Source organism: Bradyrhizobium sp. HKCCYLS1011 (assembly GCF_051167795.1).
Classification (GTDB): domain Bacteria; phylum Pseudomonadota; class Alphaproteobacteria; order Rhizobiales; family Xanthobacteraceae; genus Bradyrhizobium.
The window spans coordinates 1-54581 of sequence record NZ_JBNPTT010000010.1; the positions used below are offsets into that span (position 1 = coordinate 1).

Here is a 54581-nt window from a genome sequence, read left to right on the forward strand (position 1 = left end):
TTCTATCAACTGTATTTCCAGACGCCGGGCGTTGCCGAGGCAGAACTCGAAAAAGACGTCCACAACGCAATCAAGACGACATTGTTCGCCCTATCTGGCGATGCGCCGGTTGAAGATCCCGCGTCGCTCACGATGCTTCCTAGTGAGGGCGGATGGCTTGATGGGAAGCCTACAACCCAATCATTGCCGACGTGGCTCACGGAGAGTGACATCGAATTTTTCGTTGAAGAGTACAAGCGCACCGGCTTTGGAGGAGGTTTGAATTGGTATCGCAACATTGATCGCAATTGGGAGTTGCTCGCACCATGGTCTGGCGCAAAGGTTCAGGTCCCGGCACTCTATGTCGTTGGCGATCGAGACGGCGTTTACAGATCGCCGAGTTGGAGCCATCTCGTCCCTAGCCTGAAACAATTCGTGCCCTTGCTTCGCGAGACAATAGTCTTGAAAGGTTGCGGTCACTGGACTCAGCAAGAGCGCGCCAAAGATGTAAGCAATGCGCTGCTGGAATTCCTGAAACAGCTATAGATCGCGAACGGGGATTTGCGGCTCCGCTGGTATCACGCCGTCGCGATCCCCTTGGTCGTTGTTGGACTGGTGCTGATTAGCCGCGGCCAGCGAGCCCGGTGATCAGTCGAAACGTGTAATGTCGGCTTATGGCCCACCCGGACATTCCGGGCCTGCTCCGAAGATGTCCGCTGCTGGCATTCAACCAGAAGTAAGTGGCCAAAGAGCCGAAGGGGGTCCACCGCTTAAATTATCGAGCGATTCGCCCTTGAGGTGCGTGATGAGGCGCGGAGCCTTTCCAACCGTGTTGTCACGTCCTCCGGCAATCGCCTCGCCTTGGCAATCTCGAGCGCATCGCGACCGCGATCGTCTTTGATCGATGGATCGGCACCGGCCTTGATGAGCAAGTCGAGCGTCTTGAGCCGTCGCAGGCGTGCTGCATAGAAGATCGGCGTCTCTCCATGGGCCCGCAGATCAAGCCGCGGCTTTGCGGCGAGAAGTGTCCTCAGCATGTCGGCGCTGTCCCGCCACACGGCGGCCCAGAGGGAATAGCCCGGATCTCCACCTCGCTTCAGGAGAAACCGCACCAGCGGCACATTCTCGCCGCGGCAGGCCGCATACCAAACCGGATTGGCGCGGAAATCACCTTCCTCTTCGGGCATTGGAGCATGCGCTTCAAGGTCGGCGCCGGCCTTGAGCAAGGCGGTGACCGTCTTGATGCCAGCCAGCTCCCCAAGTCCCTCCGCCGGCTTCACCGCGCAGGCGACGTGCAGCGCCGTACGCCCCTTTGCGTCGGTCGCGCGCGCGAGCTCGGGCGCGGCTTTTGTGAGAGCCGCGACGGACCCTACGTCCCAACGCTTGGCCGCCTCGAACAGAGCCGATTTGGAGGGCTTCATGGCGACAGCATATCATGGCATCGCGGTCGTTTGGCGCGCGACAATCACGTTTGCATCCCAGCAACGGATCATTATCCGTGCTTGCAGCGTGAGGTCAGCTTGCGCTCATTTTCAACTGTGACACGGTGGCTGGTCTGACTGCATCACAAGCGTCCTCATTCCGGGGCAGCCGGCCAGCGCTGCGCGAGCCCAGATGTACCCGATCACGCTGTCCGACCAGCAGTTCCTGTCGGGCGATGACAACGGCAAGCTAGTGACGGTCGCGGGCGAGCTGCGCGTCGCCTGCATGCAACCGCGTCTTACTCCTCTCCCGGCTTGAATGGCGCCTCCTTGCCGGGCGGCACCGTCTCCTCGGCCATTGCCAGCATCATCGCGACCATGACGTAATTGCCTGAGACCGCGGTGAGATCGACGATCTGCTGATCGTTGAAGATTGCCTTCGCGCGCGCATAGGTCTCGTCCGAGACCTTCTTGGTGGTCGAAAGCTCGGTGACGAAGTCGTACACCACCGCCTCGTCCTCGGCCATGGTCGAAGGCCGCTTGCCCTGCTTCAGCTCGGCGATAACCTGTTGTGACAGCCCCGCCTTGGCAGCCAGCGGCACATGCGCGAACCATTCGACCTGCGAACGCCACTGCCGGCCGATGATCAGGATCGCGAACTCGTTCAGCCTCGTCGGCACCGAGGTCTGCCAGCGCAGATAATAGAACAGGTCATAGAGCCGCTGGCCGAGCACGGGGCTGCGGATCATCGGATTATAAGGACCGCCGAGGCCGACGCTCGACACCTTCATGATCTGCTCGCCGAGCGGCCGCTGCGCGTCGCTGAGCTGCTCCATGGTGAGCTGCGGAAAGCGCGGCTCCTTGCCGGTTGCGGGACCGGCTGTGAACATGGTGGCAGCGAACCAGCCGCTCGCAGCTGCGAGAGCCAGCGATGACAACCAGACCGACGGTGCGTGCATTGTCGTTTCCTCCGGACACACTTCTTTGTGATGCGTGAAGCCTAGTACGACCGCCTTGCACCAACCAGATCATTTTCAGTTCGGCGTGAACGCAAACGCAAGTACCGCGTTGACGCCGGCTCGTTCTCACCGGAGTCACGTCGATGCGCGTCTTGTCCTTCGTCCCAGCTTCAATTCTTCTGGCGTCACTCATGGCCGCCGGTTCGGCCGAGGCGGCATCCCCCTTCCGCGCCATGGCGGGCGCCTGGGTCGGCGGCGGCACGCTGAGCATGCAGAGCGGCGAGCGTGAACGGCTGCGCTGCCGCGCCGTCTATGACACCGACGGCAGCGAGCAACTGCGGCTCAACATCCGTTGCGCCAGCGACAGCTACAATATCGATCTCTCCAGCGATGTCGCGTATCGCGGCGGTGCGATTTCCGGACAATGGAGCGAAGCCAGCCACAATGCGTCCGGCACGATCGATGGCCGCGCCAGCGGCGACCGCATCGAGGCGGAGGCGCGCGGCCAGACCTTTTCGGCCGGGCTCGCGCTGACCACGCGCGGCAATCGTCAGACGATCTCGATCCGCCCCGCAGGCACGGAGATCACGGGCGTCAATCTCGAGCTGTCGCGGCGCTGAGCCGAGATCGGCGCGCTCAGATCGCGCCGATCTCGGTCAAGCAGCCCTGGGTCAGCGTCATGCGATCGGCGACATGGCGCGGCTCCGGGCAATCCATGTTGAGCGCGAACACGGTCGGCTGGTCGCCCTTGTCGACCCATCCCACCAGCCAGGCGAGCGAGCCGTGGTCGCGGTCTGTGAGTCCGGTCTTGGCGTGAATCGTCGCGTCACCCACCTTGGTTACAGGCATGATGTCACGCACCAGATCCTGGCTGCGCTTGGAGACCGGCAAGGTGCCGCGCCGCAGGCGGTCGACGAAATCGACCTGCTGCACCGGATCGATGCGCAGGGCGCCACTGACCCAGAACTGATCGATGCCCCCGCCGATGTCGCGATTGCCATACTCCAGCAGGTCGACGAATTTCTGCATGCGCTCAGGGCCGATGCGGCGGGCAATCTCCTGGTAGACCGGAAACGCGGAGACCGCGATGGCGCTGCGCAAAGTGTGATCCTTATTCCAGGCCTCGTTCCAGCGCTTCACGCCATCCCATTTGAAGACGTCCTTGTCGGGGTCCTCGACCACGCCAGTCTCCAGCGCAATCAGCGAATTCGCGATCTTGAAGGTCGAAGCAGGCAGCCTGCCCTCGCCCGAGCGCTCGGTGTCGCTGGCGATCACCAGATAGTCCTCGACCTTGTAGCCGACGAAGGTGCCGCTCGTGCCGTCGTCGGTGAAGCGCTTGGCGAGCGACGGCCGGATCTCGCTGCGCTGTGGCGCGACATCGGCGAAGCTGCGCGCCGGCAACAGGCCGGCAGCGACAAGCAGTTGGAGAACGTGGCGACGATGGAGCACAACGGAGGTCCCGGTCTGAATGAAGACGCCACGTTTGGCGATGACATCATGGTCAAACCGTGGCAGAGGCGAAGATGGGACCGCTGGCGTCTTGCGCTGTGGAGCTTGCCGAAGCCTGCCGTCTGGAACGCCGCCCCGGCTTGCGGCCCGAGCAACGTTCCTGGTCACGCTGTCTGTCAGTCGGATCGCAATCTGCGTGGCTGCGTTGGCCGCGCTAGTCCTCGACCTTATTCGTCGTCATCGTCAGTGTCGATACGACGTTCAATCGTATCTCGCATGCCGCGCGCGGCTACAACCGTCACGAAGGCCATTCTCCTCTTCTGATCTTCGCTGAGTGTCTTGTAGAGCGGCTCCCAGGCTTCAGCGACCTTTCTGAGGTCTGACGCACGTTGAGTCAGCGCGTCTGCCCGATGTTGCATGATCTCAATCGGACTGCGCCCGTGAAGCGCCTCCATTGCCCCCTCCTCACGCAATTCCGCTCGCTGTTCCCATCGCGCTTGCCGGTTCTTCGCCCTGGTCCGGATGGCATCCTCCACGGCCGGCCAGTACTTTTCCTGGTCCGATGTGAGCTGCAAGGCGGCCTTGATCGTCGAGACACGCGCATCCGTCAAGCTCTTGAGGTCTGCGGCGCTCGGATGCGTCAGTCCCACGGTCTTGGAGGACATCTCTTCGGCATAGGCGAGAGGTGACGCTGTGATGAGAACTGCAGTTGCTGCAACGGCAAATTTCTTGATCATCGCGAACTCCTGGATCTCGTAATTGGGCCCCCGGCGGAAGCTCGCAATGGGGATCATGGGCGCGGGTTGATTCAAATCAATGAGACGTTCACGCGTGGGTGAGTTCCGTCGGGCCTCATCTTCACGTCTTTGCAAAAACGTGAATGTCCCCAAGCTGATCGTGAGCAGGAAGTTGCCGACGAACAATAGCACAATTCCCACGTCGAACGCGCGGAGCGACTGCTGTCCGCACTTGATCGGCTATGATCTCCATGTCTGTTCACTGGGTAACGCGTTGCATATGCGGAAAGATCTTGATGCACGCCGCATGGCTGCATCAAGGTCGAGTGCCCGCGAGTGACTCGATGTCATTGCTTCCAATCAGGAATACGATCGCGACGATATATCCGCTCGTCGCAAGCCAGCGTGGCGTCACGCGTGCGCGCAATATCCGGCGAATTGGGATCGGGATACTAACCCACCGGTCGCGAGAGCTTGAGCACGAACACCAGCACTTCGGCGACGGCCTTGTAGAGCTCTTCGGGAATCTCGTCGCCGAGTTCGACATTGGAGAGCGCGCCGGCCAGGACCTCGTTCTCCTCGATCGGGATATCGTGCGCCTTCGCGACCTCGATGATCTTGGTCCCGATGACACCTTTTCCCTTGGCGACGACGCGCGGCGCGCCATGGCCCTTATCGTAGTGGAGCGCGACCGCGAGCTGCGTCTTGCCGTCCGTGCTCATAGCGCGCGATCCAGGAAATGGCCGGCCCTGGGCTGGGTCACCGCCGGCGGGGCACCGTCCTGAACGACGATGTCGCCCGGCGACAATTCGGCGCGGGCGAGCGCCTGGCTCAGCTCGCTCACCCCTGCGCGCAACCGCGCTGACGTGGCCGGACGCTCCGCCCACATCCGCACCGAGGTGCGCTCGCCGACCAGGCTGACCAGCGCATGCACAGGCCCTGCGGGCTCGACATCGATCGAAAAGCGTGCGCGCCAGATTCGTTTCGGCGCATCGGGCGATTGGCCGCCACCGTCGCGCGAGATCTCGAACTGCGCCATCGCCGTGCCCTGCGGGGTGGCAAACGGGATCTCGAAATTCCAGCGCGGCTGCGACGCATCAGTGTGCGGGCCAGAACTGTCGGTGCGATCCGGCAGCGAGGCCACCTGCAGCAGGGTCTGTCGCGACAGCGCGGCATCGGTCTCATCAAGCAGCCGATGCGCGATCGCCGACAGCGGCGCCTGCGGCGCGAGCGACGGGGTCGATACCGGCTGCGGCGTCGGCAGATTGCCGCGGAACGGCGGCGGCGGCGTGTTGGTGCGGACCACGACGTCATTGCCGCTGCGGCCGTTCGGCGCGGCGCTCCGCGCCGGCAGCAACCCGCCCGCGCGCGGCACCTGCTGCTGCGCTTCCTGCAGCAGCGCCAGTACGGTGCCCGGATTGAGGGACTGCGGCTTGGTCTGCGCCAGCGCGCTGACCAGCGTCGCGCCAAGTGCACTACCAAGTCCGCTGTTAAGCCCGCTACCAAGGGTGTTGCCGAGCGCGGCGCCATCGGCTTGCGGACGGCCCTGCATGGAAGCCGGCGGGATCACTTCGCCTTCGGGATCAGGGACCAATGACGGCGCCGGCATCTGCACAACCTGCGCCGAGGTTTTGCCGGCCTGCGGTGCGGCCGGCCCGTAAGGAGACGTCACCACCGGTGAGGTCGCGCTTGGCGCAGCATCGCCGGTGGTCTGCAACACCGAGGTCAGAGTCTGCCGCAGCACGATCAGCGCCGCCTTGAGGTCGGGCACGGCTCCGCCCACCGGCGGCGCCTCCGATGCCAGCGACGCTTCCAGGAACAGGCCGGAGGCTTGGAACGCCTTCTGAACGTCCTCGCCGCTCAAGCTCGTGTCGAGCGAGGTCTGCTGCGCCAGCACCTGTCCGATGGCCGCACGCAAAGCGGGCGGCAGGTTGGGTGAATCAGCCACCGCATTGAGATCGGCAAACAATTGTCCCTGGCTGCCCTGATGGCTCGCCGCCTCCTCGGTCGCCATGGAGACCGCGATGCGCTCCAACGGCGTCAGCGGATCGGTCGCCGGCGGCGCCGCCGCGGGACTGAAACCTGCAACGTTCACCACGGTCGCGCTGGTCGGCACGTCGGCGGTGACTGTCCCCGCGCCGGGCTCGACCAGTGCGACACGAAGGCCCTGGTCGGTTTGGGCGACCCCGACCTGAACCGTCTGCCCGGGCAGCAACGGCGTTGAACTGGCGAGTTCCATCAGCAAATTGCCGACCGCGACCTGGATCAGATTGTCAGCGAGGATCTCCTGCACCTTGCCGCTGAGCACGGCGCCGGCCTGCAGCGCCGTTCCGGCGGTCGACGTGCCGACGCTGCGGATGCCGTTCACCGGAGGTGACGGGGTGATACTCTGAACCATGGTACGCGCACTCGAGGTTACCGCCCGCGAGTTTAGCCGGGCGGCCTAAACCCCGCGTTAACCGGCCTGGTCCAACGCCCGCAGGATGTCCGCCGCAGCGCGGAAATCGACCTTGCGGGCGGCGCGGCGGGCCAGCGCCTCCTCGTCGGTGCCCCATTGCTCGGCGTTCCAATCCTCGTCGACATGGGCGGCCGCCCAGACCTGGTCGGCATCCCGCACCCCGTGCACCAGCGCCAGGGCCAGCAGCGCCGAGCCGGTGATGGTGGTGACCACATGGGCTGCGGCAATCCGCCAGGCGTCGCGCGGCAGCGCCGCGTGGGCCGCCGCAACGGCAGCATCGGGTTGGGCGACATGCATGACGCCCTCGGCCATCATGAAATGCGCCGCCAACGTGTCGCGGGCCCAGTCCAGCACCGGATCCCAATGCCGCGCCTCACGCCGGACCAGCGCGTCCGGGTGGCTGGCGCGGTAAAACAGGAGGTCGGACCGCAGGTATTTGGCGATGTCGTCGCGGACCAGATCGGTACGGCCGACGACGCCCTCCATTACGCTGTTGGCAAACCGTGTCAGCGGCATCGTCAGCGGATCGAGCGTCTCGCCCTGCGCCTGCCATTCCGCCGCGACCGCTTCGGCCAGGCCCTTGACCGGGATGACCACGATCTGCCCGGAGGGTGTGCGGATCGGCCGGTCATCGAGGGTGACCGCATAGCCGCCGCCCTCGGCCTCCTTCACCCCGGCCTGCTTGTAAAACCGTTTGCGCTGGGGACCGCGCATGGCCTCGCGCGCCTTCTCCTGGGGATCCAGCGGCGACTGGCCGGCAACTTCGTCGAACAATTCCCGCATGCAATATTTCGCCTTCGGATCGGATGATCTTGGACCTTCGGATGTTCAGGGATCAGATAGTCACGGTATCCAAGCATTGCGAGCGCCGATGCGCCTGACCTTACCCATGCTGGCCTGGCTTGCCGGCATCGCCACCGCCTCAGCCGGCTTCAGCTCGCCGGAATCGCTGGTCCGCAACGTCTATGCCCATTACGGCCAGGGCACGCCCGAATTCTCCGCTGGCCTGCAGCGGGATCAGGGCACCGCGCGCCAGTTTTTCGATCCAAGCCTCGCCAAGGCATGGAGCGCCCCGCAGCACGAGCCCTATGATTTCCTGGTCCAGAGCCCGAACTGGAAGCTCGGCCCGGTCGCGATCGCGATCCTGCGCCGCCAGTTCGACAGGACCTATGTCAGCGCGGCCTTCGACAACCGGGGGCGACGGATCACGATGAACTTCATCGTCGTCAAGGGGTCGGACGGCTGGGTCATCTGGGACGTCGAGACGCCGCACGATTCCTTGCGCTCATTCCTGGAGCAGTTCCGGAACTGAGCATCCGGGAAAACCGACTCTCCTGCCATTCAGTAGAGGCCATGAAACGGGAGAACGAGTATGGGCGTATTGGAGATCATCAGGAAAGCCATCGAAATTGGCCAACCCGATGGCGAGATCACTTTTGACGAGTTGGATCAGCTGTGCGGCAAGAACATCGCGGCTGAGGACATCGAAGATATCTTTTTCGCTCTCAGCGAGGCGGGCATTCGCCTCGTGGAAGAGAGAGGTTGAGCCAGGTGCGGCCTATTCCTCCGGCGCGTTCTCGATCGGATCGAACCGCTCATTGCGGTGCGAGACATTTTGCCCCTACTTCGGATCGGAGATCGCCCGGACAATGCCGTCCGAGGGCGTACCAAGTCCTTTCGGCGTCAGGACCACATGATCACCTGCCACGGTCACCTCGAAGCAGCCTCCGTCTGGCTCCGGCAAATCGATGCAGAGGTCATCCCCCTGAATGCTCCATCGGCCGCCTCTCTTGCTTCCCATGGAATAGCTGCGAAAGGTCCCGTCCCGCTCGTAGACATCACGGTAGTGGACCTCGTCGGTCACTTCCTTGCCTGACAACGTCGCGCGGATCTGCGCACCTGATAATTTCCGGACGCTGTCCGCAGCCACTCCGTTCGGCGAAACGAGGCTCACAATACCGGCAAGCACCGCGATGAAGCTCCTTGACCGCAAACCGCGCAATTCCGCCTCTTTCATCTCTTGCACGCCTTGAGACATATCTGGTGCTCGGTCTCATGCACGCCCTTTGCTGGCCCGCGCATATCCGCTGCAGCGTTTACCGCTAAGGGCCAATCAGAACAGACACGGTAAGGGTCGCATTCGATTGCCCCTTTGCGAAACTGCGTTATCCCGTGCGCCGGCCACGCCGACGCACGGATTCCGGCTCTATGCCTCGCGGCTGTATTGCTCGTACAATTTCACCGCATTGTCCCAACGAATGGCTTCCATGTAGATGTCGACATATTTCGCTGCCGCGGCTCCATAGTCCATGTGATAGGCGTGCTCATACATGTCGAGCACGAGAACCGGACGGCCTCCGGCGAGAGTGGTGGTATGGTCGGCGGCCCATTGATTGACGAGGCGCTTGTCGCGCGGCGAATAGGCCAGGATGACCCAGCCGGAACCACCCCCCTCTGCCTTGCCCATCGCCGCGAATTCGGCATGCCAACGTTCCATGCTGCCGAAATCTCGCGCGATCGCGTCGGCCAGCGAACCGCTCGGCTTGCTGGCGCCGCCAAGCCCGTCGAAATAGATCTCGTGCAGGATCATCGAGTTGGATGCGATGAGCTCCTCGCGCTTCAAGCCGTTGATGACGAAGTTGGGGGCCTTGGCGAAATCCAGCTCAGCCAGTTGCGTGCCGATCGCGTTAAGGCGCTTGACCGCCCCCACGTAGTTGTTCTCGTAATGGCTGACTAGCACCTTTTCCGAGATGCCGTTGATGGATTTCGGATCGAAGGGCATCGGTTTGGCTTGGTAAGGCATCGTCTTGGCTCCATTCGGTTGATTGCCTTGTTGGTTGCCTTGAGCAAGGGCTTGCGTGCCCGCCAGCACGGTCGCCGAGGCAGCGGCCGCGCCAACGCTTGTCATGAAGTTGCGACGTTCGGCATTCACGGTCATCGGACTCTCCACGTCTTGAACCAGCCCCAAAAGCTTACAGGCGAAGCTCCTTCAACACCGTCAGTTGCTGGCGATGATGGTGTAGTCGGCAAAGTACATGTGGCTGTCGGCCTTCGACCACAGGCCGATGCGGCCCGATACGGGCTCTGCCAGCGTGTGCTCGAGATAGAGCTTGCCATCCAGATAGCCTTCGACCTTGGTACCGCTGATCCGAACCTTGAGGTCGTGCCACTGGCGCGTTGGCGTCGGGGTGTTTCGCACCCACTTGACCGAGGAGCGCTTTCCTTTTTCAAACTTCCACAGCACGATATTGTCCTCCAGACAGTTTGCGCGAACTGTCAGATAGTCGCCGTTCGGTTTGAGGTTGAATAGAATGCCCGCTCCCTGATCGACGCGGCCCGACAAGCCTTCAAAGCGCACCGAAATTTCGCCGCCAGTGAAATTCTCGATCTTCGGCACGACCGCGTAAGGGTAGTAGGCATAGGCCTGGATGCGGTCGAGAAATTCGGCGTACCGGTCGCCGTAGAGTGCGCGTGCCTTGTCGGCGATGCCCGCGGACGACTGGCCTTCTTTCCACTGGCGGCCGTCCACCGTGAGCACCTTCTTTCCGGCGTTCTCCTCGATCCTCCAGAAGCCGACGACAGGCACGAATGACGCCGGCTCGGCGCCGGCGGTTTCATTCGAAAGATCAATTTTGATCGGCTCAGCAGTCAGTGCGGCAAAAGCGAGCGTGGCACACCCAATCGCCCCGAGAAGGGTTGCACCGAGAGTCTTGCGTCGGTTCATGGCTTACCTCCTTCATGAAGGAATGCTGGTTTGATCGAAGGAAGTCGACGGGCCCGCCACCAGGCGAGCGCAATCAGAACCGGCAATCCCCCCAGGAACCAGAGCAACGCCGCGTCTGCGCTCACAACCAGAGGATAACCGGGATACTCATCGCCCGATCCAGGCATCGGTGGTGCCAGGCCCGCAAGCGCGTATAACAGCGGCAGTATCTCGCGGGGGCTGGTGGACCGGCTCCTGTCAGTTCGGCCCCCATAAGCGTACTCGATCAGGCCATAAGCGTCAGATGACTCTGCAATGCTCCGGCGTCCGTTCACGAGAACGACCGTAACGTTGGGCATCGCACGCTCGAGCTTGGAAAGAACGTTCCGCCGCAGATCGATATACCGCGGGTCCTCCGGGACGAGGTTGACCGAGATGATCAGGGGAAGTCGAAACTTTGCCAGCAGTGCTTCATCGGCGGATGAGAATGAGTTTCGGCGATCTTCGCTGACATCGATGGACGTCCTGACTTGCGCCGCAACTCCAAGTGCAAGCACGATCGCAAGCAAACAGGACAGGGAGCGGACAATTTTCACGCGGGCCGAGACACCAGGCGGAAGCCACACAACGGTCAGGGTCGCCAGTCCACAGATGACTACGGCGATTCCAAGCACCAAGCCAATCGAAAGAAGTCCCTGTTCAAACGGACGTAACGTCTGGGTCAGCGACATCTGGGCCAACCACGCCGACAAGCCCGAGCGGCCCGCAAGCGTGAAATCCAACACCCAAGATCCGATCGTCAGCGCAAGCGCCATGATAGCGGCCGTCGACGAACTGTCAGAGATGACGGCGGCAAATAGCCCGAGCGCACCGACCAACAAGCCATACAGCAAATGACCAAACACCAGGTTGAGTGTCTCGGTCGCAGCCAAATGGCCGCCCAATATGGCCCAGATCGCGATTGCCGAGACGGCGGGAATGCTGACCAGACACAAGGCTGCAAAGATAGCGCAAAGCTTCGCGGTCACGAGCGTCGCGTATCGATACGGCAATTGAACCAGAAGGTAGAGTGCGCCGGTTTCCTTCTCCTGGCCGAGCACCCGGATCGCCACGAAAGGAAACAGAAGCGTGACCGCTACATAAAAGGACCCGAAGGTCGGGACGAGGACCCCATCAAGCGGCGACAAGCTCCGTGCCAGAACCGGCGACTGCGTGGCAGCGGAGCTGGATTCGCTGTAAAGCGACACCGCCTCGACGAAGCTGTATCCGACGAGCGGACAGACGAGGAGCAGCATGGTCCAGAGAGCTCGTCCGGCAGCGATCTCGGCGAACTCCTTTGTGAGCAGCGGGATGATCGACACAGTCGCGCACAGGTTTGGCTCACGTGATTGCAAGGAAGATATCCTCCAGTGATCCCGCCGGCAGCCCGGTTTCCGCACGCAACTCGGCGAGGCTGCCTATCCCACGCACCCGTCCTGCCGAGAGCAGGATAAGGCGGTCACAGACCCGCTCGGCATCGGCGAGCTGATGAATCGATAGAATCAGGGTGCGTCCATGCTTCGTCTGATTGCGCAGCACACCGATCATGTCGTGCGTCTGGCGCAGGTCGAATCCATCGAACGGCTCATCCATTAGCAAGAGCGGATGCGGCGCCAGCAGCCCAAAAGCCAGCATGAGACGGCGGGCATACCCCTTCGAGAGAGCGTACACGCGCTTGCCCAGTGCAGGCTGCAACCCGAGCTCGGCAACGGCTTCGCCAACTTCCCTATCCGATCGCCGAAAGACGCTGGCAATGAACGACAGCACTTGCAAAGTCGATTGGTCCCGGTACGGGCGCACGGCGTCGGGGAGATAGAAAATTGCGTCGCGGCGGCGCGCAAGGCCGAGCGGTTCGCCACGCCAGAAGATCTCACCCGAATCGACCGGCAGCAGCCCGGCAATTGCTTCCAGCAGCGTGGTTTTGCCCGCGCCATTAGGACCGATGATGCCGAGAATCTCGCCCGGTAGGGCAGAGAAGCCCACGCGATCGATGGCGGCGCTCTCGCCACCATAGCGCTTGGTCAGGTTCTCGACACTGAGCAAGGGCGCTGGCAAGGGCGCTGGATTGTGTCCCTCAATCATCGACAATCCTCTCAGAGCCGTGAGAGGTAGTGTGCAAGTGCCGCGACGTCCTGGTCATTCAATTGGTAGGCCACATCGGCCACCGCCGCGACGCCGCCAACGACACCAAGGCCTGACTTGTAGTCATGAAGTGCCTTGGCGAGATAATCCTCGCGTTGACCGGCCATACGCGCGACCGCTTTGCTCCCGGCAAAATCATCGCCATAGCACGAGACGCAACGACCGGTCGTGACTGCTTTCTTGCCGGCCGCCGTCAACTCCGGATGATCATCGGGCGCTCTTGCCGCAGAAGACTCTGGCGGAGCAAGAGCCGCGAAGTAGCCGTCAAGATCGCGAATATCTGTGTCAGCGAGCTCTTCAGAAACCGGTGCCAGGACGACCGCCTCGCCGCTCGGGCGAGGAACGCCTGTGCAGCTCAAGGCGCGCGAAAAGGGGTTTGGTGGAAGCTGGCTGGTGACAGCAAACATGCGGCGTCCTTCTCCGAAAAGCGGACGCGATGCTTGGGCATGTCGCCTCGTGGGGAGATCGCTATCCCCAGCAGGCAGCGTCCGCCAAAGGACGGTCGCCTGTCAATCAGGAACCGATGAAAGAGGCGCCGGCGATATATTCACTTCCGTTTGATCCCCCGCGCATATCATGCGGCAACGCAATGCACCCCGACGGATCTAACGCCCACGACGTTTCCGGAATCAGAAGAAGCCGGCGCTGCGATCGTGCCGCGGACCTCGGAGAACGGTCGCGAAGTTATTCCTCCGGCGCGTTCTCGATCGGATCGAAACGATCGGCCTCGAGCCCGAGCAGGTTCCAGGATTGCAGCATATGCGGCGGCAGCGGTGCGGTGGCGTCGATCACGCCGCCGCGCGGATGCGGGATCACGATGCGGCGCGCCAAGAGATGCAGCCGGTTTTGCAGGCCGCCGGGCAGCGCCCAATTCTCCTTGTTGAAATATTTGGGATCGCCGACGATGGGATGACCGATATGGGCCATGTGCGCGCGCAGCTGGTGCGTGCGTCCCGTCACCGGCTTCAGCGACACCCAGGCGAGCTTGGTCGCGGAGGCCTCGACCACCGCATAATAGGTCACCGCGTGGCTTGCGCCTTCGTCGCCATGGGCGGCGACGCGCATGATGGTGTCCTCCTCGCCTTCGTCCTTGGCGAGATAGGTCGAGATGCGGCCCTGCTTCGGCTTCGGCACGCCCGCCACCAGCGCCCAATAGATCTTGCGCGCCGAGCGGCTGCGGAACGCCCCCGTGAGATGCGTCGCGGCAAAGCGCGTCTTGGCGATCAGCAAGCAGCCCGAGGTCTCGCGATCGATCCGGTGCACCAGCCGCGGCTTCTGTCCCTTAGCGTCGCGCATCACCTCCAGCATCTGGTCGATGTGGCGCGTCATGCCCGAGCCGCCCTGCACCGCGAGCCCGGCCGGCTTGTTGAGGACGAGCACGTCGTCGTCCTCGTAAAGCGTCATCGCCTTCAGGCTTTCCAGCGTCTTGCGTTCGGCCTCGGACAGCGCGCCGCGCTCCTTCGGCGCGTCCAGCTTGAGCGGCGGGATGCGTACGCTCTGCCCTTCCTCCAGCCGGTCCTTGCTGTCGGCACGCTTGCCGTCGACGCGAAGCTCGCCTTTGCGGACGATGCGCTGGATGTGGGAGAACGACAGGCCCGGAAAGCGCGCCTCGAGGAAACGGTCGACGCGCATGTTGTTCTCGTCGGCTGTCACCACGACGGTCTGCACCTTGGTCGGCAAGGGCTGCGCGTCCGGTTCGCTCTTGCGCGCGGCCGGGGCCGCGGCAGGCCGCTCCATACGCTCCGCGGTGAACCGTCCCGGCTTGCCGGCGGCACGCTTGGTCGAAGGATGCTTGGCCGAAGGGTGCTTGGGCGAAGGACGTTTGGCAGAGGGAGGCTTGGCGGAAGGCCGCTCACGCGGGGCCCATTCGTCGCCACGGTCCTTGCGCTCGCCGCGCGGCTCACGGTCGCTCCTGGTCTCGCTGCGAGGCCCCGCGGCGCGTTCGGACTTGAAGCGCTCGCTGCCTGGACGATCCCGGTTCGGACGTTCGCTCCGCTCGCGATCGCTGCTCGGGCGATCGGCCCGGGCCGGCGCGCTCTTGCGACGCGTGGGCGGACGATCTGATCGGGTCTCGGTTCGCTTGATGCGGCGGCTCATGGTTGCTGGGTAACCCAAAAGTCCCTGTCAGTCACGGCGGAATCGCGATAAATCCGGCCGCAAATCGAGCCTTGAACAACAATGCGGGAGCTAAACGAATGGCGCGGCTGAGACTGGCCCCGATGCTTGCTGCGGCCTGGCTGGCCATGACCGCCGCCCAGGCCCAGGAAAGCCCGATGCCCGACGACATCGCCTGGAAGCTGATCGAGATCGGCCGCACCGTCGATCCGGCGAAGACGGCGGCGATCTACGTGCCGCTGCAGCAGACGGAGCCGTATGCCGGCATCAGGGTGCAGCGTGACGTCAGATACGGGCCGGCCGAGCGCAACCTGGTCGACGTCTTCGCCCCCGAGGGCGGTACCGGCTCCCGCCCGATCCTGATCTTCGTGCATGGCGGCGGCTTCATCGGCGGCAACAAGCGCACGCCCGACAGCCCGTTCTACGACAACATCATGCTTTGGGCCGCCAAGAACGGCTTTCTCGGCGTCAACATGACCTATCGCCTGGCGCCGAAATGGCCCTGGCCCGCCGGCGTCGAAGATGTCGCCAGCGCCGTGCAATGGGTCGCGGCCAATGCGGCGCAGAACGGCGGCGATCCCACGCGCATCTTCCTGATGGGACATTCGGCCGGAGCAGTGCATGTCGCGGCCTATGTCGCGCATCCGGAGTTTCACAAGCTCAAGGGCGGTGGCCTTGCCGGCGCGATCATGCTCTCCGGCATCTATGATCTCACGGGGTCACCGCTGGGCGATCAGGAGATGGCCTATTTCGGCACTGATCCCGCGCGCTTTCAGGAGCGGTCGTCACTGCAAGGCCTGCAAGCCTCGACGCTGCCGCTGATGATCGCCTCCGCCGAGCTCGATCCGCCGCGCTTCGTCGAACAGTTCGATCTTCTCAAGCAGGCGGCCTGCAAGCGCGCCGTCGGCTGTGCGCACGCGGTGATGCTGCCGCAGCACAGTCATATGTCGGAGGTTTATTCGATCAACACTGATGACGACCGGCTGACGCGGGAGATCGTCGCGTTCGTGGCCACAGGCAAATAGCTCCCGATGTCACGCGCTGCGGCCCCGATCAGCCGCAGCGCCTTGGCCCCGCCCCGCCAGCGCCAGGCGAGCGCAGCCGGTGTATCCAGCCGCTCGGCGAAGGCAAACAGCGCGACCACGATCATCGCGAGCGGCTCGGCCGGTCCGGCCAACAGCATCACCAGCATCAGGGCCCAGCAGGCGCCGACGCAGGCCACGCCGTTGCCGAGACCGAAACACAGCGCATCGCGATCGGCACGCCAGCCGAAAGCCGCCAGCTGAGGCCTTCGATGACAGCGATTGAGACTCCACTGCTTGAGCGGCGACACCTGCCAGAGCAGCGCAAGCAGCACCGCGCCAGTGAACCATGCACGTGGTGCCGGCACCGCCCATAGCGCCGACAGCGCGACCAGTTGCAGGACCATCCCGGCGATGATCCACACCGCGGCATGCCCGGTCGCGAACAGCAGCATGGCTGCGGTCCGGCGCCGCGCAAGGCTGCGGTCGCGCACATGGCGCAGGGAGGCCGCGATCAGAGGCAGCATCATCGCGGCCCACATCAGGGCCCATCCGGATGCGAGCTTCGCCGGCGCGTTGAACAGCAGCGCGAGCTCGAACGAGGTCAAGAGCGGCGTGAGCGGCAGCGTTCCGGACAGGCAAAGCGCAGGAGCCACGCCGCCGATGCCGCCGAGCAGCAGAGCCAGCCAGCCGGACAGGCTCACCGCGGCAAGCACGATGAGCCATGGCTGCGGTCCGTGGACCCGGCGCATCATTGCGCCACCGCCCTCAAGGCGACTGCCTGAAGACACTGATACGACCGATGCTGATCTGGGCCGCGTCCGGCACCGGCTGGCGCGGCACCAGCCGCACATGCAGCTGGTCGGGGCTGAGCGTACCCGCGAGATGCAGCGCATCGATGATCCGAGTGATCTCGAGCACGAAGGTCAGCCCGTCACCGGCATGCTTGTCATCAGCCGCGGACGCCTTCCGCATGCCGAACAGGGCAATGCTGCCCGCCTTCAGCTCGGGATGCTGGGCCGGATCGTCGCCGTCCGGCACGTTGATATAGACGTTGAAAGTGGTGGCATCGCTGAGGCCGCGCACATTTTCGAGGTTCAGGAACACGCGATCGGGCGCGGACTGCGTCGGCGCCGCCGCGAACCCCTTGAGGCTCGACGTCACCTTGCTCTGCACCGAACGGTCGAGCGCGACCGAGGCGCGGATATCGGAGCCAGTCACCCGCAGGCTCCCGCTGGCCCCTATCAATTCGGTGCTCTTCGGTTCGGCCATGGCGGCACTCCTGACATCGGCCGCGGCGACGGCAACGCCGAGCCGCTCCAACCGCTTGACCATCTGTGGCTTGGCAAACGGCGACGACACATCGTCATACTGATAGCCAAGCTCAGAGAGACTCTTCATCTCGCCAGGCGTGTAGGTCCAGCTCTTGCCGCCGGGCATCGGCAGCACGAAGGCGTGTTCACCGATGCTGGCGGGACCTTTCACCCATTTGGACGCGGTGGGATCGCCGGTCGATGTCGGCGTCTCGTTCCAGACCTCCCAGAGCCGATCGATATTCGCGTGATGCAGGTAGAAGATCGGATCGAGCCCCGCGGTGTCGGGATCCGACATCAGCCCCGGCAGGTTGGTATCCGGATTGCCGCCGCCCACCAGCCCATGCACCATGTCGTGCGGCTGGGTCTCGATGCCGCCATGGATATTGCCGCCATGGCTGAAGCCGGTGTTGACGCCGCCGAAGCCCGGGCTGCCGCCATCCGCACCGCCGACGAACCTGGCATCGCCGAGCGCGTTCTCATCGACCTGGTCCATCGGGACGAAGACAGTGCCATTATTGTCCGGACCGTAGCGTTGCTCCACGAACAGCGGATTGTCGCCCGTGCCGTCCGGCCAATCCTTCGAGGCGAAGGCGGGCGGCAATTTGTTTTGGTCCGGCTTGAAATAGTTCCAGTACGGCAGCGCCCAGTCCTTCGGGCCGCCGGCCTGGACCACGGCGTCGCGGATCACCGCCTCCAAGGCCAGCAGATAGCCGCGATGCCACGGCAGGAAGTACCAGCTGCCGTGCTGGCACTGGTTCCAATAGGTCTGGAGGTCATGCTTGCTTGGCATGTGGTCCTGCTCGGAAAGATAGCCGAGCCGCGTCCACAGCGTTCGGTCGATGCCGTGGATCGCACCGAAGAAGCGCCAGCCGGTGGGATCATTGAGCGCGCGTGCCTTCATCGCCTTGACGCCGCGCGCGTACCACAGGATCGGATCAGCCCAGGTGTCGCCGAGCTGCCAAACATTCTTGCGTGTGAAAACCATGGTCGCAGCCTCCCGTCATTGGGCCACACCCCACAGAAAAAATCGGGTTCTCAAAATTCCATCGCACTGCGCTCAGAGCGCGATGACACCGCTACTCTAAGTTGAGGATGTGCCATAAATTTGGTGCGGACACGTGCGGAAAGGTTCAATCGCCGCGCTCTTTTCTCAAGCGGTCCCAGTATTCCAGCCGCTTCCTGATCTCGCGCTCGAAACCGCGTTCCGGCGGATCATAAAAGTGCTGGCGACCAAGGCTCTCGGGGAAATAGTCCTGGCCCGAAAAGGCGTCCGGCGCGTCGTGGTCGTACTGATAGCCGGAGCCATAGCCTTCGTTCTGCATCAGCCTGGTCGGCGCGTTGAGAATGTGCTTGGGCGGCAGCAGCGAACCGCCCTCTTTCGCCACCCGCTTGGCCGCACCGAACGCCTTGTAGGCCGCGTTCGATTTCGGCGCGGTCGCGACATAGATCACGGCCTGGGCGATCGCGAGCTCGCCCTCGGGAGAGCCTAAGAAGTCATATGCATCCTTGGCGGCATTGGCGATGACCAGCGCCTGCGGATCGGCAAGGCCAATGTCTTCCACCGCCATGCGCACGATACGGCGCGCCAGGAACAGCGGGTCTTCGCCGGCATCGAGCATGCGCGCGAAGTAATACAGCGCCGCATCGGGATCGGAGCCGCGCACCGACTTGTGCAGCGCCGAGATCAGATTGTAGTGACCGTCGGCCGATTTGTCGTAGATCGGCGCGCGGCGCTGCAGGATCTCCTGCAGCTGCGCCGCATTGAAGATCTCGTTCTTGCGCGCCGAGCGCCAGACCTCTTCGGCGAGCGTCAAGGCGGCGCGACCATCGCCGTCGGCCATCCGGATCAGCACGGCACGCGCTTCATCATCCAGCGGCAGCTTGCGGCCCTCGACCGCTTCCGCATTGGCATAGAGCTTCTCGATCGCGGCAGCATCGAGCGAATGGAACACCAGCACGCGGGCGCGCGACAGGAGCGCCGCGTTGAGCTCGAACGACGGATTCTCCGTGGTGGCGCCGACCAGCACCACCGTGCCGTCTTCCATCACGGGCAGAAAAGAATCCTGCTGCGCGCGGTTGAAGCGGTGCACCTCGTCGACGAACAGCAGCGTGCCCTTGCCGGTCTCGCGACGCGCCCGCGCCGCATCGAACGCCTTCTTCAGATCGGCAACGCCGGAGAACACCGCCGAGATCTGCTCGAAATGCAGCTCGGTGGCATCGGCCAGAAGCCGCGCCACCGTGGTCTTGCCCGTGCCCGGCGGGCCCCAGAAGATCAGCGAGCCCAGCGTGCGCGTTTCCAGCATGCGCGTCAGCGCGCCGTCGGGGCCGAGGATGTGATCCTGGCCCACGACGTCGGACAGCTTGTGCGGCCGCAGCTTTTCGGGGAGCGGACGCGGCGCATCCTGCTCCAGCCCCGCCGCAGCGAAGAGACTTGGTCCTTGCTGGGGGCGCTTCGGACTCATCCGCCGAGCGTGACGTTGATCTGCTGGCCTGCGCGCAGCAGCGTGATGCGCCAGACGCGGGCGGTGTCGCGCGAAGCTTTCTCCAGTTCCGCGGTCTTGCCGATGCGCTGGCTATTCACGGCCATGATGATGTCGCCCTTCTGGAAGCCGACATTGGCGGCCGGCGTGCCGTCGCCCGGCTCGACGATGACGACGCCCTCGGTATCGGCATCGAGATGCAGCTCGTCGGCCAGCGCGGGCGAGATGTTGGCGACGCGTGCGCCCTGGAACGGCGAGCGGCCGCTGATCACGATCTCGTTGCGGCCACCGTCCGGTGCAGTCTCCAGCGGCATCGCGAGCTTGACCGGCTTGCCGCTGCGCTGCACCTCGACTTCGGCGCTGCCGCCGAGCGGACGGGTGGCAAAGCGATAGTCGAACGCGTTGGGGTCCTCGATGGCCTGGCCGTCGATCGCGGTGATCAGATCGGATTCCTTCAATCCGGCGCGCGCCGCCGGGCTGTTCGGCACCACGCTTGCGACCAGCGCGCCGGTCGGCGAGCGCAGGCCGAGACTCTCGGCGATCTCAGGCGTCACTGCCTGCAGCTTGGCGCCGAGCCAGGGCCGCTTCACGGCCTTGCCGCCGCTCTTGGCCGAGGCGACCACGACCCGCACCATGTTGGCTGGAATCGCAAAGCCGATGCCCTGCGAACCGCCGGAGCGCGAATAGATCGCGGTGTTGATGCCGGCGAGCCGCCCGGTCATGTCGACCAGCGCGCCGCCGGAGTTGCCGGGATTGATCGGCGCGTCGGTCTGGATGAAGAACTGGTAGTCGGTGATGCCGACCTGGGTGCGCGCCAACGCCGAGATGATGCCATGCGTCACGGTCTGGCCGACGCCGAACGGATTGCCGATCGCGAGCACGACGTCGCCGACCATCAGCTCGTCCGAATTGGCGAAGTCGAGGGTCGCGAACTTCTCTTTCACGTTCTTCAGCTTGAGCACCGCCAGGTCGCTGCGGGTGTCCTTCAGCATGATCTCGGCTTCGAATTCGCGCTTGTCCGACAGCGAGACCTTCACCTCGTCGGCGCCCTCGATCACGTGCACGTTGGTAACCACAAGGCCGGAGGGATCGACCATCACGCCCGAACCGAGCGAACGCTGCATCTGCTCCTGCGGCCCGCCTTGCAGCCCGAAGAATTTGCGGAAGATCGGATCATCCAGGAACGGGTTGTGGTTCTGCACCATCTTGGCGGCATAGACGTTGACGACTGCGGGCTGCACGCGCTGCACGATCGGCGCATAGGAGAGCTTGATCTCGGCCGGCGAGGACGGCACGCGGCGCTCCTGCGCCAGCGCAGGAGCCGCAGCCAGCACCGAGAGCAGCAGTGCAGCGAAAGTTCTGATCAACGTCATTCGGAGAATCCTGGAATTGAATGCCTTCGATATAGGCGGAACAGGGAGACCGGCCAAGGTTATGCCGCCGGATGAGGCGTTTTGACGATCTCGTCGTGAACGGGCGCGCAGGACAGCCGTTCCTGGTGGCTCTCGCCCCAGGCCTTGAGGATGTCGATCACCGGCCGCAGGGTCTCGCCGACCTCCGAAAGGCTGTATTCGACCCGCGGCGGCACCTCGGCATAGACAGTGCGGATGATCAGCTTATCCTCCTCCAGCGCGCGCAGCTGCTTGGTCAGCATCCGCTGGGTGATGCCGGGCATCCGCCGCCGCAGCTCGCCGAAGCGCTGGCAGCCCTCCTGCAGGTGGTAGAGAATTACCCCTTTCCACTTGCCGTCGATCAGATCGAGCGTGGCCTCCACCGCACAGCCGGGCCTGCGCCCGAAATCGCGCCGTTTCATCGAGATTCGTCCAATAGTATCCAAACGGGGACTAGTTCCCTGTTTTTACAGTACTTGTGCAGATGATGCCAACAGGACAGTTAGCGCGTTACGAGCCATTCGAAACGGAGGTTCACGATGAAGGCCGTCGGTTACAAGAAATCCCTGCCGATCGAGGATGCGAACGCCCTGATCGATGTCGAAGCCGCCAAGCCCGAACCCAAGGGGCGCGATATCCGTGTGGCGGTGAAGGCGGTCTCGGTCAATCCGGTCGACACCAAGGTCCGCAAGCGCGCCGCCCCGCCCGAGGGCGAGGTCAAGATCCTCGGCTATGACGCGACCGGCGTGGTCGACGCGGTCAGCCCGGAGGTCACGCTGTTCAAGCCGGGCGACGAGGTGGCCTATGCCGGTTCGATCCTGCGCCAGGGCACCAATTCCGAATTCCACCTGGTCGACGAGCGGATTGTGGGCCGCAAGCCGAAGAGCCTGTCCTTTGCCGAAGCCGCCGCGCTTCCCCTCACCTCGATCACGGCCTGGGAGCTCTTGTTCGATCGGCTCGGCGCTGTCCCCGGCAAGAGCCTCGATGCACGCACGCTGCTGATCACAGGCGCTGCCGGCGGCGTCGGCTCGATCCTGATCCAGCTCGCACGGCGTCTGACGGGGCTGACCGTGCTCGCCACCGCGACCCGGCCGGAATCGCGCGACTGGTGCCTTAAGCTCGGCGCGCATGCGGTGATCGATCACAACCAGCCGATGAGGGCGCAGATCGAGGCATTGAAGCTGCCGCCGGTCGAACTGGTCGCAAGCCTCACCCACACCGACCAGCACTACAAGCAGATCATCGAGTTCATGGCGCCGCAGGGCAAGTTCGGCCTGATCGATGATCCCACCGAGTTCGCCGCCACCGCCTTCAAGGGCAAGGCGATCTCGATCCACTGGGAATCGATGTTCACGCGCTCCTCCTTCACCACGCCCGACATCATCGCCCAGCACAATCTGCTCAACGACGTCGCCGACCTGATCGACAAGGGCGTGATCCGCACCACGCTCGGCGACAACTACGGCACCATCAACGCCGCCAATCTCAAGCGGGCCCATACGCTGATCGAAAGCAACAAGGCCCGCGGCAAGATTGTGCTGGAGGGGTGGTAGGAGCGCTTTTCAAATAGCGCGGTCGCCAATTAGATGCGCCGTCATCACCCGCGAGGCGAGTGATCCAGTATTCCCGCGGCCTCGGTGCTCGAGCGATAAGCCGCGGCGTACCGGATGGTCCGCCTTCGCGGACGATGACGGCTGAGGAATACGAGATCATTCTCGCGGCGCATTGCGTCCGAGTCTTGCTTATTAGTTCATCCCTGCTCTGCTTTGGCGACAAAGCCCTTGGCGAGGGCATGATAGAGCCCCTCCTCGCAGATCAGTCGCGAGGTGCCGTAGGCGATCAGCGAGGCCATCATGACCGGCACCACCATCGCGTGATTGTCGGTCATCTCGGTGACGATGACAAAGGCGGTGATCGGCGCCTGCACGACGCCGGCGAAATAGGACACCATGCCGAGCAGCAGGATCGGCGCCAGTGGCGTATCGTGAAACAGCGACGCGACATTGGCGCCGAGCCCGGCGCCAACTGCGAGCGACGGCGCGAAGATGCCGCCGGGAATGCCGCTGATCGCAGCAAAGGTAGTCGCGAGGAATTTCAGGAGGCCAAAGTTCTGCGGCAGCGGCGTGCCGGTCTCCAGCGCCGCCTTCACCTGTGCATAGCCGGTGCCATAGATCGTATCACCCGAGATCAGGCCGCACAGCGCAACGGCAAAGCCGCACAACAGCGCGAAGACCAGCGGGTAGCGCTTGATGGCCTGGCCAGCCGGACCGGCAGAGCCCCGCGCCAGGGTGATCAGGATGCGGCTGAACAGGCCGCCCATCGCTCCGCCAAGCACCCCACAGAGCGGGATCGCCAGCCAGTCAGCGCCACGACTGAGCGCGATCGGCGTCGAGCCGAAATAGGTGTAGTTGCCCATCAGGGCCAGTGAGGTCAGGCCGGCAGCGATGACGGTCGCGATGATGAGGCTCGAGGTGCGGGTCTCGAAGGCGCGGCTCATCTCCTCGATCCCGAACACGATGCCGGCCAGCGGCGTATTGAACGCCGCAGCGACGCCGGCCGCCGCACCGGCCAGGATCAGTCCGGGCTGGCGCCGCGGCGAAAGCCGGCCGAGCGCGAACATGATGGAGGCGCCGACCTGCACGGTCGGGCCTTCGCGGCCGACGGACGCGCCACAAAGAAGGCCCAACAGCGTCAGCACGATCTTGCCGATCGCGATGCGGATCGAGACCAAGGCGTTGCGCGCGCGGGTGTCGGAGAGATGGCGCGCCGCAATCGCCTGCGGAATGCCACTGCCTTGCGCGTTCGGGAAGAAACGCCGGGTGAGATACACTGACAGCGCAAAGCCCGCTGGCGTCACCAGCAGCGCCGCATAGCGCGACAGCGACAACAGCCAGCTGAAGGCGAGTTGCGCCTCGTCGGCCAGCTTCGCCAGCGCCACCGCGGCCGCACCAACGACGAGGCCACCGGCCACGAACAGCACCCGACGCTGCCAGCGCGCGGAGATCAGCTTGAGCCGCCGCTTCCGGCGGGGAGAAATCAAGGTCATCAGCTTCGATTCGCTGGGTATCCCGGCACAATACCCTCGACGAAAATCGGACGGCGGTCCAGCGCGACCACGGAGATCGGACAGGCCGCCGCCCCGGGCACCGGAGCTAAGCGATGGTATCGACCAGGCCGCCTTCGACGCGTAACGCGGCCCCATTGGTAAAGGAAGCCTCCTTCGAGGCGACATAGACGACCATGTTGGCGACCTCGTCGACGCTGGCGAAGCGCTGCAGCAGCGAGCCCGGACGGTGCTGCTTGACGAAATTCGCCGCCGCCTCCTGCTCCGACTGGCCGTTCTGGCGCGCGAGATCCTTGACGAAGGTCTCGACGCCCTCGGACAGCGTCGGCCCGGGAAGAACGGAATTGACGGTCACACCGGTGCCGCGCGTCAGCTTGGCGAGCCCGCGCGAGATCGCAAGCTGCGCGGTCTTGGTCATGCCGTACTGGATCATCTCGGTCGGGATGTTCAGCGCCGACTCCGAGGAGATGAAGACGATGCGACCCCAATTGCGCTTCAGCATGCCCTGCATGTAGGCGCGCGCCATCCGCACGCCCGACATCACGTTGATCTCGAAGTACCGGCTCCACTCCTCATCCGAGATCTCGAAGAAATCCTGCGCCCCGTAGATGCCGGTGTTGTTGATGAGGATGTCGACCTCGGGAAGCGCCGTGACCAGATCATTGCAGCCCTCGATCGTGCCGACGTCGCCGGCAATGCCGCGGACCTTGGCGCCCGTATGCGCGGCCTTGAGCTGGGCCACGGCGGCGTCGACGCGATCCCGGCTGCGCCCATTGACGACCACCTCGGCGCCGGAGGCGGCGAGCCCCTTGGCAATGGCAAGGCCGATGCCGGCGGTGGAACCGGTGACCAGGGCAATCTTTCCTGAGAGGTCGATGTGCATGAGCAGCTCCCGTTGTGCAATCGAACGCATGTGGGATGGCGCAGCGCCGACACCCAACGCGCTGTGTGCAGAGCTGATCCTCAAAATAAAAGCGGCGCCCGAAGGCGCCGCTTTCAAAAATCCTGGATCGGAGCAAGCTTACGCCGCTTCCGAGGTCTCCTGGACCGGGCCGGAATCCTGGCCCTTGGCATCGACGTCGCGATCGACGAACTCGATCACCGCCATGGCGGCGTTGTCGCCGTAGCGGAAGCCGGCCTTGATGATGCGGGTGTAGCCGCCGTTGCGGTCCTTGTAGCGGGCCGCCAGCACGTCGAACAGCTTCTTGGTCATCGCCTCGTCGCGCAGCTCCGACGCCGCCTGGCGGCGCAGCGACAGGCCGCCCTTCTTGCCGAGGGTGACCAGCTTCTCGACGATCGGCCGCAACTCCTTGGCCTTCGGCAGCGTGGTGACGATCTGCTCGTGCTTGATCAGCGCGGCGCACATGTTGGCGAACATCGCCTTGCGGTGCTCGGCGGTGCGGTTGAGCTTCCGATGAACCTTGCCGTGACGCATTGTCTTAGTCCTTCATTTCAATCTGCCGCGACGGTTCGTCGGACATCTGCTCAGGTGGGCTGCCTGCGTTCGCCCGGGTCAGTCATTCCGGGGCGCCTCGAAGAGGCGAGCCCGGAATCTCGAGATTCTCGGTGCGCAACTGCGCACCTGAGGGTTCGATGCTGCGCACCGCCCCGGAATGACGAAAATCAGTAGTGATCTTCGAAGCGCTTGGCGAGCTCGTCGATGTTCTCCGGCGGCCAGCCCGGCACTTCCATGCCGAGATGCAGCCCCATCTGAGCCAGCACTTCCTTGATCTCGTTCAGCGACTTGCGGCCGAAGTTCGGGGTGCGCAGCATCTCCGCTTCCGACTTCTGCACGAGGTCACCGATATAGACGATGTTGTCGTTCTTCAGGCAGTTGGCCGAACGCACCGACAGCTCGAGCTCGTCCACCTTCTTGAGGAAGGCCGGGTTGAAGGCGAGATCGGGGATGATCTCCTGCGCGACTTCCTTGCGCGGCTCTTCGAAGTTGACGAAGACGTTGAGCTGGTCCTGCAGGATGCGCGCGGCATAGGCCACGGCGTCCTCCGGCGAGATCGCGCCATTGGTCTCGATCGTCATGGTCAGCTTGTCGTAGTCGAGGATCTGGCCCTCGCGGGTGTTCTCGACCTTGTAGGAGACCTTGCGGACCGGCGAGAACAGGCTGTCGATCGGGATCAGGCCGATCGGCGCATCCTCAGGACGGTTGCGCTCGGCCGGCACATAGCCCTTGCCGGTGGTGACCGTGAACTCCATGCGGATCTCGGCGCCGTCGTCCAGCGTGCAGATCTGCAGCTCCGGATTGAGCACGACGACGTCGCCCACGGTCTGGATGTCACCGGCGGTGACGGCACCAGGACCCTGCTTCTTCACGACCATGCGCTTGGGGCCTTCGCCCTGCATCTTGATCGAGATGTCCTTGATGTTCAGCACGATGTCGGTGACGTCCTCACGAACGCCCGCGATCGAGGAGAACTCATGCAGCACGCCGTCGATGTGTACCGACTGCACGGCGGCGCCCTGCAGCGACGACAGCAGGATGCGACGCAGCGCGTTGCCCAGCGTCTGGCCGAAGCCGCGCTCCAGCGGCTCGGCAACCACGGTGGCGAAACGGGTCGCGTCGGATCCCGGCGTGACCTGGAGCTTGTTCGGCCGAATCAATTCTTGCCAATTCTTCTGGATCGTCACTGTTTCACCCATACGGGCCAGCCCTCGCGGTCTGAACGGCTGGCGTTGGAGACCCGCGCATCAGATCGCGCGGCAATCAAATCGCTCAAAAGCACAACGAGGCGGACCTGCGGCCCGCCTCCTTCACATCACACCCGCCGACGCTTGCGCGGACGGCAGCCATTATGCGGGATCGTCGTCACGTCACGGATCGAGGTGACGGTGAAGCCCGCAGCCTGCAGCGCACGCAGCGCCGACTCGCGGCCCGAACCCGGGCCTGCGACCTCGACCTCGAGCGTGCGCATGCCATGTTCCTGGGCCTTCTTGGAGACGTCCTCCGCCGCAACCTGCGCGGCATAGGGGGTCGACTTGCGCGATCCCTTGAACCCCATCGTGCCCGCCGACGACCAGGCAATGGTGTTGCCCTGCGCGTCGGTGATGGTGATGGTGGTGTTATTGAACGACGAGTTCACATGCGCGACGCCAGAGGCAATGTTCTTGCGCTCACGACGGCGAACGCGTCCGGCTTCCTTAGCCATATAGGTACCTTTCTCACGATCTCAACGCCGCCGTCATGCCAGCGGCTACACCGAAAAAGCCAATGACGAGTGGCGAATAGGGTTTCTGCCCTACTCGCCGTCAGCCATTCGCTACGCGCCAGATTACTTCTTCTTGCCGGCGATCGCCTTGGCCGGACCTTTGCGCGTGCGCGCATTGGTGTGGGTGCGCTGACCGCGCACCGGCAGGCCGCGGCGATGACGCAGGCCGCGATAGCAGCCGAGATCCATCAGCCGCTTGATGTTGATGCCGGTCTCGCGCCGCAGGTCACCCTCGACGACGTAGTCGCGGTCGATCACTTCGCGGATCTGCAGGACTTCCTGGTCGCTCAGCTGATTGACGCGGCGATCCTCGGCAATCTTGACCTTGTCCATGATGTCGGCCGCGATCTTCGGGCCGATGCCATGGATGTACTGGAGCGCGATCAGCACGCGCTTATTGGTCGGGATGTTGACACCGGCAATACGGGCCACGGACTTCTCTCCTGTCACCGATCTCGCTTGCGGACCGGCCTTCCTTCTCGCTATCTCGGGCAGACGTCCGCAAACGCGAACAAGACGCCCACCCCTCGATTCGTGGGGCCCGGCATCTTTTTGAAAACTATCCGACTTGGATGCGGGCTTATTAAGGGATTCATACGGCTGTCGTCAACCGCTCCTAGGCTCTTGACTTCGCTTTTCGCTGCTTTTTTACAGCCTTTCCAGCGGTCTTCCGCGTTCCCTTGGAAGCCTTGCTGGCGGCCGCCGCCGCGCGCTTGGTCGCCTTCTTGGCGGTCTTTTTTACCGTTTTCCTGGCCTTTTTGGCCGCCTTTCCAGCTTTCTTGGCCGCCTTTCGGCCCGTGCCGGACTTTGCCGCCGCCTTCGCCCCTGTCTTGCCGCCCGTCCGGGCTGCAGCCTTGTTGACAGCTTTTTTACCAGTCTTGGCCTTACCAGCCTTGGCCTTAGCGGTCTTGGCCTTGCCGGTCTTGGCGTTAGCGGTTTTGGGGCTGCGCTTGGAGGAGGTCGCCTTCTTGGCGGCGCGGCTGGTGCCGCCGGCACCGACCGCCGTCAGAATCCGCTCGATCTCCTGGGTGACCTCCTCGATCGACATCATGCCGTCGACGGTGGCAAGCATGCGGTGGTCGGAATAATAGTGAATCAGCGGCTCGGTCTGGTCGCGATAGCTCGCCAGCCGTCTGGTCAGCACTTCCGGGGTGTCGTCCGGCCGCACGGCCTCGCCGCGGGCCCGCATCTCCGCCGCTCGGCGCTCCACGCGCTCCAGGAGCACGCTCTCGTTGACCTTGAGCTCGATCACGGCGTCCAGCGTCATCTGCTTGGTCTGGAGCAGCTCGTCGAGCTCCTCGGCCTGCCGCACCGTGCGCGGAAAGCCGTCCAGGATGAAGCCGTTATGGGCATCCGGCTGCTCGATCCGGTCGGCGATGATGCCGACCACGACCTCGTCCGGTACCAAATGACCGGCGGCCATGATGTCCTTGGCTTTCAGCCCGATCGGGGTTTCTGCCGCCACCGCCGCCCGCAGCATGTCACCGGTCGACAATTGGACGATGCCGTAGCGCTGGACCAAACGCTGTGCCTGCGTACCCTTGCCCGATCCTGGCGGTCCCAGAAGAATAAGTCTCATTTCAATTCGCCCCCCGGCACACGGTGAGCGACCGTCCCGCGCACCTTGTTCTTGGCTTGTTGGTTTCCCGGGTTGACGCCGGACCCCTAGCCGCGGCGCCGCCCCCGCAATTTCGACTTCCTGATCAGGCCTTCATATTGATGGGCCAGCAGATAACCCTGAATCTGCGCCACGGTATCCATCGTCACGCTGACCACGATCAGAAGCGAGGTGCCGCCAAAGTAGAACGGCACGGAGGCGTAGGAAATCAGAATTTCCGGAATCAAACAAACGATTGCCAGATAGATGGCGCCGATCACCGTGATCCGGGACAGCACATAGTCGATATATTCCGCAGTGCGCTCGCCCGGCCGGATGCCCGGGATGAAGCCGCCATGCTTCTTCAGATTGTCCGCGGTCTCGGTCGGGTTGAACACGATCGCGGTATAGAAGAAGGCGAAGAACAGGATCAGGGCCAGATACAGGATCAGGAACAGCGGCCGGCCATGGCCGAGCTGGGTCGTGATCCACTGGAACCACTCCGGTCCCCGCCCCGCATTGAAATTGGCGACCGTGGTCGGCAGCAGCAGCAGCGACGAGGCGAAGATCGGCGGAATCACGCCGGAGGTATTGAGCTTCAGCGGCAGATGCGAGGACTGGCCCTCGAACATCTTATTGCCGACCTGGCGTTTCGGATACTGGATCAGGAGCCGGCGCTGGGCGCGCTCCATGAACACGATGAAGGCGATCACGGCGACCGCCATGATGATCACCACGAGGATCACGCCGGTCGACATGGCGCCCTGGCGGCCGAGCTCGAGCATGTTCGCGAGCGCGGACGGCAGCTCGGCCACGATGCCGGACAGGATGATCAGCGAAATGCCGTTGCCGATGCCGCGCGAGGTGATCTGCTCGCCGAGCCACATCAGGAACATGGTGCCGCCGGTCAGGGTGATCGCGGTGGACAGGCGGAAGAACAGGCCGGGATCGCTGACGACGTTGCCGGCGCCTTCCAGCCCGACCGCAATGCCGTAGGACTGCACAGCGGCAAGAATCACCGTGAGGTAGCGCGTGTACTGGTTCAGCGTCTTGCGGCCGGCCTCGCCTTCCTTTTTTAAGGCTTCCAGCTGCGGCGAGACGGTGGTCAGGAGCTGAATGATGATCGATGCCGAAATGTACGGCATGATGTTCAGCGCGAAGATCGCCATGCGGTGGATGCCTCCGCCGGCGAACATGTTGAACATGCCGAGAATGCCGCCGGCCTGGGTGCGGAACACCGAATCCCAGATCGCGGGATCGATGCCGGGCAGCGGAATGTAGGTCCCGAGGCGGTAGACGAGCAGCGCGCCGAGGGTGAACCAGATGCGCTTTTTCAGCTCTTCGTTCTTGGCAAAGTCGCCAAGGTTGATGTTTGCCGCCAGTTGTTCCGCTGCTGAGACCATCTTTGGCTTTCTCCCGCCGCCCTACCCGCCACTCCTCCCGCGAGGGCTCACGAGATCGGGCAAGCGCCGGATATTATTTGGTGCGCAGGTTCATTCTGTCTATCGCCCTGCCTGCGCTGCTCACGCTTAAGGCAGAGCGATGACGCAGATGTTACGCCGCCTCGCCGCCTTCGGCCGGCGCGGGCGCCAGGATCTTCACGGTGCCGCCGGCCTTCTCGACCGCAGCGATCGCCGACTTCGAGGCACCATGCACCTCGATGTTGACCTTCGCCTTGAGCTCGCCACGGCCCAGCAGCCGGACGCCGTCCTTTGCACGACGCAGCGCACCAGACTTCACCAGCGCTTCGGCATTGATGACGCTGCCGGCATCGAGCTTCTTGGCGTCGATCGCCTGCTGGACGCGGTCGAGATTGATCTCGACGAAATCCAGCCGGAAGACGTTGTTGAAGCCGCGCTTCGGCAGACGGCGATGCATCGGCATCTGGCCGCCCTCGAAGCCCTTGATGCGCACGCCCGAGCGCGCGGTCTGGCCCTTGCCGCCGCGACCCGAGGTCTTGCCCTTGCCCGACCCGATGCCGCGGCCGACGCGCATGCGCTTCTTGCGCGCGCCCGAATTGTCGGCGATCTCGCTGAGCCTCATGGCCCTTCTCCTTCGAACTTACTTCCCGTCGACGACGCGGACGAGATGTTGAACCTTGGTGATCATGCCACGAACTTCCGGCGAATCCGGCAGCTCGGCGACCCGGCCAATCTTGTTGAGCTTCAACCCGATCAGGGTCGAACGCTGCGAGTGGTGGCGGCGGATCGGGCTACCGATCTGCTCGACCTTGATCGTCTTGGCGCTAGCCATCGTCTTCACTCCGAGATGCGCAGCATCAGCCGCGCGCTGTCTTTAGTCGGCCCAACCTTAATCGGCTGAAGCTTCGGCATCGCCGCCGACGCGACGAGCCTGCAGGGTCGACACCTTGATGTTGCGACGCGCCGCGACCGAGCGCGGTGAGTCCTGATGCTTCAGCGCGTTGAAGGTCGCGCGCACCATGTTGTACGGGTTCGACGAGCCGATCGACTTCGCGACCACGTCCTGGATGCCGAGCGTCTCGAACACCGCGCGCATCGGACCGCCAGCGATGATGCCGGTACCGGCCGGAGCGGCACGCAGGTAGACGCGGCCGGCGCCATGGCGGCCGAAAATGTCGTGATGCAGGGTGCGGCCCTCGCGCAGCGCCACCCGGGTCAGGTTGCGCTTGGCGGAGTCGGTGGCCTTGCGGATCGCCTCCGGCACCTCGCGCGCCTTGCCGTGGCCGAAGCCGACCCGGCCCTTCTGGTCGCCGATCACGACGAGTGCGGCAAAGCCGAAGCGCTTACCGCCCTTCACGACCTTCGCGACACGATTGATGTGGACGAGCTTGTCGACGAACTCGCTGTCGCGCTCCTCGCGCTCCTTGCTCCGTTCGCGGCCGCCGCGTTCGCGTTCACCTGCCATGGTGCTATCCGATCTCTCAAAAGGGCGCAGAGCCCGTATCCGTTTTAAATCTTAGAAGCTCAGCCCGCTCTCGCGCGCCGCATCCGCCAATGCCTTGACACGGCCGTGATAGAGATAGCTGCCGCGATCGAACACGACTTCCTTGATGCCCACCTTCACCGCGCGCTCGGCGAGCAGCTTGCCCACCGCCTTGGCGGCATCGATGTTGGCACCCGTGTTGCCGACCGTACGCATCTCCTTCTCCATCGACGACGCAGAGGCGAGCGTCTCGCCCTTCAGGTCGTCGATGACCTGCGCGTAGATGTGCTTCGACGAACGGAACACCGACAGGCGCGGACGGCCGCCTGCGGAGCGGCGCAGCGACAGCCTGACGCGCTGCTTGCGCCGGGCATTCGTAACCTTGGCTCTCGTCATGACCGGCTCCGTTACTTCTTCTTGCCTTCCTTGCGGAAGATGAATTCACCCGCGTACTTCACGCCCTTGCCCTTATAGGGCTCCGGCGGACGGTAGGCACGGATCTCGGCCGCGACCTGCCCGACCCGCTGCGAGTCGATGCCGGTGACGGTGATCTCGGTCGGCTTCGGCACGGTGATCGTGATGCCTTCCGGGATCGTGTAGACCACGTCGTGGCTGTAGCCGAGCGCGAGCTGCAGGTTCTTGCCCTGCATCGCGGCGCGGTAGCCGACGCCGGTGATCTCGAGCTTCTTCTCGAAGCCCTTGGTGACGCCCTCGACCAGGTTGGCGATCTGTGCCCGGGCGGTGCCGTAAAGCGAACGCGCCCGCTTGGTCTCGGCGCGCGGGGCGACCTTGACCTGACCGTTCTCGAACTTCACCTCGACATCGTCATGGACGATGAACTGAAGCTGGCCTTTCGGCCCCTTCATCTTGACGGTCTGGCCGTCGACGCTCGCCGTCACACCGGACGGCACCGCCACTGGCTTCTTGCCAATACGTGACATGGCCCAAATCCTTCTTAGAACACCGTGAAGAGAACTTCACCGCCGACATTCGCGTCACGCGCGTCATGATCGGCCATGATTCCCTTCGGCGTCGACAACACCGAAATTCCGAGCCCGTTGTTCACGCGCGGCAGGTTCTTCACCGAGGTGTAGACCCGCCGGCCGGGCTTCGAGACCCGCTCGATCTCGCGGATCACGGGCTCGCCGTCGAAATATTTCAGCTCGATCTCGAGCTCGCTGCGGCCCGACGGATGCTCCACCGTGGCATAGCCGCGGATGTAGCCTTCCGACTTCAAGACCTCGAGCACGCTGGCGCGCATCTTCGAGCCGGGGGTCGAGACCTTCGACTTCGAACGCATCTGCGCGTTGCGGATGCGGGTGATCAGATCGCTGATGGGATCGTGCGTTGACATGAGCGACCCTCCTTACCAGCTCGACTTCACGAGGCCCGGAACCAGGCCCTTCGAGCCCAGCTCGCGCAGCGCGATGCGGCTCAGCTTGTTCTTGCGATAGTTCGAGCGCGGACGCCCGGTCAGTTCGCAGCGATTGCGAATCCGGGTCGTCGACGAGTTGCGCGGCATTTCCGCCAGCTTCAGGGTCGCGGCGAAGCGCTCCTCCATCGGCTTGCTCTTGTCGGCGATGATCGCCTTCAACCGCGCGCGCTTCGGACCGGCGTTCTTCGCCATCCGCTTGCGCCGGTTGTTCTTCTCGACTGAACTCTTCTTTGCCATGCTTGGCTCCTAGGTATCCGCGTTTGAGATGCTCGAACTCAGCGTCTCACTGCCGGAACGGGAAATTGAATGCGGTCAGAAGGGCACGTGCCTCGTCGTCGGTGCGCGCGGTGGTGCACACCGTGATGTCCATGCCCCAGCTCTCCCCCGCCTTGTCGAAATCGATCTCGGGGAAGATGATGTGCTCCTTGATGCCGAGCGAGTAGTTGCCACGGCCGTCGAAGCTCTTCGGGTTCAGGCCGCGGAAGTCGCGGACGCGCGGCAGCGCGACGTTGACCAGGCGGTCGATGAATTCGTACATGCGCGCCTTGCGCAAGGTCACCTTGCAGCCGATCGGCTGGTTCTCGCGCAGCTTAAAGGTCGCGATCGCGACCCGCGAATAGGTCACGACGGCCTTCTGGCCCGCGATCAGCGACAGGTCGGCCGCAGCGGTCTCCGCCTTCTTGCGGTCGTTGACGGCCTCGCCGATGCCCATGTTCAGCACGACCTTGTCGAGCCGCGGCACCTGCATGACGTTGTCATAGCCGAACTTCTCGGTCAGCTGGCTCTTGATCTTGCGATCATATTCCGCGCGCAGGCGCGGCAGGTAAGCGGTCTCAGCCATCGATCTCTGCTCCCGAGCTCTTGGCGACGCGGACCTTCTTGCCGTCTGCCAGAACCTTGAATCCGACGCGCGTCGGCTTACCGTCCTTGCCGAGATACGCGATGTTGGACAGTTGGATCGGCGCCTCCTTGGAGATGATGCCGCCCTCCTGCTGCGCCGTCTGCTTCTGGTGGCGCTTCACCATGTTGACGCCGCGCACCAATGCGGTGCCCGCGTCGGGGCGCACCTCGAACACCTCACCGGTGCGACCCTTGTCGCGGCCGGTCAGCACGATGACCTTGTCGCCCTTGCGGATCTTGGCAGCCATCACAGCACCTCCGGCGCGAGCGAAATGATCTTCATGTGGTTCTTGGCGCGCAGCTCGCGCGGCACCGGCCCGAAGATACGGGTGCCGACCGGCTCGGACTGGTTGTTGATCAGAACGGCGGCGTTGCGGTCGAAGCGGATCACCGAACCGTCGGCGCGGCGAATGTCCTTGCGGACGCGCACCACGACGGCCTTCATGACGTCGCCCTTCTTCACCTTGCCGCGCGGAATCGCTTCCTTGATCGACACCACGATGATGTCGCCGACGGTGGCGTAGCGGCGCTTGGAGCCGCCAAGCACCTTGATACACATGACACGGCGTGCGCCGGAATTGTCGGCCACGTCGAGGTTGGTCTGCATCTGAATCATTGATGCACCTCGTCCTCTTTAAATGCTCGCGCGAGACAGTCGCGCCTTGACTTGCTCCCGAATGCGAAACCGGCCGTTACGGGCCGGTCCGCCTCAGGCGGTTTTCTTGTGTTCGCCCCGGATCACGGTCCAGCGCTTCAACTTCGAGATCGGTCGGCTCTCCTCGATCCACACCGTGTCGCCCGGCTTGAACTCGTTGCTCTCGTCGTGGGCGTGGTAGTTCTTGGAGCGGCGGATGGTCTTCTTGTAGATCGGATGGGTGAAGCGCCGGTCGACGCGCACCACCACGGTCTTGGCCTGCTTGTCGCTGACGACAACGCCCTGAAGGGTCCGTTTCGGCATGTGTCGAGCCTCTTACTTGGTCTTGGCGCGCTGCTGCGCGGCGATGGTCTTGATGCGGGCGATGTCGCGGCGCGCCTCCTTGAGACGCGAGGTGTTCTCCAGCTGCCCGGTGGCGCGCTGGAAGCGCAGATTGAAGCGCTCCTTCTTCAGATTGAGGATGGCATCCTCCATCTGGTCGGGGCTCATCGCGCGGATGTCGGAAACTTTCATCTCGGCCATGTCCGTTACTCCGCAATGCGCTCGACGAAGCGCGTCTTGATCGGCAGCTTGGCGGCCGCCAAGAGCAGCGCCTCGCGCGCGATCTGGTTGCTCACGCCGTCGATCTCGAACATCACCCGGCCCGGCTTGACCCGCGCCACCCACAATTCCGGCGAACCCTTGCCGGAGCCCATGCGGACTTCGGCCGGCTTCTTCGACACCGGAACGTCGGGGAACACGCGGATCCAGACGCGGCCGGCGCGCTTCATGTGACGGGTCAGCGCGCGGCGGGCGGCCTCGATCTGGCGCGCGGTGACGCGCTCCGGCTCCATGGCCTTCAGCCCGAACTGGCCGAAGGCCAGCGTCGCGCCCGAGGACGCAACGCCGCGGATACGGCCCTTATGCGCCTTTCGGAACTTGGTTTTCTTTGGTTGCATCATGGCTGTTAGCCCTCAAACCTATGTTCTCGCGGCGTCTATCAGGCCGCGTCGCGGCGGGAGCGCTGCGAACCGCCGCCACCGTCGCCCTCGGCCATCCGCTTGTCCTGCGCCATCGGATCGTGCTCGAGGATCTCGCCCTTGAAGATCCAGACCTTCACGCCGCAGGTGCCGAAGGTCGTGAATGCGGTCGCCGTGCCGTAGTCGATGTCGGCGCGCAGCGTGTGCAGCGGCACCCGCCCCTCGCGATACCACTCCATGCGGGCGATTTCCGCGCCGCCCAGACGGCCCGAGCAGTTGATGCGGATGCCTTCGGCGCCCAGACGCATCGCCGACTGCACGGCGCGCTTCATGGCGCGGCGGAAGGCGACGCGGCGCTCCAGCTGCTGCGCGATCGATTCCGCGACCAGGGTCGCGTCGAGCTCCGGCTTGCGGATTTCGACGATGTTGATGACGACGTCCGACGAGGTGATGTCGGCGACCCGCTTGCGCAGCTTGTCGATGTCGGCGCCCTTCTTGCCGATCACGACGCCCGGACGCGCCGAGTGGATGGTCACCCGGCACTTCTTGTGCGGACGCTCGATGACGATGCGCGCGACAGCCGCCTGCTTGAGCTCCTTGTGCAGGATCTCGCGGATCTTGACGTCTTCATGCAACAGCTTGCCGTACTCGGCCTTGCCGGCGAACCAGCGCGAATCCCAGGTCCGGTTGATGCCGAGACGCAAGCCGATCGGATTGATCTTTTGACCCATCGTATTCTCCCAGCGCTTACGCGCTCGCCTCGACCTGACGAACGACGATCGTCAGCTGCGAAAATGGTTTGAAAATGCGGCCCGAACGGCCACGGCCGCGCGGCGAGAAACGCTTCATGACGATGCCGTTGCCGACGAAGGCTTCCGACACGATGAGATCGTCGACCTCGAGATCGTGGTTGTTCTCGGCGTTGGCGATCGCCGATTCCAGGCACTTCTTGACGTCGACCGCGATCCGCTTGCGCGAGAACTGCAGGTCGGCGAGCGCAGAAGAGGCCTTCCGGCCGCGGATCATCTGGGCGACCAGGTTGAGCTTCTGCGGGCTCACCCGGAGCATCCGGGCGACCGCCTTGGCCTCGTTGTCCGGGAGGCTCCGTTCGCGCTTTGGTTTGCTCATCGCTTAAATCCCTAAGGCCTGTCTCTTTAGGCCTACCCTTTAGGCTTTCTTGGCTTTCTTATCGCCGGAGTGACCGTGGAAGGTCCGGGTCGGCGAGAACTCGCCGAACTTGTGCCCGACCATTTCCTCGTTGACCGCCACCGGCACGTGCTTCTGGCCGTTGTAGACGCCGAACGTCAGCCCGACGAACTGCGGCAGGATGGTCGAGCGGCGGCTCCAGATCTTGATCACGTCATGACGGCCGGACGCACGCGCCGCATCTGCCTTCTTCAGCAGCGACGCCTCGACGAACGGGCCTTTCCAGACTGAACGAACCATGTCCGGCGTTCCTTACTTCTTCCGCTTGTGGCGGCTGAGGAGAATGAATTTATCGGTCGACTTGTTGGTGCGGGTCTTCTTGCCCTTGGTAGGCTTGCCCCACGGAGTGACCGGGTGACGACCGCCGGAGGTACGGCCTTCGCCGCCGCCGTGCGGGTGGTCGATCGGGTTCATGGCGACGCCGCGGTTATGCGGGCGACGGCCCAGCCAGCGCTTGCGCCCGGCCTTGCCGATCGAGATGTTCATGTGGTCCGGGTTCGACACCGCACCGATGGTGCCGCGGCAACGGCCGTGCACCAGGCGCTGCTCGCCCGAGTTCAAGCGCAGGATCACGTAGTCCTGGTCGCGACCGACGATCTGGGCGTAGGTGCCGGCCGAACGCGCCAGCTGACCGCCCTTGCCGATCTTGACCTCGATGTTGTGCACGATCGTGCCCACCGGCATGTTGCCCAGCGGCATGACGTTGCCGGGCTTCACGTCGACATAGTTGCCGGCGACGATGGTGTCGCCGACCGCAAGCCGCTGCGGCGCCAGGATGTAGGCCAGCTCGCCGTCCTGATACTTGATCAGGGCGATGAAGCCGGTGCGGTTCGGATCATATTCCAGCCGCTCGACAGTGGCGGGAACGTCCACCTTCTCGCGCTTGAAATCGACGTTGCGGTAGGCCTGCTTGTGGCCGCCGCCGCGGAAACGCACGGTGATGCGGCCGGTGTTGTTGCGGCCGCCGCTTCCCAGCTTGCCCTCGGTCAGAGCCTTGACCGGCTTGCCCTTGTAGAGCGCGGAGCGATCGACCATCACCAGCTGGCGCTGGCCCGGCGTCGTGGGGTTGAATGTCTTCAATGCCATGGCAGTGCAGCCTTATAGCCCGGTGGTCACGTCGATGCGGTGGCCCTCTTCAAGGGTCACGATCGCGCGCTTGGAGTCCGACTGCGACCCGAGATGGCCGCGGAACACCTTGGTCTTGCCCTTGCGGACGAGCGTGTTGACGCTCTTGACCTTCACGTCGAACAGCTTCTCGATCGCCTCTTTGATCTGCGGCTTGGTGGCCTTGGCGGCGACCTTGAACAGAACCTTGTTGTGCTCCGAGGCGTAGGTCGCCTTTTCGGTCACGACCGGCGAGAGGATGATGTCGTAATGGCGCGGATCGATGGTCTTCATTTGAAGCGCGCCTCCAGCGCATCGATCGCCGCCTTGGTCAGCACCAGCTTCTGACGGCGCAGGATGTCGTAGACGTTGATGCCCTGGATCGGCAGCACGTCCATGTTCGGGATGTTGCGGGCCGCGCTGGCGAACCCGCCATGCAGCTCGGCGCCGTCGATGATCAGCGCGTTGGTGAGGCCGAGGCCGGAGAAGTGCCCGACCAGCGCCTTGGTCTTGGCGGCCTCGAGCGTGGCGTTCTCCAGCACGATCAGGTCGCCGTCCTTGGCCTTGGCCGACAGCGCATGCTTGAGCGCCAGCGCGCGCACCTTCTTCGGCAGATCGGTGGCGTGCGAACGCACCACCGGACCGAAGGCGCGGCCACCGCCACGGAACTGCGGCACGCGGGCCGAGCCGTGACGGGCACCGCCGGTGCCCTTCTGCTTGTACATCTTCTTGCCGGTGCGCCAGATCTCGGCGCGGCCCTTGGCCTTGTGGGTGCCGGCCTGGCGCTTGTTCAGCTGCCACTGCACGCAGCGCGCAATGATGTCCTGGCGCGGATCGAGGCCGAAGATGGCGTCGGACAGCTGGACGGAGCCGGCTTCCTTGCCCTCAAGGGTCGTGACTTTCAGTTCCATGTTATGCGCCCTCCTGCTCGGCCGGCGCTTCAGCCTGCTCGGTCGCGACCTTGAACTTGCCGGGCTTCGGCGCTTCCTTCGGCAGAGGCTTCTTCACGGCGTCGCGCACCGAGATCCAGCCACCCTTGGAGCCGGGCACCGCGCCCTCCACCAGGATCAGGCCGCGCTCGACATCCGTCTGCACCACCCGCAGGTTGAGCGTGGTGACGCGATCGACGCCCATGTGACCGGGCATCTTCTTGTTCTTCCAGGTCTTGCCGGGGTCCTGACGGCCACCGGTCGAACCGATCGAACGGTGCGAGATCGACACGCCGTGCGTGGCGCGCAGACCGCCGAAATTCCAGCGCTTCATACCGCCGGCGAAGCCCTTACCGACCGAGGTGCCGGTGACGTCGACGAACTGGCCGACGACGAAATGATCGGCCTGGATCTCGGCGCCGACCGGAATCAGCGCATCTTCGCTGACACGGAATTCGGCGACCTTGCGCTTCGGCTCGACCTTGGCAACGGCGAACTGACCGCGCTCGGCCTTCGGCATGTAGACCGTCTTACGGCTGCCGCTGCCGAGCTGCAGCGCGACATAGCCGTTCTTTTCTTTGGTGCGGTGACCAACCACCTGGCAGTTGCCGAGCTTCAGCACGGTCACGGGGATATGTTCGCCGGCCTCTGTGAAGACCCGCGTCATCCCGACCTTTTGTGCGATCACTCCGGAGCGCATCGGCGTGCATCCTGTTCTTCTGTGTGTCCACAAATTGCGGACGTGAATCCAAAAACTTAGAGCTTGATCTCGACGTCGACGCCGGCGGCCAGATCGAGCTTCATGAGAGCATCGACCGTCTGCGGAGTCGGATCGACAATGTCGAGCAGGCGCTTGTGGGTGCGCATCTCGAACTGCTCACGGCTCTTCTTGTCGACGTGCGGCGAACGGTTGACGGTGAACTTCTCGATGCGGGTCGGCAGCGGAATAGGTCCGCGAACCTGGGCGCCGGTGCGTTTCGCCGTGTTCACGATCTCCCGCGTCGACGTATCGAGGATACGATGGTCGAACGCCTTGAGACGGATGCGAATGTTCTGGCCGTTCATTGCCGTATGCTTTCTCTAGTGAGTGGCGAGTAGCGAGTAGCGTATGGATCTGGTCCACCCGCCACTCGCCATTCCCTATCGCTTGTTACTCGATGATCGAGGCGACGACGCCGGCGCCGACGGTGCGGCCGCCTTCACGGATGGCGAAGCGCAGCTTCTCTTCCATCGCGATCGGCACGATCAGGTGCACTTCCATCGCGATGTTGTCGCCCGGCATCACCATCTCGGTGCCTTCCGGCAGGTGCACGACACCGGTCACGTCGGTGGTGCGGAAATAGAACTGCGGGCGGTAGTTGGTGAAGAACGGGGTGTGGCGGCCGCCCTCTTCCTTGGTGAGGATGTAAGCCTCGGCCTTGAACTTGGTGTGCGGCTTGACCGAACCCGGCTTGCACAGCACCTGGCCGCGCTCGACTTCCTCGCGCTTGGTGCCGCGGAGCAGCGCACCGATGTTGTCGCCAGCCTGACCCTGATCGAGCAGCTTGCGGAACATTTCGACGCCGGTCACGGTGGTCTTCTGGGTCGGACGGATGCCGACGATCTCGATTTCGTCGCCCACCTTCACGATGCCGCGCTCGACACGGCCGGTCACCACGGTGCCGCGGCCCGAGATCGAGAACACGTCTTCCACCGGCATCAGGAACGGCTGGTCGATCGGACGCTCCGGCTGCGGAATGTACTCGTCGACATTGCGCATCAGCTCGAGGATGGCGTCATGGCCGAGCTTCTTGTCCGAATCTTCGAGAGCGGCCAGCGCCGAGCCCTTGATGATCGGGATCTTGTCGCCCGGGAATTCGTACTTCGAGAGCAGCTCGCGGACCTCGAGCTCGACGAGCTCCAGGAGCTCCGGATCGTCGACCATGTCGCACTTGTTGAGGAACACGACCAGCGCGGGCACGCCGACCTGGCGGGCGAGCAGGATGTGCTCACGGGTCTGCGGCATCGGGCCGTCAGCGGCCGACACGACCAGGATCGCACCGTCCATCTGGGCGGCGCCGGTGATCATGTTCTTCACGTAGTCGGCGTGGCCGGGGCAGTCGACGTGGGCGTAGTGGCGGTTCTTGGTCTCGTACTCGACGTGCGCGGTCGAGATGGTGATGCCGCGGGCCTTCTCTTCCGGCGCCTTGTCGATCTGGTCGTATGCCGTGAACGTCGCACCGCCGGTCTCGGCCAGGATCTTGGTGATCGCTGCCGTCAGCGAGGTCTTGCCATGGTCGACGTGACCGATCGTGCCGATGTTGCAGTGCGGTTTGTTACGTTCAAACTTTGCTTTGGCCATTTGACTCTCCGTTCAGTCGCTAACTTGAGCTAACGACAATCAGGCAAACTTCTTCTGGACTTCTGCCGACACGTTGGCCGGCGCTTCCGCGTAGTGGTCGAACTGCATCGTGAAGGTTGCGCGCCCCTGGCTCATCGAGCGCAGGTTATTCACGTAACCGAACATGTTCATGAGCGGCACCATCGCATTGATGACGTTGGCATTGCCGCGCATGTCCTGGCCCTGGATCTGGCCACGACGCGAGTTCAGATCGCCGATGACCGAACCGGTGTAGTCTTCCGGCGTCACCACCTCGACCTTCATGATCGGCTCGAGCAGAACCGACTTGCCCTTTTGCAGCGCCTCGCGGAAGGCCGCGCGCGATGCGATTTCGAAGGCCAGCGCCGAGGAGTCGACGTCGTGATACTTGCCGTCGACCAGCGCCACCTTGACGTCGACCACCGGGAAGCCGGCGACCACGCCCGAGCCGAGCACGCTCTCGATGCCCTTCTCGACGCCGGGGATGTATTCCTTCGGAACCGCACCGCCGACGATCTTGGACTCGAACACGTAGCCGCCACCGGGCTCGTTCGGCTCGACGATGATCGACACTTCAGCGAACTGACCGGTACCGCCGGTCTGCTTCTTGTGCGTGTACTTGACCTCGGCCTTCTTGGTGATGCGCTCACGGAACGCCACCTGCGGCGCACCGATGTTGGCGTCGACCTTGTAGGTCCGCTTCAGGATGTCGACCTTGATGTCGAGATGGAGCTCGCCCATGCCCTTGAGAATGGTCTGGCCGGACTCCTGATCGGTCGACACCCGGAACGACGGATCTTCCGCCGCGAGCTTCGCCAGCGCGATGCCGAGCTTCTCCTGGTCCGCCTTCGACTTCGGCTCGATCGCGATCTCGATCACCGGCTCCGGGAATTCCATCTTTTCCAGGATCACCTGATGGGTCGGATCGCACAGCGTGTCACCGGTGCGCGCTTCCTTGAGGCCCGCCAGCGCCACGATGTCGCCGGCATAGGCTTCCTTGATGTCTTCGCGGTTGTTCGCATGCATCAGAAGCATGCGGCCGATCCGCTCCTTCTTCTCGCGGGTCGAGTTCACGACGCCGGTGCCGCTCTGCAGGATGCCCGAATAGATGCGGCAGAAGGTGATGGTGCCGACGAACGGGTCGTCCATGATCTTGAACGCGAGCAGCGACAGCGGCTCCTTGTCGTCCGCCTTGCGCACGATCTCGTTGCCCTTGTCGTCGGTGCCCTTGATCGCGGGCACGTCGAGCGGCGACGGCAGATAGTCGACAACGGCGTCGAGCAAGGGCTGCACGCCCTTGTTCTTGAAGGCCGAGCCGCACAGCACCGGATAGAACGCGCCGGTCAGCACCGCCTTGCGCAGCAGCCTCTTCAGCGTCGCCTCGTCCGGCTCCTTGCCATCGAGATAGGCGGCCATGGCGTCGTCGTCGAGCTCGACGGCGGCTTCCACCAGCTTCTCGCGATATTCCTTGGCCTGGTCGACCAGGTCGGCCGGGATGTCGACGTAGTCGAACTTCGCGCCGAGCGACTCGTCGTTCCAGACGATGCCCTGCATCTTCACCAGGTCGACGACGCCCTTGAAGTTGTTTTCCGCACCGATCGGCAGTTGGATCGCAACCGGCTTCGCGCCCAGGCGGTCGACAATGTCGGCCAGGCACTTGAAGAAGTCGGCACCGGTCTTGTCCATCTTGTTGGCGAAGACGATGCGCGGCACCTTGTACTTGTCGCCCTGGCGCCAGACGGTCTCGGTCTGCGGCTCGACGCCCTGGTTGGAGTCGAGCACGCACACGGCGCCGTCGAGCACGCGCAGCGAACGCTCGACCTCGATGGTGAAGTCGACGTGACCGGGGGTGTCGATGATGTTCAGACGTTTGCCGTTCCAGAACGCAGTGGTCGCGGCCGACGTGATCGTGATGCCGCGCTCCTGCTCCTGCTCCATCCAGTCCATCGTCGCGGCGCCTTCATGCACCTCGCCGATTTTGTGGCTCTTGCCGGTGTAGTAGAGAATGCGTTCGGTGGTCGTGGTCTTACCGGCGTCGATATGCGCCATGATACCGAAGTTGCGGTAGTCCTCGATGGCATGTTGGCGGGGCATGGACCTGTTCCTAAATTTCCGTTCGGGTCGCCGTTACCAGCGATAATGCGAGAAGGCGCGGTTGGCTTCCGCCATGCGGTGCACGTCTTCACGCTTCTTGACGGCGTTCCCCCGGTTATTCGAAGCGTCGAGCAACTCCGCCGAAAGCCGCTCGGTCATCGTCTTCTCGTTGCGATCGCGCGCCGCCGAGATCAGCCAACGAATTCCCAGAGCCTGCCGACGCGTCGAACGCACTTCGACCGGCACCTGATAGGTCGCACCGCCAACGCGGCGGGAGCGCACTTCGATGGTCGGCATCACGTTCTCGAGCGCCTGCTCGAACACCGTCAGCGGGCTCTGCTTGGTCTTGGCTTCGATGAGGCCGAACGCGCCGTAGACGATACCTTCGGCGACCGACTTCTTGCCGGCATACATGACCGAGTTCATGAACTTGGTCACGATGACGTTCCCGAACTTCGGATCCGGAAGAACTTCACGCTTTTCGGCTGAATGGCGACGCGACATTGTGTTCTGTTCCCGCTTATCTCGAACGTCTTACTTCGGACGCTTCGCGCCGTACTTCGAACGGCGCTGCTTACGGTTCTTGACGCCCTGGGTATCCAGCACGCCGCGGAGAATGTGGTAGCGCACGCCCGGCAAGTCCTTGACGCGGCCGCCGCGGATCATGACCACCGAGTGCTCCTGCAGGTTATGGCCCTCACCCGGGATGTAGCCGATCACCTCGAAGCCGTTGGTCAGGCGCACCTTGGCGACCTTGCGGAGCGCCGAGTTCGGCTTCTTCGGGGTCGTGGTGTAGACGCGCGTGCAAACGCCGCGCTTCTGCGGCGACTGCTGCAGCGCCGGCACCTTCTTGCGCGACTTCTGCACGACGCGCGGATTTGCGATCAGCTGGTTGATCGTCGGCATCTTGGCCTTCACCCTTCTCAACGTTCACACGGAAGCCGCCTCACGCGACGCCCGCAAATTCTGTCTGAGGTTCCCCGCCTCACCGGCCGCCCAGCGCAGAAAATACCCGCGCAAAGCGAAAACACGCCAACCGCTCATTGCTGAACGGAAAGCGCTTGACGCCACAGAGGACCGCAGTCGGAGCCGGTCAGCGCGAGCCGTCCAGCCACTTACCGAGGTCATGCATCCGAGTTTGATCTCAAGAGAACATGCTCAAGAGAACTAAAATCGTCCTGGCATTGCCTAGCTATAATCGACAGCGTTTGAGCGGCATTCGTCGAGGGTGGTGCCCGTCCCTGCTCTTTTCAGAGCGGCCCATTATCTGAGCGGGATGGGTGGTCCGTACCGACGCTGGCGAAGCTCACCGCCTGTCGTTAAGTGGGCGCCTTTTATAAGCGGTAAATAACCAAGTCAAGCAAAACGATGCTGCAAGAGACCAGAAGAAAGGCCTCTGGCGCCTCAGCTTTCGGCCGGCGCCGCGCGCCGCCCTTCGCTCCCTCGGCCGGGCTTACGAGACAGCCCGCATCGGGTCTCGTTTCGATTGAGATTATCCCGATTTACCAAAGAGATAAGCCCTTCTTTGCATTCCGCAAGGCAAGAGAGAACCAGCGAAAGGACATTCCGATCGTCGGCGATTGCCTGCGACCCAATCGTCGCTGCAATGCTGCATTGCGCCAAAGTTTCCGAGATCCCGGCCGATCCGCATCCCGCCTGCCCGCCGAATCTCGCACCGAGAAGCTCTCCGACGAGGCACAGGCCAATCGATTCCCTCGCGGCGCCGTGTCTGGCTCAGCCAATGGCCGACCGACCACCCGCTCACGCCTCGTCGTCATCCTCCTCGTCGTCCTCGCCGCCGTCCGCAACGGCCTGGGCGGCCATCTGCGGCACGTGGCCCTGGTCGTCCCAGAGCTTGCGATAGACGCCGTTCCTGGCGAGCAGCCCGGCATGGGTGCCGCGCTCGATGGCGCGGCCGCCGGAGATGACGATGATCTCATCCATCTCGACCACCGATGTCAGCCGATGGGTCGACCAGATCATGGTCCGGCCCTTGGCGACCTTCAGAAGCGTGCGGTTGATGGCAGCCTCGGTGGTCTGGTCGAGCGCCGACGTGGCCTCGTCCAACAGCAGCACCGACGGATTGCGAATGATCGCCCGGGCAATGGCGATGCGCTGGCGCTGCCCGCCTGAGAGCGTGTCGCCGCGCTCGCCGACCAGGGTGTCGTATTTCTGCGGCAGGCTCATGATGTAGCGGTGGATCTCCGCCTTCTTGGCGGCCTCCTCGACCTCGGCGTCGGTGGCGCCCTCCTTGCCGAGCCGGATGTTCTCCCGCAGCGACATGTTGAACAGCATGTTCTCCTGGAACACCACCGCCATGCTCCCACGCAGCGAATCGCGGGTCACCTTGCGGATGTCGACACCGTCGATGGTCACGCGGCCCTCGTCCGGCACGTAGAGCCGTAGGATCAGATTGAGCAGCGTGCTCTTGCCGGAGCCGCTCGGCCCCACGATCGCGATGCGCTTGCCGACGTCGAGCTTGAGGCTGAGATTGTCGAGCACCGGCGCCTCGCTGCCCTCGTATTGGAAGGTGACGCGCTCGAAGGTGATGTCGTGGCTGATGCGCGGCAGGTCCGGCGCGCCGGGGCGGTCGGCGCCCCGGGTCGGCTCGTCCAGGAGCTCCTGCATGTGCCGGATGGCCGCGGCGGACGAGATCGAGACCGGGATGAAATGCATCACATGGGCGATGTTGTAGGACACCTCCCAGAACGCGCTTTCGAAGGTGACGAAGGTTCCGATCGTGATCTGGCCCTTGGTGGCGAGATAGGCGCCGAGCGCCAGCACGACCAAATGGAGCAGCAAGACCGCGATGGTCACGGTGCGCTCGACCATGGTCGACAGGAAGATGGCGGAAGCCATCCGCTGCCGTGCCGCATCGTTGCGGAGCGTGAACCAGCCGAACACCCTGCGATGCAGGCTGAAGGCCTTGATCACCGCTTGCGCTGCGATGTTCTCCTGGATGACGCCGAGCAACGACGATTCGTTGACCTTCTGCTCGTAATTGGCCTGCACCGCCTTGGGCGTGAGGATCCGCGGACCGATCAGCGTGATCGGAAACACCAGCAGCGCGACCGCCGCGAGCTGCCAGTTCAGGAACAGCATCAGGATGATGCCGGCGATCAGCTCGAAGAACGGCAGCGCCGCGCTGCTCGAGAAGCTCTTTACCGCGCCTTCGAATGCCGACATGTCGACCGAAAAGCGCGACAGGATCTCGCCGCGCTTGGTGCGCTGGAAAAAGGCCGCAGGGAGATTCTGGACGTGTTCGAACAGCCGCGTGCGCACGTCGGAGATGACGCAGGCGGCAAGCCGGGCGTCCCAGCGCTCGTACAGGACCGCGACGATCGAGGTGAAGATGCCGGCGGCCGCGAGCACGCCGAGGATGCGATAGAGCGCCTCGAAATCCTCCTCGCCGAGCGCATCGTCGATCAGGAATTTCAGGCTGAGCGGCATGATCACGTTGAACAGCGTCTCGACCAGTACGCCCAAGGTGACGAAAGCCAGGATCTTCTTGTATTTGGCGAGCAGTGGCGCGACGAAGCCGTAGATCGTCGCTAACGCGCCGGCGGCCTCCCGGGCGGTAAAGACGACGAGATCCTCATCATCCTCGTCGTCGTCTTCGTCGAGGTCGTCTTCCTCGTCCTCGTCGCCCGCCTCGTCTTCCTCCTCGTCGTCCTCATCGTCATCATCGGGCGGCGGCGCGGGCTTGCCCGCAGATGGCGCCTTGGCCCCCTCGGCCCGGGGGGCTCCCGGTTTGGCGACGGCGGTCTTGGCTGCGACGAGCTTGTCCGGGTCCTCGGCGGGATCGCCTTTGGAAGCGGGTTGCCGACCGTCCGACACTGAACTTTTGGGCGCCATTGAACCAACCGATGCTGCACGGCCTGACCTGAGAAGACTCGCGCGTCCCGGCTTTAACACCTGCGTCCGGCCGCAGCTAGCGCTCCCGCGGCTTTGCGCCACATTGCGGGCGGTGGCGGCCGGTTGCTGTCACGCAATCGGCACAGTCGGGCGAGGGTTTCGCCCGGCTCCCATGATACGGAACAATGCCGTCGATGCGGCCGTTGCGACTCTCGCGGCCGCCTTAGTCCTCGTCCTCGACCTCGACCTTGTCGAAGAACGAATAGCGCAGGCTGTCCGCGTCGGCGTACCACTGGCCCGGCCCCTTGTTGGCGGCGAGTGTCACCGTCCACAATTCATCGGCGCAGTCGCGGCGATGCATCGACAGGTCGAAGCCGTTGCCGAAGAACAATTCCGACCATTCCCACCAGGTGCCGAGCTTCTTCACGCCGCGCAGGAGATCGTAGCGGTCGATCAGCGCCGGCGCCATGTCCGAGGTGATCGAACCGAACACCAGCCCGGTCTTGATCACGCGGTTGAACTCGCGGATGGCGCGCGGCACCTGCTTTTCGCCCAGGTGGCACAGGCTGGTCTCGAACACGAAGTCGAACTCGCCGTTCTTGAACGGCATGTCGGTGATCGAGCCAAGCTTGTTGAACTTCTTGAGCGCCTTCGGCGTCTTGCCGTGAATATAGCGGTTGTTCTCGATGCCCCAGGCATCGATGCCGCGGTCGCGCAGCGCCCCCACCAGCTCGCCGCTCGCCGATCCCGCCACCAAGAGCTTGTAGCCGCGGGCCCGGTTCCAGACGATCTTGATCAGCTCGAGCAGATAGGCCGGGTCGGTGAACTGCCGCCACGCCTCGCTGTAAGCTCCCTGCCCGCGATAGTTCTCGAAATAATCGCGATCGATCTTGTCCGAGAGCGGCGTCTCCGCCTGGGCGCGAGCCCGACGCAGCCGCATCATCTCGGTCAGGATGATGTCGGTCGCCGCGTCCGAGGAGTCGAGCAGCCCGTTCAAGGTCGAATCGAAAAGATAGTCACCAACCACCACGATGCCCGGATGGTCTTTCGGCTCGGGCCGGTGATTGGTCATGACGTCGCGCACCGGCAGGCCGCCGGGCAGCGCATTCACCGACGACAGCCAGCGATGGATCTTGCCTTCCATGAAGTGCGCGCGGGCATCACCGAGGGCCGCCGGCAGCGACTTCAACGCGGCGTCGATCAGCTCCTGATCGGACAGGTTGGCGAAGGCGAGCGCATCGGAGCCGGCAATCAGCCAGTTCAAGACGCCGTGCCTGCCGACATCGTGACGCGAGCCCTCGTTGTAGATGCAGCAGCCGCCGAATGCTTCCGACATGAACCAGGAGCCCGGGATCTTGTCGCCCCAGAACGGCTCGTCGAACAGGATCGACACGCGCAGATAATGCGCGGGACGGTCGAAATAGGAGACGTGCTTGACCATCGACTTGCGCAGGCTCTCGCCTTCCCAGCCGAGCGTGGCGAGCCAGGAATGCGGCAGGCAGACGAGCACGAGATCGAACTCCCGCGTCTCCGGCCCCTTGCCGTTCATCATGTTGATCCGATAGCGGCCGGAGTCGGTCTTGCCGACTTTCAGCACGCGATGATTGAGCTGGATATCGGCATCAACCTCGGAGCGCAGGCACTCGATCAGCTGCTCATTGCCGTTCTGGATCGAATACAGGCCGATATAGCCGTCGATATCCATCACGAAATTCTTCAGCGCGTTCAGCCCGTTGGTGTTGTGGGCCTCGGTCGCGATATCGGACCGCGCCATCACCTTGAAGAAGCGCTTGGCCGTGGCATCCTCGACCTCCTTGTCGAGCAGCTGCTCGCAGGTCATGTAGGCCCAGGGGTGCTCGTTGTCGTGCGCGCCGACGCCCTCGTAATATTCGACCGGCGAGATCACCTCGGTGCAGCGCTTGCGGAAATCCTCGACCGCAGCCGCAGTTTTCGGTCCGTATTTGCGGCGCAGGCCCGGAACGTCGTCGAGCAGATCGCCGTCGAGCTGAACCTGCATGGCATCCATCGGGATTGTCTGCAGGCCGAAATGCTGGATCAGTTCGCGCAAGGGATCGGGGCCGGTCATCGAGTAGTCGTAGATCTCGGCGACGCCCGCCTCGTACATCGCCGGCGCAGTGTCGAATTTGCGCGAGACGATCTTGCCGCCCAGCCGGTCGGATGCTTCGAAGATCGTGACCTTGCAGAGGTCGCCCAACTTCTTCCGGAGGTACCAGGCGCTCATGAGCCCGCCGGGGCCACCGCCTACAATTGCAAGGTCAAGCATCAGCGTTCCGCTATCTCCGGGCGTCCATAACGTCGCCGGTCATCGATATCAGGGGGTCTTGCCACCCTCGGGGCTCGATCGGCCATAGCCCAACCTGTCCGCACAAGCTTTGCGCTCAAGCAAATCGGCGCGCGTCGTGGTGGTCGGAGGAAATCATCATGGCGGATCAGATGGTCCTCAGAAGCGCCTTTTTGCCTGAAGGGAAGATGAACAACAGGGATGCGCCTCTGCAACACGACAATAAAATGTCACGAAAAGGCCGGCGACAGCCGGCCTTTTCTCCGCTTGATGAATGACTTGCGGGGTGCGCCGAGGCGCACCCCGTAGATCTACGGCTACTCCGCCGGCGGCAGCGCCAACGGCTGTGGCTGCGGCTCGGGCTGGGCCGGCACGATGGCTGCCTGCTTCTCGCGCTCGTCGAGAATCAGCTTGTCGCGCTTCACGGCGACCTCGCGGATTCGCGCCATGGAGGCGCCGGTGCCGGCCGGGATCAGGCGGCCGACGATGACGTTCTCCTTGAGACCCTCGAGCGGATCGATCTTGCCGTTGACCGCCGCTTCCGTGAGGACGCGGGTGGTCTCCTGGAACGATGCCGCCGAGAAGAACGACCGGGTCTGCAGGCTCGCCTTGGTGATGCCGAGCAGAACCGGGGTGCCGGTGGCGGGCTTCTTGCCCTCCTCCTTGGCCTTCTCGTTGGTCGCGTCGAACTCGATCTTGTCGACCTGCTCGCCCGCGATCATGTCGGTATCGCCCTGGTCGGTGACCTCGATCTTCTGCAGCATCTGACGGACAATCACCTCGATGTGCTTGTCGTTGATGAGCACGCCCTGCAGCCGGTAGACCTCCTGGATCTCGTTGACCAGATAGGCCGCGAGCTCCTCGATGCCCTTGATCGCCAGGATGTCGTGCGGCGCCGGATTGCCTTCGACGATGAAATCGCCCTTTTCGACGATGTCGCCGTCCTGCAGATGGATGTGCTTGCCCTTCGGGATCAGGTACTCGCGCGCCTCTTCGGTCTTGTCCATCGGCTCGATCGAGATGCGACGCTTGTTCTTGTAGTCGCGGCCAAACCGGATGGTGCCCGCGATTTCCGCGATGATTGCCGCATCCTTCGGCTTGCGCGCTTCGAACAGCTCCGCCACCCGCGGCAGACCGCCGGTGATGTCACGGGTCTTGGCGCTCTCGGTCGAGATACGGGCGAGGATATCGCCCGACTTGACCGTCGATCCGACGTCGACCGACAGGATGGCGTCGACCGACAGCATGTAGCGGGCATCGCCGCCACGGGCCAGCTTCAGCACCTTGCCGTCCTTACCCTTGACCACGATCGCTGGACGCAGATCGGCGCCGCCACGCGTCGAGCGCCAGTCGATGACGACGCGCTTGGCGATACCGGTCGATTCGTCGAGCGTCTCGGAGATCGACTGCCCCTCGACCAGATCCTCGAAGTCGATGGTACCCTCGGCCTCCGACAGCACCGGGCGGGTGTAAGGATCCCACTCGGCGATGCGCTGGCCGCGCTTGATCATGTCGCCGTCGTCAACATGCATGCGCGAACCGTACTGGATACGGTGCGTCGCACGCTCGCTGCCGTCGGGATCGACGATCGACACCACCATGTTGCGCACCATCGCGATCAGATGGCCTTCGCTGTTGCGGGCGATGGCCTTGTTCTTGATCACGACCTTGCCTTCGAAGTTCGATTCGACGAAGGACTGCTCGTTGAGCTGCGCCGCGCCGCCGATGTGGAAGGTGCGCATCGTCAGCTGGGTGCCGGGCTCACCGATCGACTGCGCGGCGATGACGCCGACGGCCTCGCCGTGGTTGACCGGGGTGCCGCGGGCCAGATCACGGCCGTAGCACATCATGCAGATGCCGTTGACGAGCTCGCAGGTCAGAGCTGAACGGATCTTCACCTCCTGGACGCCGGCCTGCTGGATGGCGTCGACATGGCTCTCCTCCATCAGCGTGCCAGCCTTCACCAGCACGGTGTTGCTCGAGGGGTCACGCACGTCATCGCAAGGGACACGGCCCAGGATGCGCGAGCCGAGCGAAGCCACCACCGTGCCGGCATCGACGATGGCGCGCATCTTGATGCCGAGCTTGGTGCCGCAATCGTCCTGCGTGATGATGCAGTCCTGCGCCACGTCGACCAGACGGCGGGTCAGGTAGCCCGAGTTCGCGGTCTTCAACGCGGTGTCCGCGAGGCCCTTGCGGGCGCCGTGGGTCGAGTTGAAGTATTCGAGCACCGAGAGCCCCTCCTTGAAGTTGGAGATGATCGGCGTCTCGATGATCTCACCCGACGGCTTGGCCATCAGGCCGCGCATGCCCGCGAGCTGACGCATCTGGGCCGGCGAACCGCGCGCACCGGAATGCGCCATCATGTAGATCGAGTTGATGTCGGCATCCGCGCCCGTCGCGGTCTTCTTGGTCGCCGAGATCTCCTTCATCATCGCCTTGGCGATTTCCTCGGTCGCCTTCGACCAGGCGTCGACGACCTTGTTGTACTTCTCGCCATGGGTGATCAGACCGTCATTGTACTGCTGCTCGAAATCCTTCGCCAGCGTACGGGTGGTATCGACGATCTTCCACTTGCCCTGCGGCACGACCATGTCGTCCTTGCCGAACGAGATGCCGGCCTTGAAGGCGTTGTAGAAGCCGAGCGCCATGATGCGGTCGCAGAAGATCACGGTCTCCTTCTGACCGCAGTGACGGTAGACCTGATCGATCACGCCGGAGATTTCGCGCTTGGTCATCAGCTTGTTGATGATTTCGTACGAAATCTTCGGATGCTTCGGCAGCACGTTGCCGAGCATCACGCGGCCCGCGGTGGTCTCGATCCAGCGCTTGGCCATCTTGCCGGTCTCGTCCATGCCATCCCAGCGATATTTGATCTTGCTGTGAAGGTGGATGACCTTGGCGTGCAGGGCGTGCTCGAGCTCGGCCATGTCGCCGAACGACTTGCCCTCGCCGGGCATGCCTTCGCGCATGATCGAGAGATAGTAGAGACCGAGCACGATGTCCTGCGACGGCACGATGATCGGCTGACCGTTCGCCGGATGCAGGATGTTGTTGGTCGACATCATCAGGACGCGCGCTTCCAGCTGCGCTTCGAGCGACAGCGGAACGTGCACGGCCATCTGGTCACCGTCGAAGTCGGCGTTGAACGCGGCGCAAACCAGCGGATGCAGCTGGATCGCCTTGCCCTCGATCAAGACCGGCTCGAACGCCTGAATGCCGAGGCGGTGCAGGGTCGGCGCGCGGTTCAACAGCACCGGATGCTCGCGGATCACCTCGTCCAGGATGTCCCAGACCTCGGGCCGCTCCTTCTCCACCAGCTTCTTCGCCTGCTTCACGGTCGTCGACAGGCCCTTGGCGTCGAGCCGCGAATAGATGAACGGCTTGAACAGCTCGAGCGCCATCTTCTTCGGCAGGCCGCACTGATGCAGGCGCAGCTCGGGACCGACGACGATCACGGAGCGGCCCGAATAGTCGACGCGCTTGCCGAGCAGGTTCTGGCGGAAGCGGCCCTGCTTGCCCTTCAGCATGTCGGCGAGCGACTTCAGCGGCCGCTTGTTGGCGCCGGTGATGACGCGGCCGCGGCGGCCGTTGTCGAACAGCGCGTCGACCGCCTCCTGCAGCATGCGCTTTTCGTTGCGGATGATGATGTCGGGCGCGCGCAGCTCCATCAGCCGCTTCAGGCGGTTGTTACGGTTGATGACGCGGCGGTAGAGGTCGTTGAGGTCCGAGGTCGCGAAGCGGCCGCCGTCGAGCGGCACCAGCGGCCGCAGGTCCGGCGGGATCACCGGAACCACGGTCATGATCATCCATTCCGGCTTGTTGCCGGAATGGCGGAACGCCTCCACGATCTTCAGCCGCTTGGCGAGCTTCTTGTGCTTGATGTCGGAGTCGGTCTCCTGCATCTCCGCGCGCAAGGTCGCCTCGAGCTTCTCAAGCTCGAGCCCGCGCAGCAGCTCGCGGATCGCCTCGGCGCCGATCATGGCGGTGAAGCTGTCCTGGCCGTATTCGTCCTGCGCCTTCAGATACTCGTCTTCCGACAGCAGCTGGCGGTCCTTGAGCGGGGTCGTGCCCGGCTCCAGCACCACGTAGTACTCGAAGTACAGGATCCGCTCGAGATCCTTCAGCGTCATGTCGAGCAGAAGGCCGATGCGCGACGGCAGCGACTTCAGGAACCAGATGTGAGCGACCGGCGCTGCGAGCTCGATATGGCCCATGCGCTCGCGCCGGACGCGCGACAGCGTCACCTCGACCGAGCACTTCTCGCAGATGATGCCCTTGTACTTCATCCGCTTGTACTTGCCGCACAAGCACTCATAGTCCTTGATCGGCCCGAAGATGCGGGCGCAGAACAGGCCGTCGCGCTCGGGCTTGAAGGTGCGGTAGTTGATCGTTTCCGGCTTCTTGATCTCGCCGTAGGACCAGGACAGAATCTTCTCTGGCGACGCGATCGAAATCCGGATCTGGTCGAAGACCTGAGCCGGCGTCGTCGGATTGAAGAGATTCATGATTTCTTGGTTCATCGTCTTCTCCTCGCATGCCGATCGGGGGTCGGCAGCAAATTCGAAAATCTCTTAAAGACGGCGCCCTGCCCTGACCCGCGGACAAGAGCGCCGACGCCCGGCCGTCAAAGGCGGCCGGGCCTGATGTCTTGAACTACTCGGCGGCTTCCGACGTGGGCGCCGGTCCCATCTTGGAATTGTGCAGGTCGACGTTGAGGCCGAGCGAGCGCATTTCCTTGACCAGCACGTTGAACGATTCCGGAATACCGGCCTCGAACGTGTCG

Annotated in this window: 63 protein-coding genes (1 of these 63 running past the window's edge); 7 read left to right on the forward strand and 56 right to left on the reverse strand. The window is 63.7% G+C overall.

Annotated features, from left to right (window positions below; translation table 11 throughout):
* The coding region (locus ACQR1W_RS29290; protein ID WP_434854045.1) for an alpha/beta fold hydrolase at positions 1-525 on the forward strand (525 nt) is incomplete at its 5' end.
* A gap of 224 nt (positions 526-749) precedes the next feature.
* On the opposite strand, the gene ACQR1W_RS29295 is transcribed toward ACQR1W_RS29290, so the two are convergent.
* Positions 750-1400: an ankyrin repeat domain-containing protein gene (locus tag ACQR1W_RS29295; protein ID WP_434854046.1), complete on the reverse strand. Its 651-nt coding sequence runs from the start codon at positions 1398-1400 to the stop codon at positions 750-752.
* Between the two features lie 299 nt (positions 1401-1699).
* Positions 1700-2359: a carboxymuconolactone decarboxylase family protein gene (locus ACQR1W_RS29300; protein WP_434854047.1), complete on the reverse strand. Its 660-nt coding sequence runs from the start codon at positions 2357-2359 to the stop codon at positions 1700-1702.
* A 143-nt stretch (positions 2360-2502) separates the two neighbouring features.
* Between ACQR1W_RS29300 and ACQR1W_RS29305 the strand changes: the two genes are divergently transcribed.
* Positions 2503-2979 carry a hypothetical protein gene (locus tag ACQR1W_RS29305; RefSeq protein WP_008969640.1) on the forward strand — a complete coding sequence of 159 codons (477 nt, stop codon included), beginning with the start codon at positions 2503-2505 and terminating at the stop codon, positions 2977-2979.
* A gap of 16 nt (positions 2980-2995) precedes the next feature.
* On the opposite strand, the gene ACQR1W_RS29310 is transcribed toward ACQR1W_RS29305, so the two are convergent.
* The 5 genes from ACQR1W_RS29310 to ACQR1W_RS29330 all read right to left on the reverse strand — a co-directional run bounded on the left by ACQR1W_RS29310 (position 2996) and on the right by ACQR1W_RS29330 (position 7786).
* Positions 2996-3808, reverse strand: a complete 813-nt coding sequence (locus ACQR1W_RS29310) for a penicillin-binding transpeptidase domain-containing protein (RefSeq protein WP_434854048.1) — start codon at positions 3806-3808, stop codon at positions 2996-2998.
* Positions 3809-4035: 227 nt separating this feature from the next.
* Positions 4036-4731, reverse strand: coding sequence for a Spy/CpxP family protein refolding chaperone (locus tag ACQR1W_RS29315; protein WP_434854049.1), 696 nt, complete (start codon positions 4729-4731; stop codon positions 4036-4038).
* 266 nt (positions 4732-4997) lie between these two features.
* Entirely contained in the window at positions 4998-5267 is a 270-nt protein-coding gene (locus ACQR1W_RS29320; protein ID WP_008969629.1) for an EscU/YscU/HrcU family type III secretion system export apparatus switch protein, read from the reverse strand.
* Positions 5264-6943, reverse strand: coding sequence for a flagellar hook-length control protein FliK (locus ACQR1W_RS29325; RefSeq protein WP_434854050.1), 1680 nt, complete (start codon positions 6941-6943; stop codon positions 5264-5266). Before ACQR1W_RS29325 ends, ACQR1W_RS29320 begins: the two co-directional genes overlap by 4 nt.
* 57 nt (positions 6944-7000) lie before the next feature.
* Positions 7001-7786: an ATP12 family chaperone protein gene (locus ACQR1W_RS29330; protein WP_434854051.1), complete on the reverse strand. Its 786-nt coding sequence runs from the start codon at positions 7784-7786 to the stop codon at positions 7001-7003.
* Positions 7787-7874: 88 nt separating this feature from the next.
* On the opposite strand from ACQR1W_RS29330, the gene ACQR1W_RS29335 reads away from it, so the two are divergent.
* Entirely contained in the window at positions 7875-8315 is a 441-nt protein-coding gene (locus ACQR1W_RS29335) for a hypothetical protein (protein ID WP_434854052.1), read from the forward strand.
* Positions 8316-8375: 60 nt separating this feature from the next.
* Positions 8376-8549, forward strand: coding sequence for an RNA polymerase sigma factor region1.1 domain-containing protein (locus tag ACQR1W_RS29340; RefSeq protein ID WP_434854053.1), 174 nt, complete (start codon positions 8376-8378; stop codon positions 8547-8549).
* 75 nt (positions 8550-8624) lie between these two features.
* Here ACQR1W_RS29340 and ACQR1W_RS29345 read toward each other — a convergent pair whose 3' ends face one another.
* The 7 genes from ACQR1W_RS29345 to ACQR1W_RS29375 form a co-directional block, all read right to left on the reverse strand.
* The gene (locus tag ACQR1W_RS29345; RefSeq protein WP_434854054.1) at positions 8625-9020 is read right to left on the reverse strand and encodes a hypothetical protein; all 396 of its coding nucleotides are present in this window, start codon (positions 9018-9020) and stop codon (positions 8625-8627) included.
* A gap of 189 nt (positions 9021-9209) precedes the next feature.
* A complete protein-coding gene (locus ACQR1W_RS29350; RefSeq protein WP_434854299.1) occupies positions 9210-9806 on the reverse strand; it encodes a superoxide dismutase in 597 nt (198 codons plus the stop codon).
* A gap of 169 nt (positions 9807-9975) precedes the next feature.
* Positions 9976-10206, reverse strand: coding sequence for a tyrosinase family oxidase copper chaperone (locus tag ACQR1W_RS29355; RefSeq protein ID WP_434854300.1), 231 nt, complete (start codon positions 10204-10206; stop codon positions 9976-9978).
* Between the two features lie 517 nt (positions 10207-10723).
* Positions 10724-12100 (reverse strand): ABC transporter permease subunit, encoded by a 1377-nt coding sequence (locus ACQR1W_RS29360; RefSeq protein WP_434854055.1) that lies wholly within the window; start codon positions 12098-12100, stop codon positions 10724-10726.
* The gene (locus tag ACQR1W_RS29365) at positions 12087-12827 is read right to left on the reverse strand and encodes an ABC transporter ATP-binding protein (RefSeq protein ID WP_434854056.1); all 741 of its coding nucleotides are present in this window, start codon (positions 12825-12827) and stop codon (positions 12087-12089) included. The genes ACQR1W_RS29360 and ACQR1W_RS29365 overlap by 14 nt, the downstream gene beginning before the upstream one ends.
* An 11-nt stretch (positions 12828-12838) precedes the next feature.
* Entirely contained in the window at positions 12839-13294 is a 456-nt protein-coding gene (locus tag ACQR1W_RS29370; protein ID WP_434854057.1) for a c-type cytochrome, read from the reverse strand.
* A 277-nt stretch (positions 13295-13571) separates the two neighbouring features.
* The gene (locus ACQR1W_RS29375; protein WP_434854058.1) at positions 13572-14984 is read right to left on the reverse strand and encodes an RluA family pseudouridine synthase; all 1413 of its coding nucleotides are present in this window, start codon (positions 14982-14984) and stop codon (positions 13572-13574) included.
* Positions 14985-15082: 98 nt separating this feature from the next.
* On the opposite strand from ACQR1W_RS29375, the gene ACQR1W_RS29380 reads away from it, so the two are divergent.
* A complete protein-coding gene (locus ACQR1W_RS29380) occupies positions 15083-16027 on the forward strand; it encodes an alpha/beta hydrolase (RefSeq protein WP_434854059.1) in 945 nt (314 codons plus the stop codon).
* Here ACQR1W_RS29380 and ACQR1W_RS29385 read toward each other — a convergent pair.
* The 5 genes from ACQR1W_RS29385 to ACQR1W_RS29405 all read right to left on the reverse strand — a co-directional run bounded on the left by ACQR1W_RS29385 (position 15958) and on the right by ACQR1W_RS29405 (position 21633).
* Positions 15958-16779, reverse strand: coding sequence for a DUF2182 domain-containing protein (locus ACQR1W_RS29385; protein ID WP_434854060.1), 822 nt, complete (start codon positions 16777-16779; stop codon positions 15958-15960). The genes ACQR1W_RS29380 and ACQR1W_RS29385 overlap by 70 nt on opposite strands.
* Before the next feature lie 13 nt (positions 16780-16792).
* Complete coding sequence (locus tag ACQR1W_RS29390; protein ID WP_434854061.1) at positions 16793-18325, reverse strand: tyrosinase family protein; 1533 nt, start codon at positions 18323-18325, stop codon at positions 16793-16795.
* A 145-nt stretch (positions 18326-18470) separates the two neighbouring features.
* Entirely contained in the window at positions 18471-19802 is a 1332-nt protein-coding gene (locus ACQR1W_RS29395; RefSeq protein ID WP_434854062.1) for a replication-associated recombination protein A, read from the reverse strand.
* Positions 19799-21193 (reverse strand): DegQ family serine endoprotease, encoded by a 1395-nt coding sequence (locus tag ACQR1W_RS29400; RefSeq protein ID WP_434854063.1) that lies wholly within the window; start codon positions 21191-21193, stop codon positions 19799-19801. Before ACQR1W_RS29400 ends, ACQR1W_RS29395 begins: the two co-directional genes overlap by 4 nt.
* A 59-nt stretch (positions 21194-21252) precedes the next feature.
* Positions 21253-21633 (reverse strand): winged helix-turn-helix transcriptional regulator, encoded by a 381-nt coding sequence (locus tag ACQR1W_RS29405; protein WP_008969427.1) that lies wholly within the window; start codon positions 21631-21633, stop codon positions 21253-21255.
* 117 nt (positions 21634-21750) lie between these two features.
* Between ACQR1W_RS29405 and ACQR1W_RS29410 the strand changes: the two genes are divergently transcribed.
* Positions 21751-22764 carry a zinc-binding alcohol dehydrogenase family protein gene (locus ACQR1W_RS29410; RefSeq protein ID WP_434854064.1) on the forward strand — a complete coding sequence of 338 codons (1014 nt, stop codon included), beginning with the start codon at positions 21751-21753 and terminating at the stop codon, positions 22762-22764.
* A gap of 197 nt (positions 22765-22961) precedes the next feature.
* Here ACQR1W_RS29410 and ACQR1W_RS29415 read toward each other — a convergent pair whose 3' ends face one another.
* The 35 genes from ACQR1W_RS29415 to ACQR1W_RS29585 all read right to left on the reverse strand — a co-directional run bounded on the left by ACQR1W_RS29415 (position 22962) and on the right by ACQR1W_RS29585 (position 49777).
* Positions 22962-24257 carry a chloride channel protein gene (locus tag ACQR1W_RS29415; RefSeq protein ID WP_434854065.1) on the reverse strand — a complete coding sequence of 432 codons (1296 nt, stop codon included), beginning with the start codon at positions 24255-24257 and terminating at the stop codon, positions 22962-22964.
* 106 nt (positions 24258-24363) lie between these two features.
* Positions 24364-25158, reverse strand: coding sequence for an SDR family NAD(P)-dependent oxidoreductase (locus tag ACQR1W_RS29420; protein WP_434854066.1), 795 nt, complete (start codon positions 25156-25158; stop codon positions 24364-24366).
* A 138-nt stretch (positions 25159-25296) separates the two neighbouring features.
* Complete coding sequence (gene rplQ / locus ACQR1W_RS29425) at positions 25297-25710, reverse strand: 50S ribosomal protein L17 (RefSeq protein WP_008969423.1); 414 nt, start codon at positions 25708-25710, stop codon at positions 25297-25299.
* 188 nt (positions 25711-25898) lie between these two features.
* Entirely contained in the window at positions 25899-26930 is a 1032-nt protein-coding gene (locus ACQR1W_RS29430) for a DNA-directed RNA polymerase subunit alpha (RefSeq protein WP_035981631.1), read from the reverse strand.
* 116 nt (positions 26931-27046) lie between these two features.
* On the reverse strand, positions 27047-27436 hold the full coding sequence (gene rpsK / locus ACQR1W_RS29435) for a 30S ribosomal protein S11 (RefSeq protein ID WP_008969421.1): 390 nt from the start codon (positions 27434-27436) through the stop codon (positions 27047-27049).
* 123 nt (positions 27437-27559) lie between these two features.
* Positions 27560-27928: a 30S ribosomal protein S13 gene (gene rpsM, locus ACQR1W_RS29440; protein ID WP_434854067.1), complete on the reverse strand. Its 369-nt coding sequence runs from the start codon at positions 27926-27928 to the stop codon at positions 27560-27562.
* 184 nt (positions 27929-28112) lie between these two features.
* A complete protein-coding gene (locus ACQR1W_RS29445) occupies positions 28113-29075 on the reverse strand; it encodes an adenylate kinase (RefSeq protein ID WP_434854068.1) in 963 nt (320 codons plus the stop codon).
* A gap of 86 nt (positions 29076-29161) precedes the next feature.
* Positions 29162-30496 (reverse strand): preprotein translocase subunit SecY, encoded by a 1335-nt coding sequence (secY, locus tag ACQR1W_RS29450; protein ID WP_434854069.1) that lies wholly within the window; start codon positions 30494-30496, stop codon positions 29162-29164.
* Between the two features lie 151 nt (positions 30497-30647).
* Positions 30648-31136, reverse strand: coding sequence for a 50S ribosomal protein L15 (rplO, locus tag ACQR1W_RS29455; RefSeq protein WP_434854070.1), 489 nt, complete (start codon positions 31134-31136; stop codon positions 30648-30650).
* 18 nt (positions 31137-31154) lie between these two features.
* On the reverse strand, positions 31155-31346 hold the full coding sequence (rpmD, locus tag ACQR1W_RS29460) for a 50S ribosomal protein L30 (RefSeq protein ID WP_008969416.1): 192 nt from the start codon (positions 31344-31346) through the stop codon (positions 31155-31157).
* Positions 31347-31403: 57 nt separating this feature from the next.
* Positions 31404-31979 (reverse strand): 30S ribosomal protein S5, encoded by a 576-nt coding sequence (gene rpsE / locus ACQR1W_RS29465; RefSeq protein ID WP_008969415.1) that lies wholly within the window; start codon positions 31977-31979, stop codon positions 31404-31406.
* Between the two features lie 51 nt (positions 31980-32030).
* Positions 32031-32393, reverse strand: coding sequence for a 50S ribosomal protein L18 (gene rplR, locus ACQR1W_RS29470; RefSeq protein WP_434854071.1), 363 nt, complete (start codon positions 32391-32393; stop codon positions 32031-32033).
* An 11-nt stretch (positions 32394-32404) separates the two neighbouring features.
* The gene (gene rplF, locus ACQR1W_RS29475; protein WP_008969413.1) at positions 32405-32938 is read right to left on the reverse strand and encodes a 50S ribosomal protein L6; all 534 of its coding nucleotides are present in this window, start codon (positions 32936-32938) and stop codon (positions 32405-32407) included.
* A gap of 14 nt (positions 32939-32952) precedes the next feature.
* A complete protein-coding gene (rpsH, locus tag ACQR1W_RS29480) occupies positions 32953-33351 on the reverse strand; it encodes a 30S ribosomal protein S8 (RefSeq protein ID WP_231325613.1) in 399 nt (132 codons plus the stop codon).
* A 12-nt stretch (positions 33352-33363) separates the two neighbouring features.
* Positions 33364-33669, reverse strand: coding sequence for a 30S ribosomal protein S14 (rpsN, locus tag ACQR1W_RS29485; protein WP_035981630.1), 306 nt, complete (start codon positions 33667-33669; stop codon positions 33364-33366).
* Between the two features lie 46 nt (positions 33670-33715).
* Positions 33716-34273 carry a 50S ribosomal protein L5 gene (gene rplE, locus ACQR1W_RS29490; RefSeq protein ID WP_008969410.1) on the reverse strand — a complete coding sequence of 186 codons (558 nt, stop codon included), beginning with the start codon at positions 34271-34273 and terminating at the stop codon, positions 33716-33718.
* A complete protein-coding gene (gene rplX / locus ACQR1W_RS29495) occupies positions 34266-34580 on the reverse strand; it encodes a 50S ribosomal protein L24 (protein ID WP_008969409.1) in 315 nt (104 codons plus the stop codon). The genes rplE and rplX overlap by 8 nt, the downstream gene beginning before the upstream one ends.
* Complete coding sequence (gene rplN, locus ACQR1W_RS29500; RefSeq protein ID WP_006611848.1) at positions 34580-34948, reverse strand: 50S ribosomal protein L14; 369 nt, start codon at positions 34946-34948, stop codon at positions 34580-34582. The genes rplX and rplN overlap by 1 nt, the downstream gene beginning before the upstream one ends.
* A gap of 93 nt (positions 34949-35041) precedes the next feature.
* A complete protein-coding gene (rpsQ, locus tag ACQR1W_RS29505; protein WP_008969408.1) occupies positions 35042-35290 on the reverse strand; it encodes a 30S ribosomal protein S17 in 249 nt (82 codons plus the stop codon).
* A 12-nt stretch (positions 35291-35302) separates the two neighbouring features.
* On the reverse strand, positions 35303-35509 hold the full coding sequence (gene rpmC, locus ACQR1W_RS29510) for a 50S ribosomal protein L29 (RefSeq protein ID WP_035981628.1): 207 nt from the start codon (positions 35507-35509) through the stop codon (positions 35303-35305).
* Positions 35510-35514: 5 nt separating this feature from the next.
* Positions 35515-35928 carry a 50S ribosomal protein L16 gene (gene rplP, locus ACQR1W_RS29515; protein ID WP_008969406.1) on the reverse strand — a complete coding sequence of 138 codons (414 nt, stop codon included), beginning with the start codon at positions 35926-35928 and terminating at the stop codon, positions 35515-35517.
* A gap of 38 nt (positions 35929-35966) precedes the next feature.
* Positions 35967-36677, reverse strand: coding sequence for a 30S ribosomal protein S3 (rpsC, locus tag ACQR1W_RS29520; protein ID WP_008969405.1), 711 nt, complete (start codon positions 36675-36677; stop codon positions 35967-35969).
* Positions 36678-36693: 16 nt separating this feature from the next.
* The gene (rplV, locus tag ACQR1W_RS29525) at positions 36694-37074 is read right to left on the reverse strand and encodes a 50S ribosomal protein L22 (RefSeq protein ID WP_008969404.1); all 381 of its coding nucleotides are present in this window, start codon (positions 37072-37074) and stop codon (positions 36694-36696) included.
* Between the two features lie 39 nt (positions 37075-37113).
* Positions 37114-37392: a 30S ribosomal protein S19 gene (gene rpsS / locus ACQR1W_RS29530; protein ID WP_008963465.1), complete on the reverse strand. Its 279-nt coding sequence runs from the start codon at positions 37390-37392 to the stop codon at positions 37114-37116.
* 12 nt (positions 37393-37404) lie between these two features.
* On the reverse strand, positions 37405-38238 hold the full coding sequence (gene rplB, locus ACQR1W_RS29535) for a 50S ribosomal protein L2 (RefSeq protein ID WP_008969403.1): 834 nt from the start codon (positions 38236-38238) through the stop codon (positions 37405-37407).
* Positions 38239-38250: 12 nt separating this feature from the next.
* On the reverse strand, positions 38251-38550 hold the full coding sequence (locus tag ACQR1W_RS29540) for a 50S ribosomal protein L23 (protein ID WP_008969402.1): 300 nt from the start codon (positions 38548-38550) through the stop codon (positions 38251-38253).
* Positions 38547-39167 (reverse strand): 50S ribosomal protein L4, encoded by a 621-nt coding sequence (gene rplD, locus ACQR1W_RS29545; RefSeq protein WP_434854072.1) that lies wholly within the window; start codon positions 39165-39167, stop codon positions 38547-38549. Before rplD ends, ACQR1W_RS29540 begins: the two co-directional genes overlap by 4 nt.
* 1 nt (position 39168) lies before the next feature.
* A complete protein-coding gene (gene rplC, locus ACQR1W_RS29550) occupies positions 39169-39885 on the reverse strand; it encodes a 50S ribosomal protein L3 (protein ID WP_434854073.1) in 717 nt (238 codons plus the stop codon).
* Positions 39886-39941: 56 nt separating this feature from the next.
* Entirely contained in the window at positions 39942-40250 is a 309-nt protein-coding gene (gene rpsJ / locus ACQR1W_RS29555) for a 30S ribosomal protein S10 (protein ID WP_002712302.1), read from the reverse strand.
* Positions 40251-40335: 85 nt separating this feature from the next.
* A complete protein-coding gene (gene tuf, locus ACQR1W_RS29560; protein ID WP_008969399.1) occupies positions 40336-41526 on the reverse strand; it encodes an elongation factor Tu in 1191 nt (396 codons plus the stop codon).
* 39 nt (positions 41527-41565) lie between these two features.
* On the reverse strand, positions 41566-43638 hold the full coding sequence (fusA, locus tag ACQR1W_RS29565) for an elongation factor G (RefSeq protein WP_434854074.1): 2073 nt from the start codon (positions 43636-43638) through the stop codon (positions 41566-41568).
* A gap of 33 nt (positions 43639-43671) precedes the next feature.
* Positions 43672-44142 (reverse strand): 30S ribosomal protein S7, encoded by a 471-nt coding sequence (rpsG, locus tag ACQR1W_RS29570; RefSeq protein WP_008969397.1) that lies wholly within the window; start codon positions 44140-44142, stop codon positions 43672-43674.
* Between the two features lie 30 nt (positions 44143-44172).
* Positions 44173-44544, reverse strand: a complete 372-nt coding sequence (rpsL, locus tag ACQR1W_RS29575) for a 30S ribosomal protein S12 (RefSeq protein ID WP_008969396.1) — start codon at positions 44542-44544, stop codon at positions 44173-44175.
* 855 nt (positions 44545-45399) lie between these two features.
* Positions 45400-47493, reverse strand: a complete 2094-nt coding sequence (locus ACQR1W_RS29580) for an ABC transporter ATP-binding protein (RefSeq protein ID WP_434854075.1) — start codon at positions 47491-47493, stop codon at positions 45400-45402.
* Between the two features lie 223 nt (positions 47494-47716).
* The gene (locus ACQR1W_RS29585; RefSeq protein ID WP_434854076.1) at positions 47717-49777 is read right to left on the reverse strand and encodes an FAD-dependent oxidoreductase; all 2061 of its coding nucleotides are present in this window, start codon (positions 49775-49777) and stop codon (positions 47717-47719) included.
* Between the two features lie 158 nt (positions 49778-49935).
* Here ACQR1W_RS29585 and ACQR1W_RS29590 point away from each other — a divergent pair, with 158 nt between their 5' ends.
* Positions 49936-50073 carry a hypothetical protein gene (locus ACQR1W_RS29590; RefSeq protein ID WP_434854077.1) on the forward strand — a complete coding sequence of 46 codons (138 nt, stop codon included), beginning with the start codon at positions 49936-49938 and terminating at the stop codon, positions 50071-50073.
* Between the two features lie 39 nt (positions 50074-50112).
* Here ACQR1W_RS29590 and rpoC read toward each other — a convergent pair whose 3' ends face one another.
* Both rpoC and rpoB read right to left on the reverse strand, forming a co-directional pair.
* Positions 50113-54318 carry a DNA-directed RNA polymerase subunit beta' gene (gene rpoC / locus ACQR1W_RS29595; protein WP_434854078.1) on the reverse strand — a complete coding sequence of 1402 codons (4206 nt, stop codon included), beginning with the start codon at positions 54316-54318 and terminating at the stop codon, positions 50113-50115.
* A 133-nt stretch (positions 54319-54451) separates the two neighbouring features.
* Positions 54452-54581, reverse strand: partial view of a DNA-directed RNA polymerase subunit beta gene (gene rpoB / locus ACQR1W_RS29600; protein ID WP_434854079.1) — the 3' end only. Its footprint extends 3989 nt past the window's final position; the window shows 130 of its 4119 coding nt (coding positions 3990-4119); the start codon falls outside the window, past its right edge — the gene reads right to left on this strand; it ends in the stop codon at positions 54452-54454.

Excerpts from the sequence above, each read along its gene's own strand:
- rpsE (WP_008969415.1), bottom strand. The coding sequence starts at position 31,979 with ATGGCAGGTGAACGCGAACGCGGCGGCCGCGAACGGAGCAAGGAGCGC.
- rplD (WP_434854072.1), bottom strand. The coding sequence starts at position 39,167 with ATGGAACTGAAAGTCACGACCCTTGAGGGCAAGGAAGCCGGCTCCGTC.
- ACQR1W_RS29325 (WP_434854050.1), bottom strand. The coding sequence starts at position 6,943 with ATGGTTCAGAGTATCACCCCGTCACCTCCGGTGAACGGCATCCGCAGC.
- rpsQ (WP_008969408.1), bottom strand. The coding sequence starts at position 35,290 with ATGCCGAAACGGACCCTTCAGGGCGTTGTCGTCAGCGACAAGCAGGCC.
- ACQR1W_RS29430 (WP_035981631.1), bottom strand. The coding sequence starts at position 26,930 with ATGGGTGAAACAGTGACGATCCAGAAGAATTGGCAAGAATTGATTCGG.
- rplE (WP_008969410.1), bottom strand. The coding sequence starts at position 34,273 with ATGGCTGAGACCGCTTACCTGCCGCGCCTGCGCGCGGAATATGATCGC.
- rpsH (WP_231325613.1), bottom strand. The coding sequence starts at position 33,351 with ATGTCAACGCACGATCCCATCAGCGATCTGATCACCCGCATCCGCAAC.
- ACQR1W_RS29295 (WP_434854046.1), bottom strand. The coding sequence starts at position 1,400 with ATGAAGCCCTCCAAATCGGCTCTGTTCGAGGCGGCCAAGCGTTGGGAC.
- rplP (WP_008969406.1), bottom strand. The coding sequence starts at position 35,928 with ATGATGCAACCAAAGAAAACCAAGTTCCGAAAGGCGCATAAGGGCCGT.
- rpsK (WP_008969421.1), bottom strand. The coding sequence starts at position 27,436 with ATGGCTAAGGAAGCCGGACGCGTTCGCCGTCGTGAGCGCAAGAACATT.
- rplF (WP_008969413.1), bottom strand. The coding sequence starts at position 32,938 with ATGTCACGTATTGGCAAGAAGCCAGTGGCGGTGCCGTCCGGTGTGACG.
- ACQR1W_RS29380 (WP_434854059.1), top strand. The coding sequence starts at position 15,083 with ATGGCGCGGCTGAGACTGGCCCCGATGCTTGCTGCGGCCTGGCTGGCC.
- rpmC (WP_035981628.1), bottom strand. The coding sequence starts at position 35,509 with ATGGCCGAGATGAAAGTTTCCGACATCCGCGCGATGAGCCCCGACCAG.
- rplN (WP_006611848.1), bottom strand. The coding sequence starts at position 34,948 with ATGATTCAGATGCAGACCAACCTCGACGTGGCCGACAATTCCGGCGCA.
- ACQR1W_RS29345 (WP_434854054.1), bottom strand. The coding sequence starts at position 9,020 with ATGAAAGAGGCGGAATTGCGCGGTTTGCGGTCAAGGAGCTTCATCGCG.
- rplB (WP_008969403.1), bottom strand. The coding sequence starts at position 38,238 with ATGGCATTGAAGACATTCAACCCCACGACGCCGGGCCAGCGCCAGCTG.
- ACQR1W_RS29540 (WP_008969402.1), bottom strand. The coding sequence starts at position 38,550 with ATGAAGACCATCGATCCGCGCCATTACGACATCATCCTCTCGCCGGTC.
- rpsG (WP_008969397.1), bottom strand. The coding sequence starts at position 44,142 with ATGTCGCGTCGCCATTCAGCCGAAAAGCGTGAAGTTCTTCCGGATCCG.
- ACQR1W_RS29370 (WP_434854057.1), bottom strand. The coding sequence starts at position 13,294 with ATGTTTGCTGTCACCAGCCAGCTTCCACCAAACCCCTTTTCGCGCGCC.
- rpsC (WP_008969405.1), bottom strand. The coding sequence starts at position 36,677 with ATGGGTCAAAAGATCAATCCGATCGGCTTGCGTCTCGGCATCAACCGG.
- rplV (WP_008969404.1), bottom strand. The coding sequence starts at position 37,074 with ATGAGCAAACCAAAGCGCGAACGGAGCCTCCCGGACAACGAGGCCAAG.
- rplO (WP_434854070.1), bottom strand. The coding sequence starts at position 31,136 with ATGAGGCTCAGCGAGATCGCCGACAATTCGGGCGCGCGCAAGAAGCGC.
- rpmD (WP_008969416.1), bottom strand. The coding sequence starts at position 31,346 with ATGGCTAGCGCCAAGACGATCAAGGTCGAGCAGATCGGTAGCCCGATC.
- ACQR1W_RS29300 (WP_434854047.1), bottom strand. The coding sequence starts at position 2,359 with ATGCACGCACCGTCGGTCTGGTTGTCATCGCTGGCTCTCGCAGCTGCG.
- tuf (WP_008969399.1), bottom strand. The coding sequence starts at position 41,526 with ATGGCCAAAGCAAAGTTTGAACGTAACAAACCGCACTGCAACATCGGC.
- rplC (WP_434854073.1), bottom strand. The coding sequence starts at position 39,885 with ATGCGCTCCGGAGTGATCGCACAAAAGGTCGGGATGACGCGGGTCTTC.
- rpsJ (WP_002712302.1), bottom strand. The coding sequence starts at position 40,250 with ATGAACGGCCAGAACATTCGCATCCGTCTCAAGGCGTTCGACCATCGT.
- ACQR1W_RS29390 (WP_434854061.1), bottom strand. The coding sequence starts at position 18,325 with ATGGTTTTCACACGCAAGAATGTTTGGCAGCTCGGCGACACCTGGGCT.
- ACQR1W_RS29365 (WP_434854056.1), bottom strand. The coding sequence starts at position 12,827 with ATGATTGAGGGACACAATCCAGCGCCCTTGCCAGCGCCCTTGCTCAGT.
- ACQR1W_RS29590 (WP_434854077.1), top strand. The coding sequence starts at position 49,936 with ATGGCGGATCAGATGGTCCTCAGAAGCGCCTTTTTGCCTGAAGGGAAG.
- rpsN (WP_035981630.1), bottom strand. The coding sequence starts at position 33,669 with ATGGCAAAGAAGAGTTCAGTCGAGAAGAACAACCGGCGCAAGCGGATG.
- ACQR1W_RS29395 (WP_434854062.1), bottom strand. The coding sequence starts at position 19,802 with ATGAGTCCGAAGCGCCCCCAGCAAGGACCAAGTCTCTTCGCTGCGGCG.
- ACQR1W_RS29350 (WP_434854299.1), bottom strand. The coding sequence starts at position 9,806 with ATGCCTTACCAAGCCAAACCGATGCCCTTCGATCCGAAATCCATCAAC.
- rplX (WP_008969409.1), bottom strand. The coding sequence starts at position 34,580 with ATGGCTGCCAAGATCCGCAAGGGCGACAAGGTCATCGTGCTGACCGGC.
- ACQR1W_RS29415 (WP_434854065.1), bottom strand. The coding sequence starts at position 24,257 with ATGACCTTGATTTCTCCCCGCCGGAAGCGGCGGCTCAAGCTGATCTCC.
- ACQR1W_RS29410 (WP_434854064.1), top strand. The coding sequence starts at position 21,751 with ATGAAGGCCGTCGGTTACAAGAAATCCCTGCCGATCGAGGATGCGAAC.
- ACQR1W_RS29400 (WP_434854063.1), bottom strand. The coding sequence starts at position 21,193 with ATGACGTTGATCAGAACTTTCGCTGCACTGCTGCTCTCGGTGCTGGCT.
- ACQR1W_RS29445 (WP_434854068.1), bottom strand. The coding sequence starts at position 29,075 with ATGAGACTTATTCTTCTGGGACCGCCAGGATCGGGCAAGGGTACGCAG.
- ACQR1W_RS29330 (WP_434854051.1), bottom strand. The coding sequence starts at position 7,786 with ATGCGGGAATTGTTCGACGAAGTTGCCGGCCAGTCGCCGCTGGATCCC.
- rpsL (WP_008969396.1), bottom strand. The coding sequence starts at position 44,544 with ATGCCGACGATCAACCAGCTGATCGCAAATCCGCGCGTCGTGCAGAAG.
- ACQR1W_RS29385 (WP_434854060.1), bottom strand. The coding sequence starts at position 16,779 with ATGATGCGCCGGGTCCACGGACCGCAGCCATGGCTCATCGTGCTTGCC.
- fusA (WP_434854074.1), bottom strand. The coding sequence starts at position 43,638 with ATGCCCCGCCAACATGCCATCGAGGACTACCGCAACTTCGGTATCATG.
- ACQR1W_RS29420 (WP_434854066.1), bottom strand. The coding sequence starts at position 25,158 with ATGCACATCGACCTCTCAGGAAAGATTGCCCTGGTCACCGGTTCCACC.
- ACQR1W_RS29340 (WP_434854053.1), top strand. The coding sequence starts at position 8,376 with ATGGGCGTATTGGAGATCATCAGGAAAGCCATCGAAATTGGCCAACCC.
- ACQR1W_RS29305 (WP_008969640.1), top strand. The coding sequence starts at position 2,503 with ATGCGCGTCTTGTCCTTCGTCCCAGCTTCAATTCTTCTGGCGTCACTC.
- rplQ (WP_008969423.1), bottom strand. The coding sequence starts at position 25,710 with ATGCGTCACGGCAAGGTTCATCGGAAGCTCAACCGCACCGCCGAGCAC.
- ACQR1W_RS29375 (WP_434854058.1), bottom strand. The coding sequence starts at position 14,984 with ATGAGCCGCCGCATCAAGCGAACCGAGACCCGATCAGATCGTCCGCCC.
- rpsS (WP_008963465.1), bottom strand. The coding sequence starts at position 37,392 with ATGGTTCGTTCAGTCTGGAAAGGCCCGTTCGTCGAGGCGTCGCTGCTG.
- ACQR1W_RS29585 (WP_434854076.1), bottom strand. The coding sequence starts at position 49,777 with ATGCTTGACCTTGCAATTGTAGGCGGTGGCCCCGGCGGGCTCATGAGC.
- rpoC (WP_434854078.1), bottom strand. The coding sequence starts at position 54,318 with ATGAACCAAGAAATCATGAATCTCTTCAATCCGACGACGCCGGCTCAG.
- ACQR1W_RS29405 (WP_008969427.1), bottom strand. The coding sequence starts at position 21,633 with ATGAAACGGCGCGATTTCGGGCGCAGGCCCGGCTGTGCGGTGGAGGCC.
- ACQR1W_RS29580 (WP_434854075.1), bottom strand. The coding sequence starts at position 47,493 with ATGGCGCCCAAAAGTTCAGTGTCGGACGGTCGGCAACCCGCTTCCAAA.
- ACQR1W_RS29335 (WP_434854052.1), top strand. The coding sequence starts at position 7,875 with ATGCGCCTGACCTTACCCATGCTGGCCTGGCTTGCCGGCATCGCCACC.
- rplR (WP_434854071.1), bottom strand. The coding sequence starts at position 32,393 with ATGACGAGAGCCAAGGTTACGAATGCCCGGCGCAAGCAGCGCGTCAGG.
- ACQR1W_RS29320 (WP_008969629.1), bottom strand. The coding sequence starts at position 5,267 with ATGAGCACGGACGGCAAGACGCAGCTCGCGGTCGCGCTCCACTACGAT.
- secY (WP_434854069.1), bottom strand. The coding sequence starts at position 30,496 with ATGGTCTCAGCAGCGGAACAACTGGCGGCAAACATCAACCTTGGCGAC.